This window comes from Trinickia diaoshuihuensis, assembly GCF_003390925.1.
Lineage (GTDB): Bacteria > Pseudomonadota > Gammaproteobacteria > Burkholderiales > Burkholderiaceae > Trinickia > Trinickia diaoshuihuensis.
The window spans coordinates 1-57,671 of record NZ_QUBS01000083.1 but is presented as its reverse complement, the minus strand read 5'-3'; the positions used below and the strand labels follow the sequence as shown (position 1 = coordinate 57,671).

At 65.1% G+C, this 57,671-nt stretch carries 47 protein-coding genes (1 of these 47 running past the window's edge); 19 read left to right on the top strand and 28 right to left on the bottom strand.

Annotation, left to right across the window (positions count from 1 at the left end):
- A protein-coding gene (locus DXT59_RS21580) for an AMP nucleosidase (RefSeq protein WP_116139079.1) crosses the window boundary here: on the bottom strand, positions 1-1,333 show its 5' portion. It extends 194 nt beyond the left edge of the window; 1,333 of the gene's 1,527 nt are visible here — the first part of the coding sequence; it begins with the start codon at positions 1,331-1,333; the stop codon falls past the left edge of the window.
- A gap of 151 nt (positions 1,334-1,484) precedes the next feature.
- Between DXT59_RS21580 and DXT59_RS21575 the strand changes: the two genes are divergently transcribed.
- The 3 genes from DXT59_RS21575 to DXT59_RS21565 all read left to right on the top strand — a co-directional run bounded on the left by DXT59_RS21575 (position 1,485) and on the right by DXT59_RS21565 (position 3,805).
- Complete coding sequence (locus tag DXT59_RS21575; protein WP_116138919.1) at positions 1,485-1,898, top strand: hypothetical protein; 414 nt, start codon at positions 1,485-1,487, stop codon at positions 1,896-1,898.
- Positions 1,899-2,012: 114 nt separating this feature from the next.
- Positions 2,013-3,008: a homoserine kinase gene (locus DXT59_RS21570; RefSeq protein WP_116138917.1), complete on the top strand. Its 996-nt coding sequence runs from the start codon at positions 2,013-2,015 to the stop codon at positions 3,006-3,008.
- Complete coding sequence (locus DXT59_RS21565; RefSeq protein WP_116138915.1) at positions 2,999-3,805, top strand: BPSS1780 family membrane protein; 807 nt, start codon at positions 2,999-3,001, stop codon at positions 3,803-3,805. The genes DXT59_RS21570 and DXT59_RS21565 overlap by 10 nt, the downstream gene beginning before the upstream one ends.
- A gap of 25 nt (positions 3,806-3,830) precedes the next feature.
- Here DXT59_RS21565 and DXT59_RS21560 read toward each other — a convergent pair whose 3' ends face one another.
- Together DXT59_RS21560 and DXT59_RS21555 are read right to left on the bottom strand one after the other, a co-directional pair.
- On the bottom strand, positions 3,831-4,007 hold the full coding sequence (locus DXT59_RS21560) for a DUF3563 family protein (RefSeq protein WP_116138914.1): 177 nt from the start codon (positions 4,005-4,007) through the stop codon (positions 3,831-3,833).
- A 133-nt stretch (positions 4,008-4,140) separates the two neighbouring features.
- Entirely contained in the window at positions 4,141-5,280 is a 1,140-nt protein-coding gene (locus tag DXT59_RS21555) for an extracellular catalytic domain type 1 short-chain-length polyhydroxyalkanoate depolymerase (RefSeq protein ID WP_116138913.1), read from the bottom strand.
- Between the two features lie 268 nt (positions 5,281-5,548).
- Between DXT59_RS21555 and DXT59_RS21550 the strand changes: the two genes are divergently transcribed.
- The 4 genes from DXT59_RS21550 to DXT59_RS21535 all read left to right on the top strand — a co-directional run bounded on the left by DXT59_RS21550 (position 5,549) and on the right by DXT59_RS21535 (position 8,627).
- Positions 5,549-6,244 carry a phosphatase PAP2 family protein gene (locus DXT59_RS21550; protein WP_116138912.1) on the top strand — a complete coding sequence of 232 codons (696 nt, stop codon included), beginning with the start codon at positions 5,549-5,551 and terminating at the stop codon, positions 6,242-6,244.
- A 167-nt stretch (positions 6,245-6,411) separates the two neighbouring features.
- Positions 6,412-7,209, top strand: a complete 798-nt coding sequence (modA, locus tag DXT59_RS21545) for a molybdate ABC transporter substrate-binding protein (protein ID WP_116139077.1) — start codon at positions 6,412-6,414, stop codon at positions 7,207-7,209.
- An 18-nt stretch (positions 7,210-7,227) separates the two neighbouring features.
- A complete protein-coding gene (modB, locus tag DXT59_RS21540) occupies positions 7,228-7,902 on the top strand; it encodes a molybdate ABC transporter permease subunit (protein WP_116139075.1) in 675 nt (224 codons plus the stop codon).
- Positions 7,903-7,919: 17 nt separating this feature from the next.
- Entirely contained in the window at positions 7,920-8,627 is a 708-nt protein-coding gene (locus DXT59_RS21535) for a sulfate/molybdate ABC transporter ATP-binding protein (RefSeq protein WP_116138911.1), read from the top strand.
- 56 nt (positions 8,628-8,683) lie between these two features.
- On the opposite strand, the gene DXT59_RS21530 is transcribed toward DXT59_RS21535, so the two are convergent.
- From DXT59_RS21530 to DXT59_RS21520, 3 genes are all read right to left on the bottom strand, one after another.
- The gene (locus DXT59_RS21530) at positions 8,684-9,574 is read right to left on the bottom strand and encodes a TOBE domain-containing protein (protein ID WP_116139073.1); all 891 of its coding nucleotides are present in this window, start codon (positions 9,572-9,574) and stop codon (positions 8,684-8,686) included.
- 88 nt (positions 9,575-9,662) lie between these two features.
- Complete coding sequence (locus DXT59_RS21525) at positions 9,663-11,546, bottom strand: CHAD domain-containing protein (protein WP_116138910.1); 1,884 nt, start codon at positions 11,544-11,546, stop codon at positions 9,663-9,665.
- A 115-nt stretch (positions 11,547-11,661) separates the two neighbouring features.
- On the bottom strand, positions 11,662-12,048 hold the full coding sequence (locus DXT59_RS21520) for a tautomerase family protein (protein ID WP_116138909.1): 387 nt from the start codon (positions 12,046-12,048) through the stop codon (positions 11,662-11,664).
- A gap of 96 nt (positions 12,049-12,144) precedes the next feature.
- Between DXT59_RS21520 and DXT59_RS21515 the strand changes: the two genes are divergently transcribed.
- A complete protein-coding gene (locus tag DXT59_RS21515) occupies positions 12,145-13,014 on the top strand; it encodes a LysR family transcriptional regulator (RefSeq protein WP_116138908.1) in 870 nt (289 codons plus the stop codon).
- A 40-nt stretch (positions 13,015-13,054) separates the two neighbouring features.
- On the opposite strand, the gene DXT59_RS21510 is transcribed toward DXT59_RS21515, so the two are convergent.
- On the bottom strand, positions 13,055-13,501 hold the full coding sequence (locus tag DXT59_RS21510) for a GNAT family N-acetyltransferase (RefSeq protein ID WP_116138907.1): 447 nt from the start codon (positions 13,499-13,501) through the stop codon (positions 13,055-13,057).
- A 187-nt stretch (positions 13,502-13,688) separates the two neighbouring features.
- Here DXT59_RS21510 and DXT59_RS21505 point away from each other — a divergent pair, with 187 nt between their 5' ends.
- Positions 13,689-14,138, top strand: coding sequence for an MbcA/ParS/Xre antitoxin family protein (locus DXT59_RS21505; protein ID WP_420823411.1), 450 nt, complete (start codon positions 13,689-13,691; stop codon positions 14,136-14,138).
- The gene (locus tag DXT59_RS21500; RefSeq protein ID WP_420823412.1) at positions 14,129-14,839 is read left to right on the top strand and encodes an RES family NAD+ phosphorylase; all 711 of its coding nucleotides are present in this window, start codon (positions 14,129-14,131) and stop codon (positions 14,837-14,839) included. The genes DXT59_RS21505 and DXT59_RS21500 overlap by 10 nt, the downstream gene beginning before the upstream one ends.
- A gap of 33 nt (positions 14,840-14,872) precedes the next feature.
- Here the strand turns inward: DXT59_RS21500 and DXT59_RS21495 are convergent, their stop codons facing one another.
- From DXT59_RS21495 to DXT59_RS21475, 5 genes are all read right to left on the bottom strand, one after another.
- Complete coding sequence (locus DXT59_RS21495; RefSeq protein WP_116139069.1) at positions 14,873-15,610, bottom strand: metallophosphoesterase; 738 nt, start codon at positions 15,608-15,610, stop codon at positions 14,873-14,875.
- Positions 15,611-15,692: 82 nt separating this feature from the next.
- Positions 15,693-17,321: a c-type cytochrome gene (locus tag DXT59_RS21490; RefSeq protein ID WP_420823410.1), complete on the bottom strand. Its 1,629-nt coding sequence runs from the start codon at positions 17,319-17,321 to the stop codon at positions 15,693-15,695.
- 15 nt (positions 17,322-17,336) lie between these two features.
- Entirely contained in the window at positions 17,337-18,938 is a 1,602-nt protein-coding gene (locus tag DXT59_RS21485) for a GMC family oxidoreductase (RefSeq protein ID WP_116138905.1), read from the bottom strand.
- Between the two features lie 71 nt (positions 18,939-19,009).
- Positions 19,010-20,611: a GMC family oxidoreductase gene (locus DXT59_RS21480; RefSeq protein WP_116138904.1), complete on the bottom strand. Its 1,602-nt coding sequence runs from the start codon at positions 20,609-20,611 to the stop codon at positions 19,010-19,012.
- Positions 20,612-20,695: 84 nt separating this feature from the next.
- Positions 20,696-21,256, bottom strand: coding sequence for a sugar dehydrogenase complex small subunit (locus DXT59_RS21475; protein WP_116138903.1), 561 nt, complete (start codon positions 21,254-21,256; stop codon positions 20,696-20,698).
- A 679-nt stretch (positions 21,257-21,935) separates the two neighbouring features.
- Between DXT59_RS21475 and DXT59_RS21470 the strand changes: the two genes are divergently transcribed.
- The 7 genes from DXT59_RS21470 (at position 21,936) to treY (ending at position 40,525) form a co-directional block, all read left to right on the top strand.
- Positions 21,936-25,445, top strand: coding sequence for a maltotransferase domain-containing protein (locus tag DXT59_RS21470; RefSeq protein ID WP_116139065.1), 3,510 nt, complete (start codon positions 21,936-21,938; stop codon positions 25,443-25,445).
- Positions 25,435-28,833, top strand: coding sequence for a maltose alpha-D-glucosyltransferase (gene treS / locus DXT59_RS21465; RefSeq protein ID WP_116138902.1), 3,399 nt, complete (start codon positions 25,435-25,437; stop codon positions 28,831-28,833). Before DXT59_RS21470 ends, treS begins: the two co-directional genes overlap by 11 nt.
- A 49-nt stretch (positions 28,834-28,882) precedes the next feature.
- Positions 28,883-31,096: a 1,4-alpha-glucan branching protein GlgB gene (gene glgB / locus DXT59_RS21460; RefSeq protein ID WP_116139063.1), complete on the top strand. Its 2,214-nt coding sequence runs from the start codon at positions 28,883-28,885 to the stop codon at positions 31,094-31,096.
- A 78-nt stretch (positions 31,097-31,174) separates the two neighbouring features.
- Complete coding sequence (gene glgX / locus DXT59_RS21455; protein WP_116138901.1) at positions 31,175-33,322, top strand: glycogen debranching protein GlgX; 2,148 nt, start codon at positions 31,175-31,177, stop codon at positions 33,320-33,322.
- A 50-nt stretch (positions 33,323-33,372) separates the two neighbouring features.
- Positions 33,373-35,283 carry a malto-oligosyltrehalose trehalohydrolase gene (treZ, locus tag DXT59_RS21450; protein ID WP_116138900.1) on the top strand — a complete coding sequence of 637 codons (1,911 nt, stop codon included), beginning with the start codon at positions 33,373-33,375 and terminating at the stop codon, positions 35,281-35,283.
- Entirely contained in the window at positions 35,280-37,541 is a 2,262-nt protein-coding gene (gene malQ / locus DXT59_RS21445; RefSeq protein ID WP_116138899.1) for a 4-alpha-glucanotransferase, read from the top strand. The genes treZ and malQ overlap by 4 nt, the downstream gene beginning before the upstream one ends.
- Positions 37,538-40,525 (top strand): malto-oligosyltrehalose synthase, encoded by a 2,988-nt coding sequence (treY, locus tag DXT59_RS21440; RefSeq protein WP_116138898.1) that lies wholly within the window; start codon positions 37,538-37,540, stop codon positions 40,523-40,525. The genes malQ and treY overlap by 4 nt, the downstream gene beginning before the upstream one ends.
- Before the next feature lie 39 nt (positions 40,526-40,564).
- Here treY and DXT59_RS21435 read toward each other — a convergent pair whose 3' ends face one another.
- Positions 40,565-41,335 (bottom strand): sensor histidine kinase, encoded by a 771-nt coding sequence (locus tag DXT59_RS21435; RefSeq protein ID WP_240324617.1) that lies wholly within the window; start codon positions 41,333-41,335, stop codon positions 40,565-40,567.
- A 188-nt stretch (positions 41,336-41,523) separates the two neighbouring features.
- Here DXT59_RS21435 and DXT59_RS21430 point away from each other — a divergent pair, with 188 nt between their 5' ends.
- The gene (locus DXT59_RS21430) at positions 41,524-41,865 is read left to right on the top strand and encodes an FKBP-type peptidyl-prolyl cis-trans isomerase (protein ID WP_116138897.1); all 342 of its coding nucleotides are present in this window, start codon (positions 41,524-41,526) and stop codon (positions 41,863-41,865) included.
- A gap of 28 nt (positions 41,866-41,893) precedes the next feature.
- Positions 41,894-42,721 (top strand): helix-turn-helix domain-containing protein, encoded by an 828-nt coding sequence (locus DXT59_RS21425; RefSeq protein ID WP_116138896.1) that lies wholly within the window; start codon positions 41,894-41,896, stop codon positions 42,719-42,721.
- 71 nt (positions 42,722-42,792) lie between these two features.
- On the opposite strand, the gene DXT59_RS21420 is transcribed toward DXT59_RS21425, so the two are convergent.
- The 15 genes from DXT59_RS21420 to DXT59_RS21345 form a co-directional block, all read right to left on the bottom strand.
- Positions 42,793-43,983, bottom strand: coding sequence for an O-succinylhomoserine sulfhydrylase (locus tag DXT59_RS21420; RefSeq protein WP_116138895.1), 1,191 nt, complete (start codon positions 43,981-43,983; stop codon positions 42,793-42,795).
- A 315-nt stretch (positions 43,984-44,298) separates the two neighbouring features.
- The gene (locus tag DXT59_RS21410) at positions 44,299-44,751 is read right to left on the bottom strand and encodes a hypothetical protein (RefSeq protein WP_162878184.1); all 453 of its coding nucleotides are present in this window, start codon (positions 44,749-44,751) and stop codon (positions 44,299-44,301) included.
- Complete coding sequence (locus DXT59_RS30750; RefSeq protein ID WP_162878183.1) at positions 44,748-44,990, bottom strand: helix-turn-helix transcriptional regulator; 243 nt, start codon at positions 44,988-44,990, stop codon at positions 44,748-44,750. The genes DXT59_RS21410 and DXT59_RS30750 overlap by 4 nt, the downstream gene beginning before the upstream one ends.
- Positions 44,991-45,174: 184 nt before the next feature.
- The gene (locus tag DXT59_RS21400; RefSeq protein ID WP_116138891.1) at positions 45,175-45,621 is read right to left on the bottom strand and encodes a hypothetical protein; all 447 of its coding nucleotides are present in this window, start codon (positions 45,619-45,621) and stop codon (positions 45,175-45,177) included.
- 422 nt (positions 45,622-46,043) lie between these two features.
- Positions 46,044-47,591 (bottom strand): amidophosphoribosyltransferase, encoded by a 1,548-nt coding sequence (purF, locus tag DXT59_RS21395; RefSeq protein WP_116138890.1) that lies wholly within the window; start codon positions 47,589-47,591, stop codon positions 46,044-46,046.
- Positions 47,592-47,651: 60 nt separating this feature from the next.
- A complete protein-coding gene (locus DXT59_RS21390) occupies positions 47,652-48,146 on the bottom strand; it encodes a CvpA family protein (RefSeq protein ID WP_116139059.1) in 495 nt (164 codons plus the stop codon).
- 7 nt (positions 48,147-48,153) lie between these two features.
- Positions 48,154-49,005: an SPOR domain-containing protein gene (locus tag DXT59_RS21385; RefSeq protein ID WP_116138889.1), complete on the bottom strand. Its 852-nt coding sequence runs from the start codon at positions 49,003-49,005 to the stop codon at positions 48,154-48,156.
- A 43-nt stretch (positions 49,006-49,048) separates the two neighbouring features.
- Positions 49,049-50,359, bottom strand: coding sequence for a bifunctional tetrahydrofolate synthase/dihydrofolate synthase (gene folC, locus DXT59_RS21380; protein WP_116138888.1), 1,311 nt, complete (start codon positions 50,357-50,359; stop codon positions 49,049-49,051).
- Between the two features lie 42 nt (positions 50,360-50,401).
- Entirely contained in the window at positions 50,402-51,274 is an 873-nt protein-coding gene (gene accD / locus DXT59_RS21375) for an acetyl-CoA carboxylase, carboxyltransferase subunit beta (protein WP_116138887.1), read from the bottom strand.
- A 41-nt stretch (positions 51,275-51,315) separates the two neighbouring features.
- The gene (trpA, locus tag DXT59_RS21370) at positions 51,316-52,116 is read right to left on the bottom strand and encodes a tryptophan synthase subunit alpha (protein WP_116138886.1); all 801 of its coding nucleotides are present in this window, start codon (positions 52,114-52,116) and stop codon (positions 51,316-51,318) included.
- Positions 52,117-52,155: 39 nt separating this feature from the next.
- Positions 52,156-53,013 (bottom strand): DNA-methyltransferase, encoded by an 858-nt coding sequence (locus tag DXT59_RS21365; RefSeq protein WP_116138885.1) that lies wholly within the window; start codon positions 53,011-53,013, stop codon positions 52,156-52,158.
- A gap of 12 nt (positions 53,014-53,025) precedes the next feature.
- The gene (trpB, locus tag DXT59_RS21360; RefSeq protein ID WP_116138884.1) at positions 53,026-54,219 is read right to left on the bottom strand and encodes a tryptophan synthase subunit beta; all 1,194 of its coding nucleotides are present in this window, start codon (positions 54,217-54,219) and stop codon (positions 53,026-53,028) included.
- A 54-nt stretch (positions 54,220-54,273) separates the two neighbouring features.
- On the bottom strand, positions 54,274-54,969 hold the full coding sequence (locus tag DXT59_RS21355; protein ID WP_116138883.1) for a phosphoribosylanthranilate isomerase: 696 nt from the start codon (positions 54,967-54,969) through the stop codon (positions 54,274-54,276).
- A 4-nt stretch (positions 54,970-54,973) separates the two neighbouring features.
- Entirely contained in the window at positions 54,974-55,771 is a 798-nt protein-coding gene (gene truA, locus DXT59_RS21350; RefSeq protein WP_116138882.1) for a tRNA pseudouridine(38-40) synthase TruA, read from the bottom strand.
- Positions 55,772-55,782: 11 nt separating this feature from the next.
- Positions 55,783-57,671, bottom strand: a 1,889-nt coding sequence (locus DXT59_RS21345; RefSeq protein WP_116138881.1) for a FimV C-terminal domain-containing protein, incomplete at its 5' end; no start/stop codon positions are given.

The window sequence follows — 57,671 nt, the reverse complement described above, 5'->3', positions numbered from 1 at the left end:
TGCCGTACGGGACCCGGAAGCGGAATCCGTTCGCGGCGATTGTCGCGCTTTCCATATCGAGCGCGATGGCGCGGCTCTGCGAAAGCCGTTGAACGGGTTCGCGATGGTCGCGCAATTCCCAGTTGCGGTTGTCGACGCTCGCGACGGTGCCCGTGCGCATGACACGCTTGAGTTCCGCGCCCTCGAGCCGCGTCACATGCGCGACGGCACGCTCGAGCGCCACTTGCACTTCGGCCAGCGCCGGGATCGGCACCCATAACGGCAAGTCGGCATCGAGCACGTGGTCTTCGCGCACATAACCGTGCGCGAGCACGTAGTCGCCGAGCCGTTGCGTGTTGCGCAGCCCCGCGCAGTGCCCAAGCATGACCCACGCGTGCGGGCGCAGCACCGCGATGTGATCCGTGATCGTTTTCGCGTTGGAGGGCCCCACGCCGATATTGATCATCGTGATGCCGCTGCCGTCCGCGCGCTTCAAGTGATAAGCGGGCATCTGCGGCAAGCGGGCGGGCACCGTCCCCTCGTCGGGCTGCTCCCCCAAATTCGCGTTGTACGTAATCACGTCGCCCGGCTCGACGAACGACGTGTACTCGCTGCGATAGGCGCGCAACTCGGGATCGTCCGTATGCGCCATCAGTTGCCGGCCGAGCTTGGTGAACTCGTCGATATAGAACTGGTAGTTCGTATACAGAACGTAGTTTTGAAAATGCGTGGGCGACGTCGCCGTGTAGTGCTTCAGGCGATGCAACGAAAAATCGACGCGCGGCGCCGTGAACAATGCGAGCGGCAACGGTTCGCCGGGCAGGGGCTCGTACGTCCCGTTGACGATGCGATCGTCGAGCGCGGCGAGATCGGGCGTATCGAACACGTCGCGCATGGCCATCAAGCGCTCGCGCCCCAGATCGCCCTCGAGGTGGATGCCCTCGGCGAAGGCGAAGTGAATCGGGATGGGCTGCTGAGAGACGCCGACTTCGATCGCGACATGATGGTTTTTCGCGAGCAGGCGCAGTTGCTCGCGGTAGTAGTTGCCGAACAGGTCGGGACGCGTCACCGTGGTCTCGAATACGCCCGCCCCCGCGACGAAGCCGTACGAGCGGCGCGAATCGACATGCGTGTTGACCTCGGTCCGCACGCGGACGAACGGATAGCACGCCCGCACGCGTTCGTTCAGCGGCTCGTTGCGGCGGTAGCGCGCAAACGCGTCGCGCAGAAAAGCCGCGTTCGCTTCGTAGATCTCGGATAGGCGCGTGACGGCATCGGCGGCGTCCGCGAATGCCTCGGTGGGAAACTCCGTGGGATGCATCGTATGCGCGTGTTGTGTCAGATCGTTTTTCATCGTTCGTTTCGCCTCGTTCGTTGCAACGACATTACCACGAAGCACCGTCATCCGGCCCTACGCGCAGCCGTCGCGCGCCGCGCCTTCGCGGGATCGCGCACGGCGCGCGGGGCGCATTTGTTAGAATCGCAGGATCTTCCGGAGACCCATCATGAAGCCGTACTTTTCCGCCGCCGTTTGCGCGGCGCTGGCCGTCGCGAGTCTTGCCGCCGTACCGCGCCTCGCGTTCGCGGCTCAGGCCGACGATGCGCAAGCGCGCGAAGCGCAGCGCGCAGCCAACGAGGCGGCCGGCCTGCCCGACCTGACCCAGATCAATCGTCCGGCGGCCGAAGTGTCGTCCAAGGTCGATATCAACGACGTGCCGCGCACGCCGAGCTTCCACGAAAAGAGCCGCAACGGGACCGAGATCACCGAGTACCGCGATCGCGGCAAGCCCGTCGAAATCGACGTTCATTCGAACTTCGGCACGCGCTACCAAATGAGCGCCTCGCCCGATACGTCGCCCCAGGTTCATAGCAGCGGCCAACCCAGCACGCGGCTGCCGTCGATCAACCTGCACTACTGATCGCCTCCCTCGAACCGCCGCGGCCGCCCGAAGGTGCCGGCCGCAGGGCGGGCGAGCCGCGGCCCGCGCCGAGGCCGCGCCGCCTCCCGTTCAATCGCATTTGAAGCTTTTCGCATGGCCGTCTTTACCGTCGTCAACGAAACCGATCTCGCGCAATGGATGCGCTATTACGATCTCGGCGATGTCGTCGAATTTCGTGGCATTCCTTCGGGCATCGAAAACAGCAACTTCTTTCTGACGACCACGCGCGGCGCCTATGTGCTGACGATCTTCGAGAAGCTGACGGCGAAGGAGTTGCCGTTTTACCTCGAGTTGATGCGCCATCTCGCGCACCACGGCGTACCGGTGCCCGACCCGATGCCGCGTAGCGACGGCGCGCTGTTCGGGCTGCTGCACGGCAAGCCCGCGGCCATCGTCAGCAAGCTCCCCGGGCACTGCGAGCTCGCGCCCGGCGCCGAGCATTGCGCCGAGGTCGGCCAAATGCTCGCCCGCATGCATTTGGCCGGGCGCGATTTCAAACCTTATCTGCCGAACCTGCGCAGCCTGCCGTGGTGGCAAGAAACGGTGCCGCAGGTGTTGCCGTTCCTCGGTGACGCGCAACGCGCGTTGCTGACGACGGAACTCGCGCACCAAAGCACGTTTTTTGCGTCGGCCGACTATGCGGCGTTGCCGGGCGGCCCCTGCCATTGCGACTTGTTTCGCGATAACGTGCTGTTCGCGCCGGCCGCGGCCGGGACGAATCACACGGTGCGGCTTGGCGGATTCTTCGATTTCTATTTCGCCGGTTGCGACAAGTGGCTATTCGACGTGGCGGTGACCGTCAACGATTGGTGCGTCGATCTTGCCACGGGCCGGCTCGACGAGACGCGCGCCCATGCGCTGCTGCGCGCCTATCAAACGGTGCGGCCTTTCACGCCGGAGGAACGCCGCCACTGGGCGGATATGCTGCGAGCGGGCGCCTATCGCTTCTGGGTGTCGCGGCTCTATGACTTTTACTTGCCTCGCGCGGCGCAGATGCTCAAGCCGCACGACCCAACTCATTTCGAACGCATCTTGCGTGACCGCCTGGCCGGCGTCGCGCCTTTGGACGCGTCAAATACATGCAACTAATTGAAGTTTCCGCAAAGACCGGTTACGTCTGGTACCGGCAAGGTGTGTGGCTGTTTCGTCGCAATCCGCTCGGATTTCTGACGATCTTCTTCACTTACTTGCTGTCAATGTGGGCGATATCGTTGATTCCGGTCGTCGGCGCCGTGCTGCCGCTCGCGTTGATTCCCGGCGTGGCGGTGGGTTTCATGACCGCTTGCCGCGATACGGTTGCCGGCAAGATCGTCTTTCCGACCGTGCTCGTGGACGGGTTCCGGTCTTACGGCGCGCAGGGCGCGATGCGCTTGATCGAACTCGGCGGCATGTACCTGGCCGCCATCGCGCTCATTTTCGCGGCGTCCGCGCTCGCGGACGGCGGTGAACTGTTCAAACTGATGATGGGCACCCAGGCGGCCTCTCCCGAGACGCTGGCGGCGACGCCGCTGATGAAAGCGATTCTCGTCGCGCTCCTGTGCTACGTACCGGTGGCGATGCTGTTCTGGTTCGCACCGGTGCTGACGGCGTGGCACGGCGTGCCGCCCGTCAAGGCGATGTTTTTCAGCCTGGTCACGTGCTGGCGCAATCGCGGCGCCTTCATCGTCTATGGCCTGCTCTGGTTCGCCACGGCCATTGCCGTTTCCATCGGCCTGTCGCTGCTGATGAATGCGATCGGCGGAACCGAATATGCGTTCACCGTGCTGTTTCCTGCATCGATCACGTTGACGACGATGCTGTACTGCTCGTTTTATGCCACCTATCGCGGCTGCTACGGCGTGCAAGAACCTGCAGCCGATCGCGGAGCGGGGACGACGGGCATCTGAGCGCGCCGGCCGGGCGGCTTACTACTTAGCGCGCGGCTTGCCAGGACGGCTGAACCACGGCGGCTTCGCGGTCGAGCTTGCGCATGCGGAACTCGAGGTCGTACAGATCGGTGGCTTCGGCCAAATAGGCGTCGTTGCGCGCTTTTTGGCGCTCTTCGGCGGTTTGGGTCAGAAGAAGGAACAAGCGGCTAAGCAGGAACATGGTAGTGGCCTCGTGCGGTAATAGGTGTTAACACCTAAGCGATAACCCGAATTATAGGGAAAACCCTAGGGTTACGCCAGCACCATTTGCGGGTGTGGCTTTTCCGCATCAGCGCTGTCTCGGGCCTTCCCCGTTAGCGCACTGCCGCCCTGCGCATCGCGGCGGCCGGACGGCGCCGGTGCTCCCGGAAAAACGCCCAGATCAGCGCGCTCGCATCGGGCCCGGTCTCCGAATGGAAGGGAACGGCCTCGTCGCCGCCGGCCCAAGCGTGGCCGAGTCCGGCGACCCGGCAAACCGTCAGTAGGCGGCGCTGACTCACGAAATATTCGTGGATCCGCGCGGCGCCCTCGCGCGTTTCGCGCAAGGTACCGGTCAGCCATGTCCCGGCCCGGTCGATAAAACCGTTCAGGCGCAGGAATGCCAAACCGAGTTGCTCCGCGTTCTTCGGCGCGACGACGCGGTCCGCATCGCCATGCAAAACGATCGCGGGCATCCCCGGGTAGCTTGCGAGATCCACGATTTCATCGACGAGCGCGATCGGATCGCGACGCACGCCGCGCCGCATGACATCCATCGCCGTTATGCCGGAATTCGCCTCGCCCAACGCCGGCGCCGAATGCAGCGCAACGGCGGCGAATCGCTCGGGATAATAAAGCGCCAGCAGCGCGGCCAGTCCAGCCCCCGCGGACAAACCCGCGACATAGACGCGCTCGGGATCGATACCGTGGTGGGCGATCAACGAATCGACGAGCGAGACGACCGCGCGCGCTTCTCCCAAGCCCGCCGTGTCGCGGTCGTCATACCAGTGCCAACATCGGTGCGCGTGCGCGTGCTTCGATTGCTCCGGGTAGACGACCGCGAAGCCGTTGGCATCCGCCACCAGGTTCATGCGCGTGCCCATCGCGAATTCGTCGATCGTCTGCTTGCAGCCATGGAGCATGACGACGAGCGGGATCGGGCCCTTGGCCGCCGTCGGCGGAACATATAGGCCGTATGACAAATGATTGACGAGCCGGCCCGGAACCGGGGGCGCCGAGTGGTAGGAGCGGGTCCATTGTCCTTTGGTCCAGGCACCGGCGCGCGGGCGCACCCGGGAGTGATGCGCCTCCCGTGCGCCCGGTACGCCGCGCTCCGCCTTCTGCCGTTTCGGTTCGGCTCGAGGGCGGCGCTTCGGTTTCGCCGTCTGGCGCAAGTACTCGGCTTGAGCCGCCGGCACGCTCGCCATGATGCGTTTGAAACCTTGCAGCCAGAGTTTCGTCAAACTTTTGGTCATTGGACGTGGCTCGCTAAAAAGGGACTGGGCACGCGTGCGGCGCCGTTTTATGACGCAATGCACAATATACCCTCTTCGCGTTTCCGCGCTTGCCGGCAGTCGCATGAAATGGGATGCCGGTCACGTGCGTCATCGCACGCCGCATATCCACGTCGGGCTCTCGTGCTCGTTATACTGTGCCTTCACGTTACGCCTGTCGTCGTTCCGAGCGGCCCGCGCGTTAAGCAGATAGGAGCCGTGCGGTCGAGCCGCCCGGCGTAGGTCCGATATGTACGATTTGCCTGTCCATCTCTGGTTTTCGATCACGCGCCTCGGCGGCGCGGGGCTCACCTTGCCGCTTGCGCTCGCGATCGCGCTGTGGCTCGTGCTCGGCTATTCCGGGCGGTTGGCGCTGAGCTGGCTCGTCATCGTCGGTGCGGCGGCGGGGCTCGTCACGCTCACCAAGCTCGCGTTTTTGGGCTGGGGCGTCGGCATTCGCGAATGGGATTTCACGGGCGTGAGCGGACATGCGATGCTGTCCACGGCCGTCTATCCGGTCGCCCTGTTCTTGACGCTGTCGCGCGCGCGCCCGAGCTGGCGCGTGGCAGGCGTCGTGGTCGGCCTTGCGGCGGGTTTAGCCGTCGGTCTCTCGCGCGTCGTCTTGAGCGCGCACTCGCCGTCCGAGGCTGTAGCCGGGTGCATCGTCGGCGCACTGGCCGCGATCGTGTTCGTTTGGTGGGCATGGGACGCCAAGCCCACCACGCTGTCGGCCGTGCCGGTCGCCGTCAGTCTGCTCATGCTGGCTGCCGCCATGCACGACGTGCGCGTGCCCACTCAGTATTGGATTACCCACATCGCCTTGCATTTGTCCGGTCGCGACCGGCCGTACATTCGCGCGCGCTGGAAAGCGGGCAACCCGGCGCCACGCTCGGTTCCCGCGGCCCCGATGGGCCACAGCGCCGCGCTAGCCTCCCCTTTCGCCTGACCGCGTCGCATCGCTAACCGAGGCGGCGCCGAGATCCGCTCTTAACTGAGCTGTCTCGTTCCTTGGCTGTTCCGTTCTCATCGGCGCGGCCATATGTCCGGCATCGTATGATGCGTTATAACCTTCGCTATATTACGATGCTGGTTTGGACCTTTTTTCCTATCTTCATGAACGCTCCCGTGATCGCCGTCCGCCGCCAGTTCCGTGCGCTCGTACTCTGCGCCGGCGCGCTCGCCGCCTTCTCTGTCCAAAACGCGGCGCACGCAGGCGAACTCGTCGTCTCGGCCGCCGCCAGTTTGACCAACGCTTTCCGGGAAATCGCGACCGCCTTCGAAAAAGCCCACCCGGACACGAAGGTCGTTCTCAATTTCGGCGCATCCGACATCCTGCTGCAGCAAATCGTCAACGGCGCGCCGGCCGACGTCTTCGCTTCGGCCGACGAGACCGCGATGGACAAAGCCGCCGCCCAAAACGCCGTGGTACCGGGCACGCGGCACGACTTCGCGACGAACTCGCTCGTGATGATCGTACCTGCCGACAGTCGTCTACAGGTGCGCTCGGTCCGCGAAACCGTCGCGACGGCCGCGGTCAAACGCGTCGCGTTGGGCGACCCGGCCTCGGTACCCGTGGGGCGCTATACGAAAGCCGCGCTCGAGCGAGAGGGAAGCTGGGACGCGGTCAGCGCCAAAGCCGTGCTGGCCAATAATGTCCGTCAAGCGCTCGATTACGTCGCCCGCGGCGAGGTGGACGCGGGCTTCGTCTACGGCACCGATGCCGCGCTCATGCCGCAAAAGGTCAAGATCGCGATGAAGGTGCCGACCGAGACGCCCGTTGCCTATCCCATCGCGCTCGTGAAGGGCTCGACGCATGCCGCCGAAGCAGGGGCGTTCGCCGATCTAGTCCTCTCGCAGCAAGGCCGCGCGATCCTCGCCAAATACGGCTTCGAGCCGCCGGCGAGTCGTTGATATCGGCCGATGCCCTCCATGCAAGACGCTTGGATTCCGCTCGCGCTGTCGCTCAAAGTGGCCGGATGGGCCACCGCGCTCGATGCGCTGTTCGGCATTGCCGTGGGGCTCGCGCTCGCGCGTTGGCGTTCGCGAGCGCGCGATATCGTCGATGCGCTGCTGACGCTGCCGCTCGTCATGCCGCCGACGGTACTCGGGTACTACTTGCTCGTACTGCTGGGCCGGCGCGGCCCGATCGGCGCTTGGCTCGACACCTTCGGCATTCGCCTGGTGTTTACATGGCAGGGTGCCGTCATCGCGTCGACGATCGCGGCGTTTCCGCTCGTACTCAAAGCGGCGCGCTCGGCGTTCGAAGCCGTCGAGCCGCAATTCGAGCACGCGGCCCGAACGCTCGGTATCGGCGAAACCGCCTTGTTTTTTCGCGTGACGCTGCCGCTCGCGGCGCGCGGCATTCTCGGCGGGGCGCTGCTCGCGTTCGCTCGCGCGCTCGGCGAATTCGGCGCCACGCTGATGATTGCCGGCAATTTGCCCGGACGTACGCAGACGCTTTCCGTGGCCGTGTACTCGGCCGTGCAAGCCGGCGACGATCACACGGCCAACGTGCTCGTGCTCATTACGTCGGCGGTTTGCGTCGTCGTGTTGTTCCTAGCCGGCGGGCTCGTCCCGCAGCATAAGCTGCCGGGCTCCCGCTAAGGCCGCCGGATACCGCCATGACACTGACCGTCGATATCCGTAAAACGCTCGCCACGCACGAGCGCCGCTTCGAGCTATGCGTTTCGTTTACCGGCAGTTGTCAGCGCATCGTCCTATTCGGACCATCGGGCGCCGGCAAGACGTTGACCCTCCAAGCCGTGGCGGGTCTGCTCACGCCCGACGCGGGCACGATCACGCTCGGCGGCGAGCCGCTGTTCGACGCCGCTCGCGGCATCGACGTGCCCAGCCGCCTGCGGGCAGCCGCCTATCTGTTTCAGGACTATGCGCTGTTTCCGCACCTGAACGTGCGGCAGAACGTGGGTTTCTCGCTAAGACGCGGTTGGTTCAACCCGGGCGCGCGCGAAAGCGCACAAGAGGTGGAGTACTGGCTCGACGCATTCGAATTGAATGCCGTCGCGGGCAGCTACCCGGCGCAACTGTCGGGCGGCCAAAAGCAACGCGTGGCGCTCGCGCGCGCGCTCGTCGCCAAACCACGGATTTTGCTGCTGGACGAGCCGTTCGCCGCGCTCGATGCAGGCATGCGCGACCGGATGCGGCGCGAGCTGTCCGACTTGCAAACGCGCCTGGACATTCCGATGGTACTGATCACCCACGATGAAGCCGACGTCGCCGCATTCGGCGACCAGGTCGTTCAACTGGCGCATGGCAGCGTCCGGGAAGTGGCGCACTACGAGGGCATCGCCGCGCGCAACGCCCCGCGCTAACGGCTAAGCCGCGCGCGGCGGCACGCCGGCGAGGCAGCGCACAGCCCGCGTCTCGCTCAATCGGCCGTACCGAGAATCACGCTCGATGCTTTGAACACGGCCATCGCCCGCGTGCCGACGGCGAGCCCCAGCGTATCGACGCTTTCATTGGTCACGATCGCGGTAATTACGGTCGAATTGATATCGGGCGCGGCGCCCGTCGCGCCGTCGAGCGCGAGCGACACCTCTGCATTCACGGCTCCGCGCGTCACTTGCGTGATCGCGCCGCGCAGTTGGTTGCGGGCCGACAACCGCAGCGGCTGTCCGGCATCGGCATCGCTTGCCGCCAGCATGACCCACGACGCCTTCACGAGCGCGAACGCCGGTGCACCCACCGCTAGCCCGAGCGTTTCCGTGCTTTCGTGCGTGACGACGGCGACGATCGCCTGCCCGCCCGGAAGCGCAAGCGAAATCTCGTCGTTGACGCTGCCTCGCTTGACGGCCGAAACGGTCCCGTAAAGCTGGTTTCGAGCGCTCGTCTTCATCCCGATTCTCCCAATCAGTGCCCAATCGCCGGCAAAATGCTCGATGGCCGCGCTCGCGCGCTCGATAAATTTTCGATGCTCGCGCTCGACGGCATGGAACGTCTCGATGAGGCGGTGCGCTCGCGGCGTGAGCGTCGTGCCGCCGCCGCCCTTGCCTCCCACGGCTCGCATGACGAGCGGCTCGCCCGCGAGATTGTTCATGGCATCGACCGCATCCCACGCCGCCTTATAGCTGAGGCCGACCGCTTTGGCGGCCGACGTGATCGAGCCGGTATCGCGAATCGCGGCGAGCAGCGCGATCCGCGTGGCGCCGCCGAGCGTCCGCTCCCCCGAACGCAACCAAACCGAGCCGCCCAACTCGAGCGGCGTATGACCTGTGTCACTCGCGGGGGACTGAACCAAAGACGGGCGTTGATCGCTCATGAGCACACAGCAGGGCACGGGAAGCCGGAATTATAGGCGGCGAAGCTCGAATGCCGCCGTCGCTCCGGCGCGGCCCGTGCACGACGATCTACGACTCGCGAACGATCTTCGGCTTACCGAGTTCCCGCAGCAATCGTTCGCCCTCGATCGCCGACCAGCGATTCACCGCCTCGCACCAGCCTCGCGCGAAGCCGTGGACGTACGGCGGCACGTCGAGCGCTTCGAGGAAACGCAGGGCTGCCGTCGCATCGCTGCCGTCGCCGAGGATGCTTTGGATCCGGCCGAGTTGCTTCGAAAGCTTACGGCGTGTCTTATGCGACGTGAGCGACTCGAAGAACTCGAGCGTGTAACGCAGGCGCTTCGCTTCGATTCGTCGGCGATGCCGTTCGGCAGGCGTCAACGCGGTCAGCGCCGGCTTCGCGATCAAGCGCGCGTAGTGCTTGCGCACGCGTTTGGCCGCATAGCGCGCCAGAGGCTTGTCCGCCAACTCGGCGGGCCCCGCGCCATATCGTTGTGCCGCGAGCCATTGCAGCCATGCCAGCGAGAGCGCCGCGTAGCGGCGCGAGCGCAGCGCGGCGCGCACCTGCTCGCGCGCTTCGTGACGGCGGACGGCGGCGCGCGCTTGCAGCGACGTCCAGGTGTCCCGATCGACATCGGCGGCGGCCAGCGCGGGCAGCGTGGCATCGACGAATACGTCCAGGTCCCGCGCGCGTCCGAGCAAGCCCCCCAACCAATCGAGCTCGGGAGCGATGGTCCGCTCCCATCGCTCGTCCGCCCACTTCGGAAACGTCTTGAGCAACGTCTTCAGACGGCGCAATGCGACGCGCATCTGATGCACGAATTCCGTCTCGGTGCCGATACCGTCTCGTACCCCCGCTTCGTTGCCGAACCACTGCCGTGCGACGCCGGCCGCAACGGCGCTGAGCGCGCCGTGCGGGGTGCCGACATTCGACAAATTAGTGCGCGTGGCGCGCGTGGGTTCCCGGTTCAGGTCAGCCGCGCATGCGCGTTCGTACCCGGCTTCGAGAACGGGGAAAACCGGCAATGCATCGGCCAACGCGCCCGCCGCCGCGAATAGAGCCCGCACGGCCGTCGCCTCCGAGTGCGCTTGCCGGTATCGCGGCGAGGAGTTCTTCTCTTCTGTGTCGCGCGGCTCCAGTTCGACCGTGTCCGGATCGGTTGTCCGAGCGTCCAGAGCAATCGCGGCCAGCTCGCTCGACCGTAGTTGGGGCTGGGGTTCGGGCTCGATCCGAGAGACGAGCCGCAATTCGCAGAATGCGATCGGGCTATGCCCCGGTTCGTGGGAATCGGCCGCCCCCGGCTGCACGCCTTGCTCGGGGTCCGCTCGTGCGGAAGTCGCGGAGTCGATGCTGTCGAACAAGGAGCGCGCATCGCTCAGTTCGATATCGACGACGGCGCCGTCGGGACCGCTCCACCGCCAAGTGCCGTGCCGAACCGTTAGCGCCGGGGACGGTGCGAATTTGCCAGGCTTACCGAGCGCATCTTCGACTGCTTGCGGGAAGGCATCGCCGAGGGCCAGCGCCACGCCCGCCTCGAGCGGTTCATCGCATAAGGTCTCGCACCGCCAGACACCGGGCGAAAGCGCATGAGCACGCGCCGCGCGAATCCGGCGCGTGCCGTCGTCGGACGCTGCCAAGGCGACTCGCGACGCGCCGTCACGTTCGACGAACAGGCGCACGGTCGAGCGTTCGACAGCGCCGATCGGCTCGATTCCCGGCATTCTCCCGAGCGCGTCGGCGATTGCCGTGCCTGCGTCGTCACGCGCGCGCGGGCGGACACTCGTCCGGGCGGCACGTTTTCTCGCGGCGCTTGGGGCGGACGTATTGCGGCTTGCGACCGGTGCCGTGCGGCGTTTCGCGGGGCCCGCATCGTCCGCCTGCGCGGGACCTTCCATCCACTCTCTCGCCGCAATAGCCTCGAGCGCAAGCACGAGTTCGACGGTGTCCGGCATCCTGCTCCCCTCCCGGCTGCTGTGCAGCGTTCATGATATACACGCCTGCGCGTAAGGGGTTTGACCCAACGTCAGCCAACGCTCGTTCCGTCACCGGGCACGAGCGCTCGTGCCGTCAGTCCGGGACGTATTGCGCCTCGCCGTTGCCGAACGACCAGTTCTCGGGCAGCACCTCGACGAGGTTAATGAAGACGTCTTCCTTTCTGATCCCCGGGTTCTCCGACAACAACTCGACGATGCGGCGGTAGAGCGCCCTCTTTTTCTCGAGCGGCCTCGTATTGCTGACCGTCAGTTGAATCATGACGAAGCCGTCGCCGCGCTCGATGCCGAGATAGGTGCGGTTGTAAATCAAGTCCTCCGGCGCATGCTCGGTCAAGACCATGAATTGATCGTCCTTCGGCACGTTGAACGTTTCAACGAGCGCGCGCAATACGCCGTCGGCGAGCGCCTTTTTATATTGGGCCGTCCGGCCGGACGGAAGCGAGATACGAGCGAGCGGCATGGTGTCTCTCCGTTATCAATGAAGGTGTAGCGAGAATACGGTGATCCATCCATAATGAACAGAAATCAAACGATATTTCTTTCATTTTCAAAAGAAATGGATCTTCTCGATCTCGACGCCGTCAGGGCGTTCGTCCATGTCGCCGATTTGCGCAGTTTCACCCGCGCCGCCGATCTGCTCGGTACGACGCAGTCGGCCGTGAGCCTCAAGGTCAAGCGGCTCGAAGCGCATATCGGCAAACCGCTGTTCGAGCGCACGCCGCGCTCGGTGCGCCTCGCGCCGGCCGGCGGCGCGTTTTTGGATGCCGCGCGCGAGTTGCTGGAAGCCCATGAGCGCGCATTGGGCTCGCTCGGCACCGAGCGGCGGCGGCTGAAGATCGGCCTCAGCGAACAAGTGGCAGGGCCCAACCTCGCCCCCATCGTCGCCAGCTTGCATCGGCACGATCCGCGGCTCGTGATCGAAATGCATCTGGGCTCGTCGGCCATGCTGGTCGCTGATTACGACGATCGGCGCCTCGATGCCGCCATCGTGAGGCACGAGTCCGACGAGCTTCCGGGGCGTGCTATTCATCACGGCGGCGCTGCGGACGGCGAGACGCTATTCGTCGAACCGCTCGCCTGGCTCGCGGCTGCGAACTGGGCACCGCCGCCAGGCGCGCCGTTGCCGCTCGCGGTGCTCTCGGGACCTTGCGGCGTGCGCGTCGCCGCGCAGCGGGCGCTGGAGCGCGCATCGATCGAATGGGAGGAAACGTTCGTGGGCGGCGGAATCGCCGCGATCGGCGCCGCGCTCACGGCGGGCCTCGCCGTGTCGGCGCTGGCAAGGCGCGTTGCGCCGCCAGGCGTGGTCGACGTCGGGGAAAAATTCGGGCTGCCGCCGCTGCCCGACTCGCACGTCGTGCTCTACTCGCGCGTGCGCGATCCTCGCTCGGTGGATGCGGTGCGCACGCTGGCCAAGTCGCTGGGCTGAGCCTGAGCGGGCACCCGGCCGGCCGCTCGTATCCATCCGCTCAACGAATGTCGATACGGTATTGAACGAACTCGCTGCGCGGCGTGTAGCTGTCGTATAGGCCGCGGGCGCGGTAGTTGTTCTCCTTGGTCGTCCAATAGACGCGGGACCAGCCTTGGCGGCGCGCCTCCTCGAGCAACCAGTCGATCAATTGGCGCCCCACCCCTGCCGCCCGAACCGCCGGATCGACAAACAGATCTTGCAGATAGCAAACGGGTGTAAGCAGCGACGTGCTCTCATGGATGACGTAATTGGCGATGCCGATCACCACGCCTTCCCGCTCCGCGACGATGGCGTACACGGGCGCACCGTCATCGAGAATGCGCGACCAGGCATGCCGCGTCACCGGCTCCGAAGGCTCGCGTTCGTAAAAGCGCGTATAGCCGTCCCACAGCTCGCGCCAACGCGCTTCGTCGCGTGCCTGCACCCTACGTATCGTGGTGTTCATGGAGTCGCTTCCCCGTCGATGAAATAGACCAATGAGGCGCCAGCGGCGCGTGCCGTCAATCTACCTCAGCCGGAGGGCCCGCGCAGTGCAGGAAGCAAAACAACAGACCGGACATCTCGCATGCGCCGAACTTGCATTAATCTATAAATGGACTAACATCGGAATATGGTTCAAATAGAGATCGATCATGTCGCCTGCCGCCGCTCATCGTTTATCCGCCGCTCATGCGCACGCGCGCGGCGAGGCGCCTGTCGCCGCGCCGTCGATCGCACAGATGTCCGCGGCCGGCCTGCGGGCGTTTTTCAATATTGCCCGCGACTGGGGGCTCGGTATCGACGAACAGATCGTGTTGCTCGGGTCCCCCGGCCGTTCGACGTTTTTCAAATGGAAAGCCGCGCCCGATTCGGCACGGCTTTCGCGCGATACGCTGGAGCGGCTGTCGCTGCTGCTCGGCATCTACAAGGCGTTGCAGATCCTGCTGCCCGAGCCCACGGCGGCCGACGGCTGGGTGAAGCGCCCCAATAGCGCGCCCCCGTTCGGCGGTAGCAGCGCGCTCGACCGTATGCTGGCCGGCAACGTGAGCGACCTCGTCGCGGTGCGGCAATATCTCGACGCGATGCGAGGCGGCTGGGCGTGACGAAGGACGAACGCCGCACCCACCTCCCGCCGCTCACCCGGATCGATTGGACGCCGGCCTATCGGGTCATCCCCACGCGCTTTCCCGCCGTCAATCTGTTCGACCGCGTCGCCTCGTCCGAGGATTTCGAGGCGCTCTACGCACTAGAGGCGATGACCAACGATCGATTGCGCACCGAGGTGGGCGAACTCGATCTCGTCCCGCCCGAGGAGCGCTGCTTCGGGCCCGGCTGCGGACCGATCATGGCCGCATTCACGCATTTGAATCCGCTCGGCAGCCGGTTCTCGGACGGCAGCTACGGCGTGTTCTACTGCGCGCGCGAGGCGCGAACGGCCGTGGCCGAAACGCGGTATCACTCTGGCTTGTTCCTCACCGCGACGAAACAAGCGCCGTTGCGCCAGCAAATGCGGCTCTATACGGTGCTCGCGCGCGGCGAGGCGGTCGACTTGCGCAATGACACCACGCTCGATCCCGCCGTGCTCTCGCCGGTCGATTACTCGGCGGGCCAAGCGCTGGGGCGGCAACTTCGCCAAGCCGGCGCGGCGGGCATCGTCTATCCGTCGGTGCGAGATCCGTCGGGCGAATGCCTGGCCGCTTTCAGGACGACGCTGCTGCGCGACTGCCGCCATGCCGCGTATTTGGAATACAACTGGAACGGCAACGCAATCGACAGCGTGTTCGAGTTGAATCAGATCGGATGACCGGGGAAGCAAAAACGCGCGTCAGGCATCGAGTTACGGCAGCGACATTTGGTGCGCGCCCTCTTCCAGCGCCCGCGCAACGGAGATCGACCAGGCACGCGGGGTCAGCGCTTCGGTCACGGTCAACTTGCCCGTGGCGGCGAAGGCTCCCGTGTCGATGAAGATCTGCGCGCCGATCCGGCCGATTTCGCGCATCGGCGTATGCCCGCAATAGGTCGGCGACAATCCGGCCTGATCCTCCACCACACCGCTGCCGAGCGCGAGTTCTCGTCCCCAGAGCACTTGCTGGCGCTCGCGCTCGGTGAACAGGCCGCGATCGAGCGCGGCGTCGTCGCCGAAGAATTCCGCATGAATGACGTTGAAACGCCGCGCGCCGGTGCCGACCACGCGCACGAGCGGCAACGTCCGCAAGCGCCTCGCGTACGCGCGCAACGTCCGCTCGGGCAAGGCGCGCGCCCACTCGCCGCCGAGCCCATGCCAGGTGCTGGGCCGCATGGCGCCTTCCGCCACGAGACACAGCGCCTCCTCATGATTGCCGAGGACCGGGAAGAACCACGGTTTGTCGAGCAAGGCCAGCGCCTCTTCCGATTGACTGCCTCGATCGATGAGATCGCCGACCGAAAACAGCCGGTCGCAGGCCGGGTCGAACACGATCTCGCGCAACAAATAGCGCAGCGCGTCGACGCAGCCGTGCAGATCGCCGACGACGAAATCGCGGCCCGCGGTGTTGGCCGCGTGCCGGCAGACGATGGAGTAGGCCTCGGTTGTCATGTTCATGCGGCCAATCATAGTCCGGTGCGCCGCAGCCGTAGTGATCTTCGCGGTGTGCGGCGTCCAAACCGTCGTTCACCCGCTACTGCTGATTTCGACGCAGCTTCGCGATGTCTTGCGCGGTCACGGTCGCCTTGGGGTCGCCGAAATGCTGCGTCACGTAATTCGTGACTGCGGCGACTTGATCGTCGTTCAATTCCCCGCCGAAGCCCGGCATCATGACGTCGGCGTCTTTTGTCCGTCGCCGTACGCCGTGCAAAATGACCATGGCGAGATTGCCGGCATCCGAGGCGCCGACCGCGCTGTTATGAATCAGCGACGGATACGCGAGCGGTGCCGATGCGCCCACGCCTTGTCCCGTCCAGTTGTGGCAGGTCGCGCAATTCGCGATGAACAGTTGCGCGCCGTCCACGCCGACGATGCGGGTGCCGCGCAGGCGCGTCACGTCGTCGGCCGGATGGCCCCAAGTATCGCGCGCTCGCGTTTGGCCGCCCGCAACAGGCGGCAGCGAACGCAAATACACGGCGATCGAGCGCAAGTCGTCGCGCGTCAAATACTGCGTGCTGTTCTCGACCACGTCCGCCATGGGCCCCGCCGCGTTCGCCCGCCCGGGCACCGCGCCGGTGGCCAGGTAATCGACGATATCCCGCTCGCTCCAGTTGCCGATCCCGCCGGCCCGATCGGGCGTGATGTTGAACGCGCGCCAGCCCGCGAGCGCCTCGCCCGAGAACCGATCGCTCGAACGCAGACCTTGCGTGATGTTGCGCGGCGTATGGCATTCCTCGCAATGGGCAAGCCCTTCCACGAGATAAGCGCCGCGATTCCATTGCGGGCTTTGTTTCGGATCCGGAACGAAGCGGCCTTCGCGGAAATTGAACAGATTCCAAAACACCATCAGCCAGCGCTGATTGAACGGAAAGCCGAGTTCATTAGTCGGCGGCGTATAGCGGATCGGCGGCAGCGTATTCAAGTAGGCACGGATCGCGAGCAAGTCGCGCTCGGTCACCCGCGTGTATTCCGTGTACGGAAACGCCGGATACAAATGTTCGCCGCCCTTGCCGATCCCCTTTTGCATGGCGCGCAGGAATTCGGCGTCGGTCCAGCGGCCGATGCCCGTATCGGGGTCGGGGGTAATGTTCGGGGTATAGAGCGTGCCGAACGGCGTCCCCATCGGCAGACCGCCCGCGAAGGGCCGGCTCTTGTCGGCCGTGTGACACGCGATACAGTCGCCCGCCCGGGCGAGATATTCACCGCGTTTGGCGAGGTCGGTCATCGCCGCGCCCACGGCCGCGCCTGTACCGGCACTCGCACTCGGCCCGCCGGGGGCGCCGCCGGTTTCGGTCGCCGCGCCCGTGCCCGCCGTTGCCGGTGCGGAGCCGGCGGCGGAGGCGCTTGCATTCGCGAACGCCCCGCCGCTGGCAGCCGCTACGGCGCTAGCGGCGGAAGGCATTGGAGATGCCGGTGCGGACGCGCCCGCCGGCGCGACTTCGCTCGCGCCTTGCGCCTGCGCGGCGGACAGCGGCAACTCGTCGGCCGCCACGTTCTCGCCGCTGTTCGATGCGTGCCAAGCCAGATATAACGCGAAGACCGAAAAGGCGGCCGCAAAGCCCTTCATGCGGACCGGACGGCGCCGCGCGTCGCGCCGCACCGGGGCATGGCGCAGGTCGGTCGCATCGGAACGGAGTCGCGGATTCGTCATCGGAAGTCTCATGAAATCGTCGTGCGATCACAATTCATGCTTGAGCTTGTCGGCGAGCCGCAGCGCCAGCGCGGCGATCGTCAACGTGCAATTGACCGAGGCGGCCGTGGGCATCACGCCGCTCGTCGCGAGGAACAAGTTCGGATGATCGTGCGTCCGGCAATCGGCATCGACGACCGAATCTTGCGGATCGCTGCCCATGATCGTCGTGCCCATGATGTGGTTGTTCGGCGCGAAGCGATCGTCGAACGTAACCTCGGTGCCCCCGAACAGGCTCGCGATCTGTGCGTAGAGTTCGTGCGTATGGGCCGCGCTTTTTTTCACGTAGTCGTTGATCGAGTAGTAGATCTCGGGCTGAGGGATACCGAGCGCATCCTTGTGGTCGGCGGACGGCACGATGCGGTTGGCGGGCTCGGGCAAATGCTCGTGGAAGCTATTGATCGTCACGGTGCGCGCAGCCCTATCGCGGATCTGTCGATCGAGTTCGGCGCCGGTCAGTCCTTTGTCGATCAATGCCGACGTCACCGTCATCGTGGGAACGCCGTTGGAAACATGAAGCTTCTTCGAGGCATAGTCGGATCTGAACGTGCCGTCGCGAAAATTGACGACGGACGTCATCTCCATTGGTCCGCGTCCCGGCCATAGCACCTCATTGGCGAGGAAGCTCACGCCGGTGCCCGGGTGATCCATCAAATTGCGCCCGACTTGATCGGAGCGATTGCCGATACCGTGCGGAAACTGATCGGAAGTGGACATCAACATCAGCTTCGGCGTTTCGATGCCGTTCGCCGCGAGCACGAACAGCTTGCCCGCGACGCGCGTCGTGCCGCCCGACGGATCTTTGTAATGCACGGCCGTGATCAGTCCCTTGTCGTCGGCCTCGATGCGATAGACCACGGCTCGATCGATGAGCTTCGCCCCGGCCTTCTCCGCTTTCTCCGCGTGCACGATGCCGTTGTACATCGCGGCGATCGGGCAAATCGGCATGCAGTTGTTGTTGCCGCAGCATGTGGGGCGCGCATCGTAGGGGCGGCTGTTGCGCGCCACGGGCTCGGGCACGACCGAGAAGCCGTTGGCATTGAGCACGTCCGAAAACCTCGCGTCCATATACGACAGCGGCAATTGCGGCATCGGATACGGCTTCGAGCGCGGCGAGCCTAGGTCGACCGACGCATCGGGGCCGGAGACGCCGAGTTCGACCTCGGCCGCGTAGTACCACGGCTCCAACGCCTCGTAGGGAAACGGCCAATCGCGGCCCACGCCGTAGGTCGTCTTCAGTTTGAAATCGGAAGGCAACAAGCGCCAAGCGGCCGCCGCCCAGTGCCATGTCGTGCCGCCGACGAGCCGCAGGTACTGCGAGGCATACGGATAGTCGCCCTTTTGAATCAAATAGCCGTTCGGCGGGGCGTATTCGGGATGCGGCGCATAGGGCATCGACGGATAAGGCGTCGCGAAATCCGCCTTGGCCGGCGAATTGCGGAAGTTCTCGACGATCTGCCAGCGCGCAAGGCGCGGCCCAGCCTCGAGGATGATGACCGATGCGCCCGCCAACGCGAGCTGATGCGCGACGAGACCACCCGCCACGCCCGAGCCGACGATCACCACGTCGGCCGAAGGTGTGTTTGCCATGAGCGCTTCGCCTAATTCGTTTTTTTACGGTACCGCATGCGGGGATCGAGATGCTTCATGACGCGATTCGTTCAGATTTCATGCTTCAACGTATCGGCCACCCTCAACGCCAACGCGGCGATCGTGAGGGTGCAGTTGACGGAGCCGGCCGAGGGCATGACGCCGCTCGTCGCCAGGAAGAGATTCGGGTGATCGTGCGTCCGGCAATCGGCGTCCACGACGGAATCGTTCGGATTGCTGCCCATGATCGTCGTGCCCATGATGTGGCTGTTCGGACCCAAGCTGTCGCCGAACGTCACCTCGGTGCCGCCGAACAAATCCGCGATCTGCGCATAAAGCGCATGCGTGTGAACCGCGCTCTTTTTCACGTAATCGTCGATCGAGTACGACACCTCGGGCTGCGCAATTCCGAGCGCATCCTTGTGAGTGGCCGAAGGCACGATACGGTTCTCGGGATGCGGCAATTGCTCGTGAAAGCTGTTGACCGTCAGCCGGCGCGCGCTGCGTTCGCGAATCTGCCGGTCCAGTTCGGGTCCCGTCACCCCTTCGTCGAGCAACGCCTGCGTGTTGCCGATGGTGCCGTCGCCGTTCCACAGATGCAGCTTCTTCGCGGCGTACTCGGAACGGAACGCCCCGTCTCGAAAATTGACGACGGACGTCATTTCCATCGGTCCGCGTCCGGGCCACAAGGCCTCGTTCGCCATGAAGTGCACGAGAGTGCCGAGATGGTCCATCAAATTGCGTCCGACTTGATCGGAGCGATTACCGATGCCGTTCGGAAACTTGCTCGAAGTCGACATCAGCATCAGCTTCGGCGTTTCGATGGCGTTGGCCGCGAGAACGAAGTGCTTGCCGGCGACACGCGTCGCGGCGCCCGACGGGTCCTTGTAATGCACAGCCGCGATGCGGCCGGTGCCGTCCGCCTCGATCTGGTAGGCGACGGCGCGATCGATCAGCTTCGCGCCGGCCGCCTCCGCTTTGTCCGTATGAACGATGCCCGAATACATGGCGGCAATCGGACAAATGGGCATGCAGTTGTTGCTGCCGCAGCACGTCGGGCGCGCATCGTAAGGGCGGCTATTGCGGGCCATCGGTTCGGGCACGACCTTAAAGCCGTTCGCATTGAGCACGTCCGAGAACCTCGCGTCCATATAGGACAGCGGCAACTGCGCCATCGGGTACGGTTTCGTACGCGGCGAGCCGAGATCGATGGATAGGGCGGGCCCCGACACGCCCAGTTCGGCTTCGGCCGCGTCGTACCAAGGCGCCAGCGTTTGGTACGGAATCGGCCAATCGCGGCCGACGCCGTACGTCGTTTTCAGCTTGAAATCGGAAGGCAGCAAGCGCCAAGCAGCCGCGGCCCAGTGCCAGGTCGTGCCGCCCACGAGCCGCAGGTACTGCACGTTGTACGGCGTGGGCCCCTTTTGAATCAGGTACTGATTGGCGGGAGAATATTGCGGATGCGGCGCATAGGGCATCGATGGATACGGCGAGACGTAATCGCCTTTGGCCGGCGAATTGCGAAAGTTGCTCAGGATCTGCGAGCGCGCCAGACGCGGTCCCGCTTCGAGAACGATCACCGATGCGCCCGCCGATGCGAGTTGATGGGCGACGAGTCCCCCCGCCACGCCCGAGCCGACGATCACGACGTCGGCCGAAGAGTTGTTTGCCATGACGCTTCGCCTTTTCGGTTTTGCTCGGTGCCGCACGCGTTCGGCGCGCGAGCTCGCGCCCGCATCGCGCCTCGGATGGCCGTCTCACACGCCGGCCGGTTTCTGCGTCCAATAAAACGGCACGTCCCGGCAATACGAAGGGATCGTGAGTACGTCGCTCACCGGGTCGAACATCAGCGCGTGTTCGTAAGCGACCACTTGAACGGTCGGCATCTGGCCGACGAGCCCGAGATACCAGGCTCGCACAATATTGACGACGGCTTTGGCCAGGACCGGATCTTGGCTTTGCAGCACAGGCACGATTTGATCGCTCGGCACGCCGGCGTGCGTTTTGAGCCAAGTGTTCAGCGCGGCGACATTGGCGACGAATGCGCTATCGGACTTCGACAGCGCGTTATAGATGCGCGAGGCGAGCGTGGCGTCGAGCGTCGTGCGCCCCGTCAATTGCTTCGTCAGTGCCGTGAACGCGTCGAGACCGCCGCCGGCCGGGGGCGCGAAGGCAAACGCGCGCGACATCGTGAGCGGTAGCCCGACGGTCCCCGCGAGGGCGAGCGCTACCGCGGAGGCGCCGGCGCTCAGCAGAAAGTCCCTGCGAGCGGCAGCCGGCTGCGCCTCGCGCGGCCGGCCGGTTCGAGCTTCTGTCATGTGGGCTCCAGCATCGTGTTCATCGCGCCGCCGGCATTGGCCGACGATCTTGCCCCCGATTCCGGTCTGTTGCCGCCCTAGCCGTAGCGGTCTTTCTTATCCGTAGTAACCCTCAGGTGTCACCCATTGGCTGCGACTATAGCCGCGTCCCAGCATTTAGACAATCGGCATACGCAAGTGGATAGGTACCACATGGGGTCTGGAAACGATCTTGTCCGGAAATGGGGCGTCCGCTGTCTTTTATCTCTTATCTCTTGTCTGCCTAGGCACGAATTGGCAGACGCGCGCGGCACGTTTTGGGATCGACGCCGGCTCGCCGCTGTAAAAACGCGCCTGCATCTGTCACATTTACACCGCGCTGAACTGACGAATGCGCTACCCAGACTAGTCGATGACCGGCCCGGCGGCCGCTCGCACGACGCGAACGCAACACCCCATGCCGGGCTCATGCGGTGCGCGCATACTTACCCCCATCGACGCCTCCCGTTCGTCGAACGCGGACACCGCTTCGGACTCGGCGGCATGCATCGTGCTTCCCGCTTTCGCGCGCGCTCATGCCTACCGCCCATCCGGGTGCGAAGCCCGCGCCGGCGCGCGGGTCATCGAGCGCCGCCTGACACAAGCGATGCGATCGCACGTCCGACGTGCATCCACATCGCCGACGAACTGGAACGGACCGATGGAACACCGTCTCGCGTATGCGCCGCGTATCTATTTTCTTCATCCCTCGCTCATCGGGCCGCTCGAGGCTTGGCCCGCCCACTTCGAGCGAGCGGCAGCGCTAGGTTTCGATCATGTATTGATCGGCTCGCCGTTCGCCACGGGGCGAGCGGGACACTCGCAACTCGTCGCCGACCATGCTCGGCTACATTCGATATTTGGGACCTCGGGCGAGGCCGACGACGGTCTGCATCGACTGGCCGAACATGCGCACGCCGCGGGTCTCTCGCTGTTGATCGATCTCGTACTCGATCGCGTCGCGGCCGACGGCCAACTGCTGCAAGCCCATCCGGCGTGGTTTCATCCGTACGAGAGCGCGCACGTACGGCTCGATCCGCGCCACGCGGCGCAGGAAGACAACGCCGCTTACGCCAACTTCGCTGATCCGCACGCGGCCGCCCAATTGGGCGCCTGGTGGAGCAAGCGGCTCGTCGCGCTGACCGACGCGGGCGTGGACGGCTTTCGCTTCGATTCGCCGCACCGCGTGCCCATCGACATATGGCTCGAGTTGCGCGCGGCTGTGCGCGCGCGGCGCGATACGGTGCGCATGCTCGCTTCCACGCCGGGACTCTCGCGCGGCGACCTCACCGAACTTGCCCGCGCACGCTTCGATAGCGTCTTCTCCTCGGTGCGCTGGTGGGACTATCGCGAAGATTGGCTCGCGGACGAACATGCCGCGCTCGTGCGCGTAGGTGCACCGATCGCCTTTCCCGAAGCGCCGTACGGGGCCCGGCTCGTCAGCGAATTCGCCCACGCCGCCGATGCGGCGGTGATCGAACGCGCCTATCGCCGCGCGATCGCCACGAGCGCTTCGCTCGGCACCGGCTGGCTCGTCCCGATGGGCTTCGAATACGGCATTGCCGAGCCGCTCTCGTACCGGGCCACGGCAGGCAGCGCCGAGCGATATCGCCAAGCATGCGCCGCGGCGCGCTTGGACCTGAGCGAGAACATCAAACAAGCCAATAGGTTGCGCCAGCAGACACCCTTGCTGTCGAGTGTCGGCGAACTGCGCCAACTGTCGGCCGCCGGCGCCAACGTTGCCGCCGTATTGCGCGGCGAGTGCGGCGACCTGCGCGATGCGCGCGAAGCCGTCCTGCTGATCGCCAATCCCGATCTAACGCGGCCGGCGTTCGTCGCACCCGCTCGTTTTCTCGACGGCGTGCCGGGCAGCTTCATGGCCTTCAAACCGCTGGCGAGCCCCTGCAAGGAAGAAGCGGAGCCGTTGGCGCCGTTCACGCTCGCGCCCGGCGAGACGCTTCTCTACCGCGCGCGGCCCTGCCCGAAGGTCGCCGCACGGCAAACGACCAAGCGCGCCTCGGTGGCATCGGCCACCGAAGCGATTGCCGCACCGCGCATCGCGATCGAAAGCGTGACACCTAGCGTCGATGGCGGACGATTCGTTGCCAAACGCATCGTCGGCGAAGAGATCGACATCGAGGCGGCGATTTTCGCGGAAGGCCACGACAAGATCGCGGCCGCGGTGATCTGGCGCGCGACGGACGAGACGGCATGGCGCGAAGCACCGATGCAACCGGCCCAGCCGGCCGGCCTCGATCTGTGGCGCGCCTCGATCACGCTGACGCGCGTGGGTCGCTACGAGTTCACCGTCATTGCCTGGCGCGATGACTTCGCCTCGCTCGTCGACCACATCCGCAAGAAGCTCGACGCGAATCAATCGGTGGAACTCGAACTCGAAGAGGCCCGGCACCTGCTAGCCCGCGTCCTCGCCGAAGCCGAAACGGCCGACCAAACCGGCGCGCAGCAGCAGATTCATCAGGATCATCGCGAATACGCGGCCCAGCGCTCGGCCATCGCCGAATTGAAGGACATCGCCAAGCGCTTCTCGCACGCGAGCCACGCCGCGAGGATCGAAGCCATCCTATCGCCGCAAACGGCGGCCGTGGTCGCAAAGGCGCGCCATCGTCCGTTCCTCTCGCGGGACACGACGACCTATCGCATCGACGCCGAGCGCGCCGCGGCCCGTTTCGCGAGCTGGTATGAAATCTTCCCGCGCTCGATGAGCGGCGACGGCTCCCGTCACGGCACGTTCGACGATGTCATCGCCCAACTGCCGCGCATTCGGGACATGGGCTTCGACGTGCTCTACTTTCCGCCGATCCACCCGATCGGCAAGATCAATCGCAAGGGGCGCAACAACACGCTCAATGCGCAGCCGGGCGACGTCGGCAGTCCCTATGCGATCGGCAGTGACGAAGGCGGGCATACGGCCGTGCATCCCGAGCTCGGCACCCTCGAGGACTTCAAGCGCATGCTGGCGGCCGCGCACGCGCATGGGCTCGAAATCGCACTCGATTTCGCGATCCAATGCGCGCCCGATCACCCGTGGCTGACCGAACACGCGACCTGGTTCGCCTGGCGCCCGGACGGCACGCTGCGTTATGCCGAGAATCCGCCGAAGAAGTATCAGGACATCGTCAATCCCGAGTTCTATGCGCACGACGCGAAGCCCGCGCTCTGGATCGCGCTGCGCGACATCATCAGTTTTTGGATCGATGCCGGCGTGCGAATCTTTCGCGTCGATAATCCGCACACGAAGCCGTTGCCGTTTTGGGAGTGGATGATCGCCGATATCCGCTCGCGCGACCCCAACGTCATTTTTCTTTCCGAGGCGTTCACGCGCCCGCGGCTCATGTACCGCCTCGCGAAGATCGGCTTTTCGCAGTCGTACACGTATTTCACCTGGCGCGAATCGAAACGAGACTTCACCGAGTACCTGACCGAACTCACGCAAACGAACGTTCGCGAGTTCTTCCGGCCGAACTTCTTCGTCAATACGCCCGACATCAATCCGCGCCATTTGCAATCGCAAGGCCGGCCGGGATTCATGATCCGCGCCGCGCTGGCCGCGACGCTGTCGGGACTATGGGGCGTCTATAGCGGTTTCGAGCTGTGCGAATCCGCCGCGCTGCCCGGCAGCGAGGAGTACCTCGATTCGGAAAAGTATCAACTGCGCGCATGGGACTGGAATCGGCCCGGCAATATCGTCGGAATCGTCACCTTGCTCAACCGCATTCGCCGCGCAAACCCGGCCTTGCACTCGCATCTCGGCCTCACGTTCCTCACCGCGCACAACGATCGAATCCTGTTCTTCGAGAAGGCCACGCGTGCGAGAGAAAACGTCGTGCTGGTCGCCATCAGTCTCGATCCGTTCACGCCGCAAGAGGCCGATCTCGAACTGCCCGGACATCTATTCGAACATTGGCGTATGCAGGAATGGGACGCGCTGGCCGTGACCGATCTGGTCACCGGGCAGCGCCTCGAATGGCGAGGACGGCGCCAGCACGTGAGGATCGAACCGGATACACGCCCCTTCGCCATTTGGCGAGTCGCGCCCGCCGCGGGTTTGCCGCACGACGAACGCGCCCAGACATCACCGCACCGGCCCGGCGAGCAAAGCCGCCCCGGCCATGATCAACACGGCGGCTCGGAGAACAGCCATGAAGCGTGAGGACCAACCCTTGGACACGGCCTTGACGCAGTCGGAATCGAAGCAGCGTGCGAGCTCAGCTCGGCGCACCGCCAATTCGCATCTGTCGGACGACCCCCTCTGGTACAAAGACGCGATCATCTACCAGGTACACGTGAAGTCGTTTTTCGATGCCAACAACGATGGCGTCGGCGACTTTCCGGGCCTCATCGCGAAGCTCGATTACATCGCGGAACTCGGCGTCAATACGATCTGGCTGCTGCCGTTCTATCCGTCGCCGCGGCGCGACGACGGCTACGACATCGCCGATTACCGCAACGTGCACCCCGACTACGGCACGCTCGCAGATCTGCGCCGTTTCATCCAAGGCGCGCATGCGCGCGGAATGCGCGTCGTCACCGAACTCGTCATCAACCACACGTCGGACCAGCACCCGTGGTTCCAGCGCGCCCGCCGCGCGAAACCAGGTTCCAATCATCGCAACTACTACGTCTGGTCCGACACCGACAAGAAGTACGAAGGCACGCGCATCATCTTCATCGATACCGAGCCGTCGAACTGGACGCACGATCCCGTGGCCGGCGCCTACTATTGGCACCGCTTCTATTCGCACCAGCCCGATCTGAATTTCGACAATCCGTCGGTGCTGCGCGAGGTGCTGCAGGTCATGCGCTTCTGGCTCGACATGGGAATCGACGGATTACGGCTCGATGCCGTGCCCTACCTCGTCGAACGCGAAGGCACGAGCAACGAGAATCTGCCCGAAACGCACGCGATTCTGAAGCGCATCCGCGCCACGATCGACGCGGAGTATCCGAACCGGATGCTGCTGGCCGAAGCAAACCAATGGCCCGAAGACGTGCAAGAGTACTTCGGTCAGGAAGACGAATGCCACATGGCCTTCCACTTCCCGCTCATGCCGCGCATCTATATGGCGATCGCGAGCGAGGACCGCTTCCCGATCACCGACATCATGCGGCAAACGCCGGAGCTTCCGCCCTCGTGTCAATGGGCGATCTTCCTGCGCAACCACGATGAGCTCACGCTCGAGATGGTGACCGATTCCGAGCGCGACTATCTCTGGAACACCTATGCGAGCGACCGGCGCGCACGGCTCAATCTGGGCATTCGCCGCCGGCTCGCGCCGCTGATGGAACGCGACCGGCGCCGCATCGAACTGATCAATTCGCTGCTGCTATCGATGCCGGGTACCCCCGTCATCTATTACGGCGACGAACTCGGCATGGGCGATAACATCCACCTCGGCGATCGCGACGGCGTGCGCACGCCGATGCAATGGTCGTCCGACCGCAACGGCGGCTTTTCGCGCGCCGATCCCGAGCAACTCGTGCTGCCGCCCGTCATGGGCACGCTGTATGGCTTCGACGCCATCAACGTCGAGGCGCAAACGCGCGACCCGCATTCGCTGCTCAACTGGACCCGCCGCATGCTGGCGACGCGCCGCTCCAAACGCGCGTTCGGCCGCGGCACGATCCGCTTCCTGCGTCCTTCGAATCGAAAGATTCTGGCCTATCTGCGCGAGATGGAAGGCGAGGCGCCGATCCTTTGCGTCGCGAACTTGTCGCGTGCGCCGCAGGCCGTCGAGCTCGATCTCTCCGAGTTCGCCGGGCGCGTCCCGGTGGAAATGACCGCGGACTCGGTTTTCCCCGCGATCGGCCAATTGACCTACCTGCTGACGTTTCCTCCGTACGGGTTCCTGTGGTTCCTGCTGTGCAATCGCGAGGACCGGCCCAGTTGGGCGCAGCCGGGCTCGGAACAATTGCCGGAGTTCGTCACGATCGTTCTACGCGCGGGTCAAACGGGCCCCACGCCCGAGAACGTGCGGCTGCTCGAATCGGAGGTCCTGCCGTCGTACCTCACGCGCCGCCGCTGGTTCGCATCGAAAGATCAAAAGCTCCATTCGGTCCGCCTGGCCGCACTGACGACCATTCCCGACGCGGGCTTCGCCTTCACCGAGATCGAAGCCGATGTCGGCCGTCACACGGAACGCTACGTCTTGCCGCTCGCGATCACGTGGGGGACCGACACGACGGTGCCGCTCTTCATGCAATTAGCGCTGGCGCGCGTGCGCCGCGGCCGCAACATCGGCCATTTGACCGACGCCTTCTCGCTGCCGCTGTTCGCGCATGCCGTGTTGCACAAGCTGCGCGAGCAGGCCGTCATTCCCACGGTGCAAAAGAGCGAGATCCGGTTCGTGCCGACCGAGCGCTTCAGCGAACTCGACGACCTCGGCGACACGCCCGAAATCCGTTGGATCTCGGCCGAGCAAAGCAACAGCTCGCTGATCGTCGGCGAGCGCGCCGTGCTCAAGCTCGTGCGCCGCTTGATCGGCGGCATTCATCCCGAAGCGGAAATGAGCCGGCACCTGACCGAGATCGGCTATGCGAATACGGCGCCGCTCTTCGGCGAGGTCGTGCGCGTCGATCCGCAAGGCACCCCGCACACGCTCGCCCTGCTGCAAGGCTTTATCGACAATCAGGGCGATGCCTGGAATTGGGCGCTCGACTACCTGCGCCGCGTCATCGACGAGTTGGCGCTCGCCCCCGAAACGGACGAACCGGACGCCGAAAAATTCCAAGGCTACCGGGCCCTTGCGGGGACGATCGGCCGGCGCCTCGGGCAATTGCACGCGGCCCTGGCCGCGCCGTGCGACGATCCCGCGTTCGCCCCCGAAAAAGCCACGCGCGCCGATGTGCGCGGGTGGGTGGAAGGCGCTCGCACCATGCTCGAACAAGCGCTCGACGTGCTTGCGACCGAAGTGGCGAAATCCGAGACCGCGATCGACGACGAGACGCGCACGCTCGCCAAAACGCTCGTCGATCGGCGCGCCGCGCTCGTTGCCGCGCTCGAGAAGCACGTGCCGCATCAGCTCGACGCGCTGCGTATTCGCGTGCACGGCGACTTCCACCTCGGCCAAGTCTTGATCGCCCAAAGCGACGTCTATCTGATCGACTTCGAAGGCGAACCGGCCCGCCCGTTGGACGAACGGCGCATGAAACGCAGTCCGCTCGTGGACGTGGCGGGCATGCTGCGCTCGCTCTCCTACGCCAGCGCGGCGGCTCAGCCCGCATCGGAAAATGCGCCCGCGCCGACGGCCGACCGCAAGCGCGCGCTGTTCGACCGCTTCCGCGAGGAAGGGCAGCAAAGCTTCCTGGACGGCTATCGCGAAGCTGTTTCGCATGCGGTCCATCCGCTCGTCTCGCCGGAGGCCGAGGGTATTTTGCTCGACCTCTTCCTGATCGAGAAGGCGGCCTACGAGGTTCGCTACGAAGCCGCGAACCGTCCTACCTGGCTCGGGCTGCCGTTGCGGGGCCTCGCCGCGCTCGCATCGCGGCTGCTCGGTGAAACCGACTCGCGCGGCGCAGCATCCGCGCCCGCGCAAACGTGAGATTGCTTAGATGGGTTCCATGAACGATCAACCTTCACGCGTGAGCGAGATCGCAGACCGAGATCCCGCGGTGGGCATGCACCCCGTCGATATAGAAGCACTCGTCGACGGCCGGCATCCCGATCCTTTCTCGCAGCTCGGTCCGCATCGGACCGCCTCGGGACACGCCGTGCGCGCGATGTTGCCGGGCGCATCTAGCGTCGCGGTGCACTCGCGCGCGAACGGCGAGTGCCTCGGCAAGCTTTCGCCGATCGACGCACGCGGGCTCTTCGGCGGGCTCGTGACACGCGACGAGCCTTATCGCCTGCGCATCGATTGGCATGGCGTCGAGCAAGAAATCGAGGACACCTACTCGTTCGGGCCGGTGCTGTCCGAGGAGGCGCTCTCGCGCTTGGCACGCGCCGATCCCTATGCCGTGCTCGATTGCCTAGGCTCGCGACCCTGTACGTTCGAAGGCGTGCCGGGCGTGCGCTTCGCGGTGTGGGCGCCGAACGCGAAGCGCGTATCGGTCGTCGGCGACTTCAACTCGTGGGACGGCCGCCGTCATCCGATGCGCTTGCGCCATGTCGCGGGCGTTTGGGAGCTGTTCATACCGCGGCTCGCCGCCGGCGCGCGGTACAAGTACGAAATCGTCGCGCGCGAAGGACATACGCTGCCGCTGAAAGCCGATCCGTGCGCACTGCAAACGGAGCGGACCCCGGCGACGGCATCGGTGGTAGCCGATTGGCGCGAAATCGAGCAGTTCGCTTGGACGGACGGCGCTTGGATCGCCAACCGGGCCTCGCTGCAAAACGCGCGTGCGCCGATCTCCATCTACGAGGTTCATGCCGAGTCTTGGTTGCGCGTCGAGGAAGACGGCCGCCGCGGCCTCGATTGGTACGAACTTGCCGACCGCCTCATTCCCTACGCCCTCGGGATGGGCTTTACGCATGTCGAATTTCTACCCATCGCCGAGCACCCGTTCGGCGGATCGTGGGGCTATCAACCGCTGTCGCCGTTCGCGCCGTCGGCGCGTTTCGGCCCGCCCGAAGGCTTCGCGCATTTCGTCAATCGCGCGCACGAAGCGGGGCTCGGCGTGATTTTGGACTGGGTCAGCGCGCATTTTCCGAACGACGCGCACGGGCTCATTCAATTCGACGGCACGCCCCTTTACGAACATGCGGATCCGCGCGAGGGCTATCACCAAGACTGGAACACGATGATTTACAACCTCGGCCGCAACGAGGTCAGCGCGTTCCTGGTCGCATCCGCGCTCGCTTGGCTGATGCGCTATCACGTGGATGGGCTGCGGGTCGACGCCGTAGCCTCGATGCTCTATCGCGATTACTCGCGCGCCGAAGGCCAGTGGGTACCGAACATCTACGGCGGGCGCGAAAATCTCGAGGCAATCGCGTTCTTGAAGCGGGTCAACCACGAAGTCCGATACGCACCGGGCGTACCGGGCGCCATCACGATCGCCGAGGAATCGACCGCATGGCCCGGCGTCACGGCGCGTCCGGAGGACGGCGGTCTAGGCTTCGATTTCAAGTGGAACATGGGCTGGATGCATGACACGCTGCATTACATGCACGAGGACCCCGTCTATCGGCGCTATCACCATCACAACATGACGTTCGGGATGGTCTATGCGTATTCGGAGCGCTTCGTCCTGCCGCTCTCGCACGACGAGGTCGTACACGGCAAGGGCTCCCTGCTCGGCAAAATGCCCGGCGACCGCTGGCAGCAATTCGCGAATTTAAGGGCGTACTTCGGGTTCATGTGGTCGCACCCGGGCAAGAAGCTCCTGTTCATGGGCGGAGAACTCGCGCAGTACGCCGAATTCAATCACGATGCGTCCCCGCACTGGCATCTGCTCGACGAGCCGATGCACCACGGCGTGCAAACGCTCGTACGCGACCTGAACCGCCTCTATGCGAGCGAGCCCGCCCTGCATGCGCTCGATGCCGAGCCCGGCGGTTTCGAGTGGCTCGTCGGCGACGACAGCGCCAACAGCGTATTCGCCTATCGGCGTTGCGACGGCGCCGGGCGCGAAGTGGCGGTGATCTGCAATTTCACGCCGGTGCCGCGCCATGGCTACCGTATCGGCATGCAGCGCCCAGGCTGGTGGAGCGAAGTGCTCAACACCGACGCGGCGGTGTACGGCGGCTCGAACGTGGGCAACAACGGCGGCGTCGTGACCGAGGAGGTGCCGAGCCACGGCAAACCGCAATCGGTCGTATTGACGCTGCCGCCGCTCGCGACGATCGTGCTGCGCGCCGAGTGAACTCGGCCATGACGGCATCGCTTGGCCGGGTGGTTTCCGGCTGCGCTCATCGACAAAAATGGACTATAAGGACGCGGCATGGCGAATTCGTTACCCGATCGGCTCGAACCCGGCGCACCGTATCCGCTCGGCGCGACGTGGGACGGTCTCGGTGTGAATTTCGCCGTGTTCTCGGCCAATGCGCAGCAGATCGATCTATGTTTGTTCGATCCCGCGGGCCACAAGGAACTCGCGCGCCTGCCGCTGCCCGAATGCACCGATGAGGTTTGGCACGGCTACCTGCCTGGAGCGCATCCGGGCACGGTCTACGGTTTTCGCGCACACGGTCCTTATCAGCCGCAGTATGGCCATCGCTTCAATCCCGCGAAGCTATTGATCGATCCGTACGCGAAGAAATTGACGGGGCCGTTCCGCTGGGCCGATGCGCTGTTCGGTTATCGCGTGCATTCGAGCCGTCAGGACCTCTCATTCGATAAGCGCGATTCCGCGCCCGCCGTACCGAAGTGCGTGGTCATCGACGAAGCGTTCGATTGGTCGCGCGACGTGCGCCCCGATGTGCCGTGGCCCGAGACCATCATTTACGAAGCGCATCTGCGCGGCGTATCGATGCTCAACCCCGATATCCGTCCACACGATCGCGGCACGTTCGCCGCGCTCGCGTCGCCGCGCTTTATCGATCATCTCCATCGACTCGGCATCACCGCCATCGAACTGCTCCCGGTTCACGCGTTTCTCGACGAGCGCTTTTTGCTCGAACGCAACTTGACGAACTACTGGGGCTACAACACGGCTGCGTTTTTCGCGCCGCATGCGTCGTACCTCTCGACGCGGCGTTTGAACGAAATGCGCATTGCCGTGCGGCAATTGCACGCGGCCGGTATCGAAGTCATTCTCGACGTCGTCTACAACCACACCTGCGAAGGCAACGAGCTCGGTCCCACGGTGTCCTGGCGCGGGTTCGACAATGCGAGCTACTACCGGCTCATCCCGGGCGACGAGCGTCACTACATCAACGATACGGGCTGCGGCAACACGCTCAATCTGTCGCATCCGCGCGTGTTGCAAATGGTCATCGATTCGTTGCGCTATTGGGTCAACGCCTTCCATATCGACGGATTCCGCTTCGATCTGGGCGTCACGCTAGGGCGCGAGGGGACCGGATTCGATCCGGGCTCGGGCTTCTTCGACGTCATTCGCCAAGACCCGGTGCTGTCGCAACGCAAACTGATTTCGGAGCCGTGGGATGTCGGTCCGGGCGGCTATCAAGTCGGACGTCATCCGCCGGGCTTTGGCGAGTGGAACGATAAATTCCGCGATTGCATTCGACGCTTCTGGCGCGGCGACGAAGGGATGCGCGCCGAACTCGCCGCGCGTATCGCCGGCTCGGCCGAACTGTTCAATCACCGGTTCAGGCGGCCTTGGGCATCGGTCAATTACGTCGCCTCGCACGACGGCTTCACGCTGGCCGACGTCGTTTCATACGAACGCAAGCACAACGAAGCGAACGGCGAAAACAACGCCGACGGCCACAACGAGAATTGCAGCGCGAACTGGGGCGTGGAAGGTCCGACCGGCGACGCCTCGATCGCCGCGATGCGCGCGCGGGTTGCACGATCGATGCTTGCGAGTGTCTTCACGTCGCTCGGCACGCCGATGCTCGCGGCCGGCGACGAGTTCGGACGCAGTCAGCGCGGCAACAACAACGCTTATTGCCAGGATAACGCGCTCTCGTGGCTCGATTGGACGCTCGCGGAATCCGAGGAAGGCCAGGCGCTAACCGCCTTTACGTCGCGCCTGATCGCATTGCGCCGGCAACACCCGTTGCTGCGCGATACGCACTTTCTGCGCGGCGATGCCGACGTGCTGCCCGGGATCAAGGACGTCGCCTGGTTCGACGAGCGCGGCGAGGCGCTAACCGATGCCGCATGGCAGGCGCCGCAGGCGCGCGCGCTGACCTTGCGCCGCGCGGGCCCGGACCTCGAAGGGCATATCGAGGTGTTGCTCCTGATGCACAACGGCTCACACGAGGCAATTGCATTCGTGCCGCCGGCGCCGAGCCTGGAATGGATTGTGCTCGCCGACACCACTGACCCCGGAGCCGCGGAGCATCCGCTCGGTGGCGGCCAGCTACAAGTCGGCGCTCATGGGTTCGTACTGCTCGCCGCTAGGCCGGCGCCGACGAACGGCGCGATGACGTCCCCTGACGAGCGCATCGCGCACGATTGACGACTGACGATTGACGAGGGTCCTGCCTTTCCGACCAAGGAGCCGCTGTAATGTCTGATGACAAAACCGATTCGCACGATCGCCGCGCGCATCGGCTGACGTTCGGCGCCGAGTTGATTCGCGCCGGCGCGAACGAAGCATCGCGGACCCAGTTTCGGCTTTGGGCGCCGTCGTGCGCCGCCGTACGTGTGGAATACGAATATGACGGCAAGGCGGGCGTCGTCGACATGACGCCCGCCGGCGACGGCTGGTTCGAAGGCCAGGCCGAATGCGGGGCCGGCACGCTCTATCGCTATCGGCTCGACGGCGATTTGGCCGTACCCGATCCCGCATCGCGCTTTCAACCGGACGACGTGCATGGGCCGAGCGAAGTCGTCGATCCACTCGCTTATCGATGGCGGCATCCCGAGTGGCGCGGCCGGCCGTGGGAACAGATGGTCATCTACGAATTGCACGTCGGGGCGCTGGGCGGCTATGCGAACGTTGCTCGGCGCCTGCCTCATCTAGCGCAATTGGGCGTCACGGCCATCGAACTGATGCCGCTGAACGACTTCTCCGGCCTGCGCAACTGGGGCTACGACGGCGTGTTGCCTTTCGCACCCGATTCCGCGTATGGACACCCCGAAGACTTGAAAGCGCTGATCGACCAGGCGCACGAGTTAGGGCTCGCGGTGTTGATCGACGTGGTCTACAACCACTTCGGCGCGGACGGCAACTACTTGGCGCAATACGCGAAGGCGTTCTTCCGCGACGACGTGACGACGCCGTGGGGTCCCGCCATCGATTTCCGCCGCACCGAAGTGCGCGAATTCTTCATTCAGAACGCGCTCTATTGGCTGCACGAATACCGCTTCGACGGCTTGCGCCTGGACGCCGTCCATGCCATCGGCGACGACGGCTGGCTGCGCGAGCTGTCCGACCGCGTACGCGCCTCGACGGAGCGCGGACGGCATATCCATCTGGTGCTCGAAAACGAGCACAACACGGCGAGTCTCTTGCAGACGCATTTCGACGCGCAGTGGAACGACGATGCGCACAACACGCTGCACGTGCTGCTTACGGGCGAACACGAAGGGTACTACCGAGCCTACGCGGAGCGTCCCATCGCCAAGCTCGCACGCGTGCTATCGGAGGGTTTCGTCTACCAAGGCGATCCCTCGCCGATCCATGACGGCGCACCGCGCGGCGAGCCGAGCGCGGCGCTACGGCCTACGGCGTTCGTCATGTTCTTGCAGAACCACGACCAGATCGGCAACCGTGCGTTCGGCGAGCGCCTGCGCACCCTGTGCGCGCCGCAGGCGTTGCTCGCGGCCACGGCGCTGCTACTGCTCTCGCCGCAAATTCCAATGCTGTTCATGGAGGAAGAATTCGGCTCGACGCAGCCTTTCCTCTACTTCACCGATTACGCGGGCGAACTGTCCGAAGCCGTGCGCGAAGGCCGGCGGCGCGAATTCGCCAAGTTCTCCGCGTTCACGGATCCCGAGCGGCGCGCGCGCATCCCGGATCCGAACGCCGTCCAAACGTTCGCCCTGTCCTCCCCACCCACGGAGGAAGAGCCGAACGCCGCCCGCGGCGAACGCGACGCGTGGCTGCACTTCTACCGCTCGGCGCTGACCGTGCGCGCGAAATTGATCGCACCGCGCCTGAAAGGCACGCGCTCGGACGGCGTTTCGCTGTTGCGCACGGAAGTCGGCCACGACGCCAATGCGTTGCTCGCGCGCTGGCGGTTGGGCGACGGCGAGACGCTGACGATCGCGCTGAATTTGTCGTCCGACACGCTGCCATTCGATCAACGCCCCGACGGCCGGGTCATCTTCGAAACGCCGCCGCGCGCTCGCGACAGCATCGAGCTATACCACTTGCCCGGCTATTCGTGCGTCGCTTGGCTGACGGGCGACGTCAACGCCTTCGCACTCTCGCACGACGCACGCACTCCGGCATCGGGAGGGGGCACGGCATGAGCGGACCCGGAACGTCGTCGTCCCCGCTCGGCAAAGATGCGATCGAGAAGATCGCCACGCGCGTCGGCTTCGAAGTGCATTGGGAAGACGCGAACAAGCGTACTCAGCGCGTCAGGCCTGAAACGCTGGCGACGCTGCTGAACGCGCTGGGACTGCCCTGCGCGACGGCCGACGAAGCCCGGCAAACGCTGGCCATGCTCGATGCGGAGCGCGCCTCGCAGACGCTGCCACCGCTCGTGACGGCCGAATGCCATCGCGCCACCGCGATTCCCGTTTCCCCGAACCGGTCCGGCGTGGCCTATCGCATCGAGCTGGAGAACGGCGGTATCGTCGAAGGGCGTTTGGGCCTGCCCAAGGGAGAGACCGCACTGCTCGCGCCGATCGCCGAGCCCGGCTATCACACGCTCGAATTCGGCGATCAACGCGTTCGCTTGGCCGTCGCGCCGCAGCGCTGTTATACCGTGCAAGACGCCTGCCGCGATGCGGCGACGGCGAACGGCAAGCGCGCGCGCCGCAGCGATGCCGATGCGCCGCGCGCCGCGGCGATTTGGGGTATCGGCGCGCAGCTCTACGGTTTGCGCCGGGCCGGCGACGGCGGCATCGGCGACTTTACGGCGCTTGCGCAATTCGCGCGACGCAGCGCGGCCGAAGGCGCGGACGCCTTGGCGATCAGCCCCACGCACGCCATGTTCAGCGCGGATCCGCACAAATTCAGTCCGTACGCGCCGTCGTCCAGGCTGTTTCTGAACGTCGGCCATATCGATCCTTCAGCGGTCCTCGGACAACAGGCCTTCGAAGCGGCCCTGGATACGGTCTCGGCCGACGGCGGCGCTTCCCCTCGACAGCAATGGGCCGCGCTCGAGGCGCTGCCGCTCATCGATTGGCCCGGCGGGTTGCGGTTGCGGCTCACGCTGCTACGCGCGCTCTACGAGCAGTTCTGCCGTCACGAGCGCATCGCGGCGGCGCCGCTCGCGAAAGAGTTCGAGGCGTTCCGCACGCGAGGCGCGCGCGCGCTCGAGGACCATGCGCGTTTCGAAGCCATCGATGCGCTCCAGCGCGGCTCGCACGGCATCGGACACTGGCGGGACTGGCCCGCCGCGCTCACGGATCCGCGCCGGCCCGAGGTAGACGAATTCGCGCGCGAGCATCGTCACGAAGTCGATTTCCACGTGTTCTTACAGTGGCTCGCCGCCAAGGGATTGAGCGGCGCCCATCAGGCGGCGCGCGAGGGCGGCATGGCGATCGGGTTGGTGGCCGACCTCGCCGTCGGTTGCGACGGTGCCGGCAGCCATGCCTGGTCCTACCCGGACGACATGCTGCGTGGCGTTTCCGTCGGTGCGCCGCCCGATCTGTTCAACCAAGCCGGCCAAGCGTGGGGACTTACGACGTTCTCGCCGCGCGCCATGCGCATGCAAGGATTCAGTGCATTCATCGATATGCTGCGCGCGACGTTCGCCTATGGCGGCGGCTTGCGTATCGATCACGTCCTTGGCCTACAACGCTTATGGCTCGTCCCCGAAGGCGCAAGCGCGGCCGATGGCGCCTACCTGCGCTATCCGATCACCGATCTGCTGCGGCTCATCGCGCTCGAATCGGCGCGTCATCGCGCGATCGTCGTCGGGGAAGACCTCGGTACCGTTCCCGAGGGATTTCGCGAGCGTCTCGCGCGCCACGGGCTGCTCGGCATGAGCGTGCTTTGGTTCGAGCGCAGCGAGGACGGCGGCAGCTTCACGCCGCCCGCGCGCTGGAGCCGCACCTCGCTCGCCATGACGACGACGCACGACCTGCCGACCGTCGCCGGCTGGTGGAGCGGCCACGATATCGTCTGGCGCGACAAGATCGGCCAGACCGCCCCGCGCGCCGACGGCCGCGACCCCGTCGCGCTGGCCAATGCCGAACGCGCGGCCGATCGTCATGCGTTGTGGCGCGCGTTCCAGCAAGCGGGCGTCGCCCCTGCCGACGTGGGCGCGCCCCCGAAGGAGCAGGCGCCCGTGGATGAAGCGCTGGCCTTCGTCGCATCGACGCCGGCGCCGCTCGCCCTCTATCCGCTCGAGGACCTGCTGGGCCTCGCCGAACAACCCAACCTCCCGGGCTCCGTCGACGAGCACCCGAATTGGCGCCGGCGCCTCGCCGCGCCGATCGACGCACTGTTCGGCGGCGGCGCGCTGACCGATCGTTTGCTCGCCTTGGCGAGCAGGCGCACGAGCGCCGCGCGCCCTCGCAACGGCCCCGCCCCAGAACCGTCCCGCACGCCATGACCGTCCCGCGCTCCACGCTACGCCTTCAACTGCATCGAGGCTTCACGTTCGACGACGCGCTCGCGCACGTCGATTACTTCGCCGCGCTCGGCGTGAGCCACCTTTACTTGTCGCCGATCACCGTATCGGTGCCCGGCTCGATGCACGGCTACGACACGATCGACTACACGCGCGTGAACCCCGAACTCGGCGGCGAGCCCGGACTGCTGCGCTTGGCCGACGCGGTCCATGCGCGGCAGATGGGGCTCATCGCCGACATCGTGCCGAACCATATGGGCATCGCGGGCGGTCATAACGCATGGTGGCTCGACATTTTGGAATGGGGCCGGCATGCTACGCATGCCCGTTATTTCGATATCGATTGGCACTCGCCCGATCCGGCGCTGCGCGGCAAAGTCCTGGCGCCATGCTTGGGCGCGCCTTATGGCGAAGAACTCGCGGCAGGCCGTATCGTTCTCTCGTTCGATGCCGGCCAAGGCCGGTTCTTCGTCACCTACGGCGAGCATCGATTTCCGATTTGCCCCGTGGACTACCCGCTTATCTTGCGCGGTGCCGCGCATGCTCATCACCCCGAACTCACGGCGCTCGCCGAACACTTCGAGGGCTTGACGGTTCAGCCCGAGCAGCGCTCCCTCGCCCAAGCCGCGCGCGAAGCGCTGCGCGCTTTCGCATCGGCGCACGGATCGCAACCGTTCGACGCGGCCCTGGCCGCCTATGCGCCGAACGCGGCCGCCTCGCGCGAGCGCTTGCATCGATTGCTGGAACGCCAATTCTTTCGCCTCGCGTGGTGGCGGACGGCGGCCGACGAAGTCAATTGGCGCCGCTTTTTCGACATCGGCACGCTGGCGGCTATGCGCACCGAGCGAATGGAGGTGTTCGACGCGATGCATGCGCTCGTGTTGCGCCTATTCGCGCAAGGCGTGATCGATGGCGTACGGATCGATCACGTCGACGGCCTCGTCGACCCGCGCGAATATTGCCAACGGCTGCGCGAAAAGCTCGTCGAGCGCGAATCGGAACGGCCGCCGCAACTCGATGGGTCGCGCCCCTATGTCGTCGTCGAAAAGATCCTGGCACGCGGCGAGGCGCTGCCGAGCGATTGGGGCGTGGACGGCACCACCGGCTACGACTTCATGAACGACGTCGGCGCCCTGCTGCACGATCCGCGCGGCGAGCCGACGCTGACGGCGACGTGGAACGAGCTTTCCGGATCCAACGAACCTTACGCGGAACTCGTTTGCCAGGCGCGGCGCAAGATCCTCGCGGAAAATTTGTCCGCGGAACTGGACCGGGCGGCCCGCGGCATGCATCGTATCGCACGAGAGCAGCCGGCGAGCCGCGATTTCACCTACACGTCCATCCGCCGCGTACTGGCCGAATTGGCCGCGCACTTTCCGGTCTACCGGATGTATCCGTTAGGCGGCGCGCGCACGAGCGCCGACGAAGCGTATTTCCGTCAAGCGCTCGACGGCGCGCGCCGCTCGCTCGCTCGCGGCGACCACCCGGTACTAGCCTACGTCGCGGCATCGCTGAACGGCCCGAGCAGCGATAACCGCGTGGGCGACGCGAACGGAGCCGCGACCGCGGCTGCCAATGGGCTCGCGCACCGGGAGCGGCGCACGGCCGCGACGCTTTTCGCGCAAGTCACAGCACCCTTGGCGGCGAAGGCGCTGGAGGACACCGTCTTTTATCGTTATGGCCGCTTGCTCTCGCGCAACGAAGTCGGCGCCGACCCGGGCGAGTTCGCGCTCGACGTCGATGCGTTTCATGCCGCCAATCTCGAACGGGCTCAGCGCTTTGCGCATGCCCTGATCACGACCGCCACGCATGATCACAAGCGCGGAGAAGACGTGCGCGCGCGGCTCGCCGTGCTCAGCGAAATGGCGGAGGAATGGACCGCCACGTTGCGCGCTTGGTCGACGCTGAACGCTCCGCACCGTCGCGCGTTCGATGCCAAACAGGATCTCACCGGAACGGGCGGTGACGCGGAGAACGCCGAGGCCGACGCTGGTCGCGTAGCCGAAACGCCCGACGATACCGGACAGGCCGCATCGGCCGGTCTCTCGCTCGCGTGTACCCCGCTGCCCGGGACGCTTCCCGACTGGGCGCCGGGTCCGGCCGCCGAGGCCATGCTCTATCAAACGCTGGTGGGCGCCTGGCCTTACGGACTCGATCACGCGGACGAGCAAGGGGTGCAAGCCTTCGCGGAACGCATTGCGGTATGGCAATTGAAGGCCTCACGCGAAGCGAAGCTGCAAACGAGCTGGCATGCGAACGACGAAGCGTATGAAGCAGCGTCGCGGGCATTTCTGTTCGACATCCTGGCGCCGCAGCGGCGCGACGGTTTCCTGCGCGAACTGTCGTCGTTCGTGGGCAGGATCGCACGCGCGGGCGCGATCAATAGCCTGACGCAGACGCTCTTGCGCATGACATGCCCGGGGGTGCCCGACTTGTATCAAGGCACCGAGCTTTGGGATTTCAGCCTCGTCGATCCCGACAATCGCCGGCCCGTCGACTTCGGCGAACGCCACCGCCTGCTCGTCGACACGCCGCCGAGCGATCAATTACCGAACTGGCGCGACGGCCGCGTCAAGCTCGGCATCGTGCATCGCGCGCTGACCTTGCGCGCCGTGTCGCCGGCGCTGTTTCTGGAAGGCTCTTATATTCCGCTGACGGTAACGGGCCCGCGTGCACGCCATGCGATCGCGTTCGCGCGGCAGCACGGGGATGCGTATGCGATCGTCATCGCGACTCGGCTCGCATCCTCGCTGGTCTCGGCATCACGCGATGTTCCGCACGTCGATCCCGAGCAATGGGAAGATACGTCGATTGCACTGCCCGCGGCGCTTGCTGGGCGCGCGCTGTTCGACTGCCTCAGCCCGGCCGCGCCCAAAGCCGATGCGGCGGGCAAGCTCTATCTGCGCGACGCCTTGAGCGTACTGCCGGTCGCATTGCTCGTGGAAGAAGGCGTGCCGCGCGATTAGTTGGGGGCGCCCGCGACGGGGGCGGCGGCGCCCCCGCGCTTACTGGGCCGACAGCGGCACGCGCAGCACAAGCGTACTCGGCTCGCCGTCGCTCGTTGCGCCTTGCTCGAAGGTGCCGCCATGCGCCAATGCAACGCGCTGCACCAACGCCAATACCCAGGCAATACGGCCTGCTTCGCGCGGAGCCATCGCCTGCGTGCGCGCGAACGGCTCCAACGCATGGGGCGCATCCGCGTCGGCCAAAGCCGCGAAACTCGGCGTAAAGACGACTTCGCTGCGCCAAAAACCCGCCTCCACGGCCGTCTTCAGCGCAATCGTGCTCCCCGGCGCGCTCGCTTCCGAAGCGAATACGAGCATCGTCCAAAGCGCTTGCGCAAGACGCTCGCTGTCGCCGTCGCATCGTTCGGCATCCAGCGAGCCGTCCAATTCGGCGTGCGTGCGGCGCGCATCCAATAGCGCCCGGCGTGCATCGCCGATCGCTCGTTCGAGCGCGGCGCGGATCACGAAGGGCTCACGCGCCAACGGCAGCGATTTCGTTTCGGCGCGGGTTTTGTCCACTGCGTCCTCGAGCAGCTTCACCTGCTGCTCCACGCCCGAGCGGATGCCGGCCAACGCGCGCTGGGCCGAAGCATCGCAGGCGTCCAGTTTGCGCTCGAGCACGTAGGCCCAGCTATGAATGGCGTTGAGCGGACTACGGAGATCGTGCGATACGAGGGACAATACATGGTCGCGCATAAACAGCGCGACTTCCGCCCGCAGATGAGCGAGACGTTCGTCGGATGCGGCTGCGGCACTGGGAAACGTCGACACGGTCGGCCTCTCGGAAAGTCGCTCGGCTGCCCCGGCCAGAGCGCCGCAGCGAGCGGGCGAGTACCGCTTCTCGCTTGTGCGGCGGGCCAGTGACGCCGTAAGCATGTTGAGTAGACGAACATTATAGGCACCGCCGCGGGCGCAGCGCCTACAATGACGTTTTCTTCTGAAAAGGGAGCGTAACAATTATGACAATCGTCACGACCGACTCGGGTTTGAAGTATGAAGACTTGACTGAGGGCACGGGCGCGGAAGCCAAGGCCGGAACGACAGTCACCGTCCATTACACGGGCTGGCTCACCGACGGGCAGAAGTTCGATTCGAGCAAGGACCGCAACGATCCGTTCGCATTCGTGCTCGGTGGCGGCATGGTCATCAAGGGCTGGGACGAAGGCGTGCAAGGAATGAAGGTCGGCGGCGTGCGGCGCCTGACGATCCCGCCGCAGCTCGGCTACGGCCCGCGCGGCGCGGGCGGCGTGATTCCGCCGAACGCGACGCTCGTGTTCGAAGTCGAGTTGCTCCAGGCGTAAGCGGGCGAGACATTTCCCCCGTCACGCGATGAACGAGCCTACGATCGCCTCGCCAGCGCTGTCGCTGCGCCGCTACGGCGCGGTGAGCGCATGCGACGAGCATGCGTTCCACCAGATCGTGCTGGGCGTGGACGGGGCAATGGAGATGGCGGTGGACGGTGTCGGCCATCGCATCGATGCGCGACGGGCTTGGCTGATCCCGGCGGGTGCGCGGCATGAGTATGCGGGCGTCGGCGAGAACCGCCAGCTCGTGCTCGACGTGCCGTGTGCCTCGCTTGCCTTACCTGAACGCTTATTCGCGCGGGCGGTGCCGTTGACGATGAACGACGCGCTGGCGGGCGTGGTACGTGACGCAGCGCGATATGCCGAGCGCGCGGGCGATTCGACGGACGCGGCCCTTCATACGGAGACCGGCGGCGTATCCGCTCACGATGCGCCTCGCTCGGCCCAAATGGCTCGGCGCTTGGCGTGGGAGACGGCGGCGCGCTTGGCGCTCGTACTCGGCGAAAGCATCGGTATCGACATACCGGCGACGCGGCTCGATTACATGCGCATCGACAGATGGTTGCGCGCGCATCTATCGGAGCCGTTGCGCGTGGCGGACTTGGCCGCGCATTGCGGTTTGGGCGAACGCCGTTTTCATCAGCTTTTCGACGAAGCGTTCGGCACGACGCCGTATCGGTATCTGCAGCGGCTGCGCCTCGATGCCGCGCTGGGCATGCTCGGCGACGCCCGCTACACGCTGACCGACATAGCGTTGACGGTCGGGTTCGCCGATCAAAGCGCTTTTACCCACGCGTTCACACGACGTTTCGGACTCGCGCCCGGGCAATGGCGAGCAATGCGGATGCATTGACGCCGATGCCGCCCGGTAGCCTCGCCGCCCTGCGGCGGCGGCTACGCAGCGGCAAACCCGTGCCGGTCCGGCTAACGAGCCAACCCGTGAGCGAGATCCGCGCAAATATCGCCCGCATCCTCGAGCCCGATCGCCACACGAAGCAGCGCCTCGGTAATGCCGGCAGCGGCACGCGCCTCGGGCGTGATGCGGCTATGCGTCGTGGTGGCCGGGTGCGTGATCGTCGTACGCGTATCGCCCAGGTTGGCCGTGATCGAACACAGCTTGGTCGCATCGATCACGCGCCATGCATTCGCGCGCTGCGCCTCGGGCGTATCGCCGAGCACCTCGAAGGCGAGCACCGAGCCGCCCGAACGCTGCTGGCGCCGTGCAAGTTCGTACTGCGGATGCGATTCGAGCCCTGGGTAGTAGACGCGCTTCACGGCCGGGTTCGACTCCAGCCACCGGGCCACGGCGAGCGCGCTGGCCGAATGGCGTTCGGCACGCAACGAAAGCGTCTCGAGGCCCTTCAAAAGCACCCACGCGTTGAACGCCGATAGCGTCGGCCCCGCCGTGCGCACGAACGGAAACACCTTTTCCATGATGAACGCACGCGAGCCGACGAGCGCCCCGCCGAGCACCCGCCCTTGACCGTCGATGAGCTTCGTCGCCGAGTGCATGACGACATCGGCGCCCAGCTTCAACGGCTGCTGGACCGCCGGACTGCAAAACGAATTGTCGACGACGAAAAGCGCGCCCGCCGCTTTCGCGATCTTGCCGATCGCTTCGATATCGCAGAGTTCCGTGAGCGGATTCGAGGGCGTTTCGACGAACAAGAGCTTCGTCTCGGGCCGCACGGCCTCGCGCCACGCATCGAGATCGTTCGGATCGACATACGTCGTCGTGACGCCGAAGCGAGCGAAAATCTGCGAGAACATGCCGAGCGTCGAGCCGAACAGCGCGCGCGAGCTGACGATGTGATCGCCGGCTTGCGTCGCGGCCATCACCACGGACAGGATCGCGCTCATGCCCGACGCCGTCGCGATACAAGCCTCGCCGCCCTCGAGCGCGGCGAGGCGCTCTTGAAACATCGTGACGGTCGGGTTCGTAAAGCGCGAGTACGTGTAGTAGTCCTCGGAATGCTTGAAGCGCTCGGCCGCTTCGGCGGCGCTTTTAAAGCAAAAGCTCGATGTCAGAAAGAGCGCTTCCGAGTGCTCGTTGTATTCGGTGCGTACCGTGCCGGAGCGCACAGCCAACGTATCGAAATTCAGAGAATCGTCCATGGTCCTGATGCCCTATCCCTTAGGCGTTCGACGCCGTTTCCAAGGCCGCCGCAAAAACGGCAGCCAACAAAAAGCCCGCTTCGCGTCGGCAAAAGCGGGCTTCGTGTGCGGGGCCGGTTCGGCGTCGGACGGCAGGGCTGCCGTCTTTCGCTTTAGCTGTTTTGGGTTGCCCCGCGTCCGCAAGCTGAATTCAAATCGACGCTGAACCGCATGGTAGCACGTCCGAATGATCCGAGCTGCTCGGTACGCCGTGGAGTCTAATTCGGGGATATGACGACCCATGTCGGATATCCCAATCTCGCGTCTAGACGGCGGTTATGCGGCTGGCGAGGCTTCCGATGGTTCCATGAGTCTGATGAAGAGCTTGCCAGCCGAAAGCTCCTCTCCGTCGCAAATGACCAGCGCGTCGATTACCATTGGCCTTTCGATTGCCAACGGCTGGAGAAAAGCGTTTGCGCCGATCGAAAAGCTCTTGGGACGATCCGCACCGAGGTCGCGGTCCAGCATGGAATTCTGGCCAGCGTCCAGTTCGGCGGGCGACATTTCATGCCGAGCCAGAACCGCTGCCCCTTCCCGAATCTCGAATGCGAGCGTCGTCATCGGTCGATCGAAGGGCGTGCGCACGAACGTAACGACGGCGAGCCGAGGGAGTATCGTCGGCATCGCCGGCACCAGCAACTCGCCACCGTATATGCCCATCAACGACGTCTTGTTGCCTATCTCGATCCGGACATCATCGCAAAAGTGGCAATAAGCAAGGCGACTCATTGCACTTCCAAGATTCTCTGACTTGACGGTTGCTCAACAATCAATGCGCGCAGCGAGTCCAGCGTGATGTTGAGCGCGTCGGCCAGTTGCATTGCAGTTGAAAATTGGATCTGCACTTTCCCGGCTTCGATCTTCGCGATATGGGACTGGCTGGTGCCGATGGCCTCCCCGAGTTTCGCTTGGGAGAGACCTGCCCGCAGACGAGCCGCTGCTATCGAATCTGGTCTAGAAGCAAACATCGAGCGCGCGATTCGACCTCGCGCTGCAGCCATCCTCTCTTGAAATGCAGGGTCGCGACTCTCCCGTCGTTGGATCAGCGAACGTGGGCTGCGTGATGGCCTCGCCTGTGCTGCGCCATCGTCGATATGCTCCCCCACCATTTTCACTTGCAGGTCCGCTACCGGTGCCGACGCTGAGACAATGCTAGTGCCGGACTGCAAGGCCGAGACTCTGGTAGTCGTCGCGGATCCGAAGGGTAACAGGATGGTCAAGCTCATAGTTGTAAGCTTCGTCGCTAAGTTCCGGCGGGGTATCGCTCGTACGTTTCATAACAACCGCGAGGACGTGAAACACCTCGTCGTCGGGATCGGCCGCTGATTCATATGCGTAAAGGATGCGGTAGTACCGTTTTCCCCATTCCATCTCCAACGAATACATGCGATAGACGTTGAAGCCTTCCTGCTGCAAGGAGACGATCGCCTTGCAGTCGAACTGCGGGTCCTCGTGCGTCTGCCTATAGTGCCAACGGCAGAGACGGCCAATCAGCTCGTCACTGCCGTCCATGACTTCCAGGAAGGCCCATATGTCGTAGGCGTCATCCGGAGACCTGGCTTCGATTCGAGCTAGGTCAGCTTCTGAACTGTCGTGCATCTGAAGGCTCGCCACTATATCACGCAGTATATAAACGGGGTTGCGTCGGCTCAAGGACAAACTTGAGCGCGCAGTGACTGCGTCAAGGGGGAGGCATTGTATCCGGCACGGAGGCCCTAGCCTCGCTCAGCACTGCGCGCAAGGACCGGGGAGGATGCCGCATTGCGAGATAGGAAAACGAACGAACGCGTCAGGGCAGCGGCTACCGATTTTCTGGAATGCGAAGCGGGCGTGGCTCGGCTAGCCGGGACAGAAGAGAATGCGAGCTAATGACGGATTGGGGAACCAGCGCTTGCTGGTAACTCTTCGATTGAGCAGGCCGCCTAGGAGAGCGGACGGTCCCATTACAGCAGATGCTGCACGGCAAATATGACCGCGCGGCCCGCGAGAAGGCGGAGCCCGCCCTCCCGCCGATCCCGCGCTTACTCCACCGACAACTGCAAGTGCAGTTGCGAGCGCGTTACGGTGCCGTCCACCGCATCGCCGGCCGAATCGCGCTCCGACTGCGATTGCGGCGACAGGCGCGCGCGCTCGATCGCATCGAGATACTCGGTCGTCACGTCGCCCGTGATGTAATCGCCGTCGAAGCACGAAGCTTCGAAGCGCGACAACGCGGGGTTGATATCGTTGACGGCTTGCTTGAGCGCATCGACGTCCTGATAGACGAGGTGATCCGCGCCAATGATCTTGGCAACGTCCTCGTCCGAACGGCCGTGAGCGACGAGTTCGCTGCGCGTCGGCATATCGATGCCATAGACGTTGGGGAACTTCACGGGCGGCGCCGCCGACGCGAAGATCACGCTCTTGGCCCCCGCATCGCGCGCCATCTGCACGATCTCGTGCGAGGTCGTGCCGCGCACGATCGAGTCGTCGACGATCAACACGTTCTTGTCCTTGAACTCGATCGTCATCGCGTTCAGCTTCTGACGCACCGATTTCTTGCGCACCGCTTGGCCCGGCATGATGAACGTACGGCCGACGTAACGGTTCTTGAAGAATCCTTCGCGGTATTCCACGCCCAGCTTGGCCGCCACCTGCATCGCTGCCGGACGCGACGAATCGGGAATCGGCATGACGACGTCGATCGGCACGCCGGGCAACACGCGCTTGATCTTCTCGGCTAAGTAGTCGCCCATGCGCAAACGCACGTTGTAGACGGAAACGCCGTCCAGCACCGAATCCGGCCGCGCGAGATAGACGTATTCGAAAATGCAGGGATTCAGGCTCGGCGTGTCGGAACACTGCTGGCTATGCAGATGCCCGTCGTTGTCGATGAAGATCGCTTCGCCGGGCGCCACATCGCGAACGAATTCGAACCCGATGCCCTCTACCGCCACCGATTCCGACGCCACGATCCATTCGACGCCCTGCTCCGTCTCGTGCTTGCCGATACAAAGCGGACGAATGCCGAACGGATCGCGGAAGGCCAGCAGCCCGTAACCGGCGATCAGCGAGACGATCGCATACGAGCCGCGCACGCGGCGATGCACGCCGGCTACGGCCTTGAACACTGTAACGGGATCGAGTTGCAGCCCCGAGCTTGCCAGTTGCATTTCGTGCGCCAGCACGTTGAGCAGCACCTCGGTGTCCGAGTTCGTGTTCACGTGGCGGCGATCGATGCGGAACATCTCGTCTTTGAGCTGCTGCCAATTCGTCAGATTGCCGTTATGCGCGAGGATGATGCCGAACGGCGCGTTCACGTAGAACGGCTGCGCTTCCTCTTCGCTCGAGGCCGAGCCGGCCGTCGGATAGCGCACCTGGCCGATACCGGCCGTACCGGGCAAGCTGCGCATGTTGCGCGTGCGGAACACGTCGCGCACCATGCCGTTCGCCTTGTACATGTGGAAGGTGCTGCCGTTCGCGGTCGCGATGCCGGCTGCGTCCTGGCCGCGATGCTGCAAGAGCAACAGACTGTCGTAAATGAGCTGATTGACCGGGGAGTGGGAGACTACGCCTACGATGCCGCACATGGCAGGGTCCTTCAAAGATACGAAAACATTGGCACCGGCCAGGTGGCCGGCACAAGCGCCTCAGACGCGCACGTACGCCGCAAGCGCCGGGGGCAGCAGGGGCTTCAACTCGCGTACGCCTTGCTCGGCGTACGGCCGCAACAGCGCCTTGCGCCAAAACTCTTGCTTCGGCAGCTCGGTCAACCCCGCGAGGGCGACCAGCAGCAACACCAGCACCGCGCCCCGCACGAGGCCGAACAGCAAACCGAGCGATCGATCCACACCGCCGAGCCCTGTCACGGCGACGAGCCGCGCGATCAAAGCGTTGGCGACGCTCGCCACGAGCACCACGCCCAACATGATCGCCGCGAACGCCAGCAACCACTGCGTCAGTGCGCCGCCGGGCCAGTCGCTTGGAATATAGGGCACCAGGACCTGTACATAGTGGCAGGCAACGAAAAAAGCAACCACCCAGCCGATCAAACCGAAAATTTCCGACAAAATACCGCGCCATGCGCCGCGCAGCGCCGACAAACCGATCACGGCCAGCGCCGCATAGTCGAATGCAGTCAGCATCGGGCCGTCACTGTCCGGCATTCGCCGTCAAACCGGCGTCGCGCACTTTCGCAATCGCGGCGGACGCCGCCGCGCGATCCGCGAACGGACCGGCGCGCAGCAATGCCCGCGTCTTGCCGTCCGCTTGCTTGCGATGCTCGATATAAGCCGGCACACCCGCCGCCTTGAGCTTCGTTTCCCAAGCGCGAGCGCTCGCATCGTCGGAAAACACGCCCAATTGAACGGCAAAGCGCGCGCCCGGGGGCGCCGCGGGCGTACCCGAATCGGGTTCCGCCGGACTCGGCACCGCGGCGGCCGCAGCCTTGGCCGGCGCGGTAGCGTTCGAGCGCGTCGCGGGAGCCGACGATGCCATCGACGGCGCGGGCTTGGTCTTCGATTCCGCTTGAGTGGATTTAGCGTGAGAGGCAGCGGCCGCTGGCGCCGAAGCTACGCCGGAAGCGGCGGCAACGGCACCGGAGCCAGCCTCGGTATCACCCGTATCGGCACGATCGGGGGCGACGCCGGCTTGCGTGTCCGCGTCGTGGTCGTCGCTTGCGCGCGAAGGGACCGTGGCCGGGCGATTCGGGATGTCGATGGCGATATCGTCGGTGACGGGCTTCGGGTGAGAATCGAGCACCATCGGCAGGATGACGATCGCGGCGAGCACGAGCGCGATCGCACCGACGAGCCGCCGGCGCGCCCGCTGCTTTTCGGGCAACGTCGGATCGAGCAGCATCGCGTCGGCATCGCCCGCACGCTCGCCGCGGCGGCTGCGCCGCGTCTCGCGCCCTTCGAACGCCGCTCCGCTGCGCGCGGGTTTAGCGGCGGCACCCCGCCGGCGCGGTGCGTCGTCTTTCTTGCCGAACGAAAAAAATCCCATGAATCGCTGAGTTCGAGGGGGCGGCCCGTCTGGCACGCATCGGTCAATGTTGCCGAGACTTACGGTAGGCCATCACACCGGCAACCGTATAGAAACTGCCGAAAACCGCGATTCTATCATCCTCTGTCGCGCGGCTCAGTGCGTCTTGAAACGCCTCGGCGGGCGAAGCAAACCGTTTGACGCTGCTGTCGGGTCCGTCCTCGATGCCCGCCTCGCGTAGCACCGCCTCCAACTCCTTTGCGCTGGCCGCGCGCGCCAGCGGAAGATCGGTGAGGCACCAGTGATCCACCTCGCCTTTCAGATGCTTGACGACGCCCGCGATATCCTTGTCGCGCATCGCGCCGAACACCGCGTAGGTGTACCGGAAAAAGCCCATGCTGCCCAGATTTTGGGCGAGGACCGCCGCCGCATGCGGATTGTGGCCCACGTCATAGATGATCGATGGCCGGCCCGGCAGCACTTGAAAGCGCCCAGGCAATTCGACGTTGGCCAAGCCGAGCCGCACGTCTTGCGCCGACACCGGAAGGCGATCGCGCAGCGCCTCGAGCGCGGCAAGCGCCGCGGACGTATTGATCAGTTGATTCGCCCCGCGCAACGCGGGATAGGCGAGCGCCGAGCGCCGCATCGTCGGACCGACGTAGCTCCACTGTTGTCGTTCGCTGCCCGCCTGGCCTTCGTAGCGGAAATCACGCCCGAACAACCATAGCTGCGCGCCGATCGCTTGCGCATGATCGATCAGGGTCTGCGGCGCGGCGGGGTCGGCGCAGATGGCCGGCCGGCCGGGACGAAAAATGCCCGCTTTCTCGAACGCGATTTTCTCGCGCGTATCGCCGAGGTATTCCGTGTGATCGATGTCGATACTCGTCACGATCGCACAGTCGGCATCGATGATATTGACGGCGTCGAGCCGCCCGCCGAGCCCCACTTCCAGAATGACCGCGTCGAGGGGCAACGATGCATACAGATGCAAGATCGCGAGCGCCGTGAACTCGAAGTAAGTCAGCGAGACAGGTTCCGGCAAGCTCGTGCGCGCGGCCTCCACCGCCTCGAAGTGCGGAAGCAACTCGTCATCGGTGGCGTTACGGCCGTCGATACGCGCGCGCTCGTTGAATTCGAGCAGATGCGGAGACGTATGGCAGCCGACGCGATAACCGGCGGCGCGCAGGATCGATTCGAGCATCGCGCACGTCGAGCCCTTGCCGTTCGTGCCGCCCACCGTGATGACGGGACACCGCAGTTCGAGCCCGAGCGCATCCTTGACTTTCCGGATGCGCGTCAGGCCCATGTCGATGCCGACCGGATGCGCTGACTCGAGATGCGCGAGCCAGGCGTCGAGAGAAGAATAAGTGGTCATCGAAAACCGCGGGCCGCCCCGCGTTGAAACAACGTTGAAGTCTTAGGCGACGGCGTCCGCGGGCTGGCGTTGCAACAACGCGATGAGCTGCGCCAATTCTTCGCGCAGCTTGCGACGATCGACGATCATATCGATCGCCCCCTTTTGCAGCAGGAACTCGGCACGCTGGAAGCCTTCCGGCAGCTTCTCGCGAACCGTTTGCTCGATCACGCGCGGGCCGGCGAAGCCGATCAGCGCCTTGGGCTCCGCGATCACCACGTCGCCGAGGAACGCGAAGCTCGCCGATACGCCGCCCATGGTCGGATCCGTCAGCACGGAGATGAACGGCAGCTTGGCGTCGGCCAGCTTGGTCAACATGGCGGTGGTCTTGGCCATTTGCATCAGCGACAGCAAGCTTTCCTGCATCCGCGCGCCGCCCGAAGCCGTGAAGCAAATGAACGGCACCTGCTGTTCGAGCGCATTTTGCGCGCCACGGACGAAGCGTTCGCCGACGACCGAGCCCATCGAGCCGCCCATGAAGCTGAATTCGAAGCAAGACACGACGACGGGCAGCGTGTGAATCGCCCCGCCCATGACGACCATCGCGTCGGTCTCGCCCGTATCGTCCATTGCATCCTTGATGCGGTCCGGATATTTACGACTGTCTTTGAACTTCAGCGCGTCGACGGGGACGATCTCCTGACCGATCTCGTAGCGGCCTTCGGCATCGAGCAGCCCGTCGATACGCGCCCGGGCGCCGATGCGCATGTGGTGACTGCATTTGGGACAAACGTGCAGGTTGGCTTCGACGTCATTGCGGTACAGCACCGCCTCGCAAGCCGGACATTTGACCCACAGCCCCTCGGGGATGCCCTTGCGGCTTTTGGGGTCGGTCTGTTTGATCTTGGGCGGCAGCAGTTTGTCGAGCCAACTCATCGTCGTTCCTTCAAATGTTATTGATTCCGCGCGTGGCCGCGTTAAGCGGCGTCCAGCGCCTGCCGGATATCGGCCACGAAGCGCGTCAGCGCTTGCGCGGCCGTGTCGTGCGGCACTTCTTCGAGCAACTGCACCAGGCGGCTGCCGATGACGACCGCGTCGGCCGTTTGAGCCACGGCACGGGCCGTCGAGGCGTCCCGAATACCGAATCCGACCCCAACAGGCAACCGCACCTGCGACTTGATGGCCGGAATTCTACTCGCGATCGTGGAAACGTCCAGATTTGCCGCGCCGGTCACCCCTTTGAGCGAGACGTAATAGACGTAGCCGCTCGCCACTTTGCCGACAGCCGCGATCCGCTCGTCGGTGGACGTAGGCGCCAGCAGGAAGATCGGATCGATGCCGGCCGCGCGCAGGCGCCCCGCGAACTGTTCCGATTCCTCCGGCGGGTAATCCACCGTCAATACGCCATCGACGCCGGCATCCAGTGCCGCCGCCGCGAACGCATCGACGCCCATCCGCTCGATCGGATTGGCATAGCCCATCAGCACGACGGGTGTCTGCGCGTCTTGCTCGCGGAAGCGCTTGACGTCGGCCAGCACGTGCTTGAGCGTCACGCCCGCGGCGAGCGCGCGTTCCGAGGAGCGCTGGATCACCGGTCCGTCGGCCATCGGATCCGAAAACGGCACGCCGAGTTCGATGACGTCGGCGCCGCCGGCGACGAGCGCATGCATGAATTCGACCGTGCGCGCCGGGTCCGGATAACCGGCCGTGATGAACGGGATCAAGCCTTTCTTGTTCTGTGCGGCCAGTGCCGCGAACTTCTGTTCGATACGGGACATGATGTCTTCTCTACCGATAAGTGCGATCCGCCACGCCGCTTACGAGGCGACGGCGGGTGCGTCGGACGGTGCGCCGCTCAGTGCGGCGACGCGTTCGCGCGCGATCGCGCAGTAATTTTCGTTGATCTCATAGCCGACGAACGCACGCCCATGCCGCGCGCAAGCCACCGCCGTCGTCCCGCTGCCCATGAACGGATCGAGCACGCGCCCGCCCGGCGGGCAACTCGACAACACCATTCGCTCGACGATTTCCAGCGGCTTTTGCGTCGGATGGTCAACCCGTTCGGCATGTTGGCGATGCAACCGCGACACCGACCAGACATCCTTCGGGTTGTAGCCGACTTCTAGCCACTTGCTGCCTTCGAAGAGCTTGCGCGAACGCGCCTTCTTCGTAGCCGCGTCGTACGGAATCCGCACGGGGTCGAGATCGAAGTAATAGTCCTTCGATACCGCGAAAAAGCCGATGTTGTCGTGCACGGAGGTAAAGCGGCGCGTCGTGCCGCCCATGCTCGGTACGCGCCGGTCCCAGATGATCTCGTTGACCATGGTGAGCTTCGTCTTCAAGAATGAGAAGATTTCCGGCGCGTACTGCCAGGTGCAAAAGACGTAAAGCGAGCCGCTCGCCTTGAGCTTCGGGATCGCCAAATCGAGCCAGCCACGGGTCCAGGCGAGGAAATCCTCGCCCGAACGCCGGTCCGAATCGTTGCCGTAGTCCTTGCCGAGGCCGTAGGGCGGATCGGCGACGATCAAGTCGATCGAGCCGTCGGGCAACGCCTGCGCATCGGTCAGGAAATCGCGATTGTGCAGGTCGATAGGCAGCCGTGGCGCACCCGTACTCGGTGCACCGCCCGCTGCCGCCGGCTCCGGGGCGTCGAATTCGTCGATGAGATCGCGCATTGCCGATGTTGCTTAGAGCGCGAGCCCCGAGCGTTCGGCGACCGTGTGCATATCCTTATCGCCGCGGCCCGAGAGATTCACGAGCAGGTGCGTATCGCGCGATAGCGTAGGCGCGATCTTGGCCGCATAGGCCAGCGCGTGGCTCGATTCGAGCGCGGGGATGATGCCCTCGATCCGGCAGCAATCGTGGAATGCCTTGAGCGCTTCCTCATCGGTGATGCCGACGTATTGCGCGCGCCCGCTATCCTTGAGCCATGCGTGCTCGGGACCGACGCCGGGATAATCGAGGCCCGCCGAAATCGAGTGGGTTTCGATGATCTGGCCGTTCTCGTCCTGCAACAGATAGGTGCGGTTGCCGTGCAGCACGCCGGGGCTGCCGCCGATCAGCGATGCGGCGTGATGTCCCGTTTCGATTCCCTCGCCCGCCGCTTCGACGCCGACGAGTTTGACCGCCGTGTCGTCGATATAGGGATAAAAGATCCCCATGGCGTTGGAGCCGCCACCGACGCACGCGATCACCATGTCGGGCTGACGGCCCGTGAGTTCGGGCATCTGCACGCGGCATTCGTCGCCGATCACGCGCTGAAAATCGCGGACCATCATCGGATACGGGTGCGGACCGGCAACCGTGCCGATGATGTAAAAGGTCGTCTCGACGTTCGTCACCCAGTCGCGCATCGCCTCGTTCAGCGCATCCTTGAGCGTGCGCGAGCCCGATTCCACGGGTACGACCGTCGCACCGAGCAGCTTCATCCGATAGACGTTGGCTGCTTGCCGGCGCACGTCTTCCGCGCCCATATAGACGACGCACTCCATCCCGAAGCGGGCCGCGATCGTGGCCGTCGCCACGCCGTGCTGGCCCGCGCCGGTCTCGGCGATCACGCGCGGCTTCCCCATGCGCTTGGCCAGCAGGGCTTGGCCGATCACGTTGTTGACCTTGTGCGCGCCCGTGTGATTGAGGTCCTCGCGCTTCAGAAACAACTGCGCGCCGCCGAGCAATTCGCTCCAGCGCCGCGCGTGATAGACGGGCGACGGGCGGCCCACGAAATACTTCAGTTCGTGCTGGTACTCGGCGAGGAAATCGGGATCGGTGCTGTACTTCTCGTAAGCGAGACGCAGCTCGTCGAGGGCATGGACGAGCGTCTCGGCGACGAACGTGCCGCCGTACGGGCCGAAATGGCCTCGTTGATCAGGAAGGTTGTACATGGTTGTCACTCTTCGCAGCGGCGGCGAGGCACGTTGCCGCGCCGCCTTGCCTTATCACCCGGCATCCGCCTCGCGCACCGCGCGCACGAATGCCGCCATTCGGGCGGGATCCTTCACGCCCCTGGCGCCCGGCACTTCGATGCCGCTCGAGACATCGACCGCGTACGGGCGCACGCGGCGGATGGCGTCACCGACGTTTTGCGCGTTCAACCCACCACTCAAAACGGCCCGACGCGCGAGCTCTGCTGGGATAAGTGACCAATCGAATGTCTTCCCGCCGCCGCCATAGCCCTCGACTAGGGTGTCGAGTAGCAAGCCGCCGGCTGTCGAATAGTTAAGGGCAGATTCTACCAAATCGGCGGGACGCGCATCGGCGCCGATCCGCAGGGCCTTCAGCCACGGCAAGCCCGCGACGCTGGCGAGCTGCTCGCACTGCGCGTTCGTTTCGTCTCCGTGAAACTGCAGCATCGTCAACGGTACGTTGCTCGTGACCTCGCCGATCCAATCGGCCGTCGGATTGACGAATAGACCGACGACGGAAACGAACGGCGGCAGCGCGCAAGCCAAATCGATCGCTTCGGCCACGCCGACCGAACGGGGGCTCGGCGGATAAAAGACGAGACCGATCGCATCGGCGCCGAGCGCGACGGCCAACTCAACGTCGGCACGGCGCGACAAGCCGCACAACTTGATGCGCGTGCGCCCGGCGACGGTCGGGGCGGCGGACGAAACGGGAACAGCGTGGGTCATGGGCTCATTCGCTCCAAATGCCGCTCCAAGGGACGCTGCCGAGGGACGCGGGCGGCACCGCGAAGGCCTCGGGGTAGCCCACGTGGGCCAAATACAGACCCTCGGGCATGAACGTCGGCGCGGCGCGATCGCGATCGCGGCTCGCCAGCACATCGGCCATCCAAGACACCGGATAGCGCCCTCGGCCGACGGCGACGAGGCAGCCCATCAAGTTGCGCACCATGTGATGCAGGAACGCATTGGCCCGGAAGCGGAAATGGATCAAATCGCCGGCCCGGCGGATGTCGATTTGGTACAGATGCTTGACGGGCGTCTTCGCCTGGCATTCGGACGAGCGAAACGAGGAAAAGTCGTGTTCGCCGATCAGACAATTCGATGCGGCGCGCATCGCGTCCACGTCGAGCGGCGTATGGATCCAGCCGGCGCGGCCCGTGAGCATCGGAGATCGAACCGGGTTGACGTACAGGACGTAATAGTACGTCCGCTCGAACGCGGAAAAGCGCGCATGAAAATCGTCGGGCATCCGCTTGGCCCACATGACCGCCACCGTCGGGGGCAGGAAGGCGTTCGTACCGCGCACCCACGAAAAGTCCTCGCGATCGAGGTCCGTATCGAAATGCACGACCTGCCCGAGTCCGTGCACGCCCGTATCGGTGCGGCCGGCGACGACCGTATGCAGCGGCTTGCAAGCGAAGTCGGCCAGCGCGCGCTCGAGCGCGTCTTGCACGGTCTTGCCGTGCGGTTGGGACTGCCAGCCGCAAAACGCCGTGCCGTCGTATTGGATACCGAGAGCGATACGCATGGCCGAGCGCGTCAGGACAGCGGCGCGAGCGTCGCCAGCATCGCGTGCGCTTCGTCGTGCGTGGCCGCGTCGTTCGATTCGATCACCTCGTGAATCAGCGTGCGGGCGCCGCCCAAATCGCCGAGCGCGATGTACTCGGCGGCCAAATCCAGCTTGTTGCGCGCGATCCTCGCGAGCTGTTCGGGCGTGAATTGCGGCTGCGGTTCGGTCTGCTCTTGCGCATGCTCACCGGTTGCCGGCGCCCCGCCCGGCAGATCGAGATCGAAAGACAAATTCAAACGTCCGACCGGGGCGGCGCCGAGGCCGGTGACGGCCGGCGGGGCCGATGGCGCAGTCGGCATTTGAGCCGCCGGAGCGGCGTGCTCGCCGGCGTCTTCCTCGTGCTGGTCGTGTTCGTTGTGCTCATCGTGTTCGTGCGACGGCAGCGCGGCGGAAGCGGGGGCTGATTCGGCGCGATGCGGCTCTTCGTCGTCGGCTTCCGGCTCCCCTGGTTCGCTCGCTTGCGCGGCGATCCGCTCGGTATGTCCCTCCGGTTCCGGCGCGACGCGCGGCGGCAGACCGATATCGAGCGCGTCGAGCGCCGCGACCGCCTCCGGAGGAAGCGTCGGCTCGCCTTGCGACCCATGCTCCGTCGCAGGTTCCGACGGCCGCACCGGCTCAGGCTCAGGCTCGCTGGCCTGCGCCTGCTCGGCATGTGCTTGTTCGTCCGCGGACAGGCCCACGGCGGGATTCTCTTCGGCTACCGGCTCGATCGGGCGGGGGACTTCCGCTTCGGGTTCCGCAACCGGCGAGACTTGCGGCGGCGCTTCGCCCGCCTGCGCGGGCGGCACCGGCGGCGTCACAGGCTCGGCCAGCGGCGAGGCCGGGGGTTCGACGACCGTGGTGTCGCCCGACGCCGCCGCATCATCGTCGGAAGCCAAAACCGTTTCGTCCGTGGCTCCCGCTTCGAGCGCGAATAACGGGTTGTCGGGATCGAGTTGCCGTCCGATGGACGCAATGTGCGTCCAATTCGGGCCTCGTCCGCCCGACAAACGGTAGATGCGCTGCGCGATCTCGTCGAAACCTTGGACGTTCTTACGTTCCGCGTAGTGCGCCGCGAGCCCCATCAACGCACGCTTGCTAGCGGGCGTGCGGGCAAGGATCGCCAAGAATTCGGCCTCGATCGGGTCTTCCGGCGTCGTGACGGAACCGGCTGCCGGTTGCGCCGATTCCGTGTCGCGCGCGGAACGCGCATCGCTGGCGCCCGCGCCTTCGGCCGAACGAGCCGGCGCCGCGCCGTGGCGGCGCCGGCTGACGCCGAGCGCAATGAGAAGCACGAGCAACGCGGCGACGATTGCGGCCACGATCGCCGCGACGACCGGAATCTGGTTACGCTCCAACGTGAACCCGTATCCGCCGACACCGATGAAGCGCTGATTGGCGGCCGCCGCGGCCCGCGACTGTCCCGGCGCATGGATTCCAGTCGGGCCGGACGCCGGCGCGACGGCGAAGCCCGCCCCCCCCGCCGGCGCACCACCGGCTGCGGTCGGCTGAGATGCCGGCGACGCCCCGATCCCGTGCCGCTGCAACTCCATCAGGACGCGATTCTTGAGTGTGAGCAGTTGTTGGAGGCTCGACACCTTGGGATGAGAGGCGGCAACGGCCGGCGAGGCTGCGACGGGACCCGCCGCGGCCGGTTTCGGCGCACTGACCGGTGCGGGTGCGGAAACAGGCGCGGCGGCCGCCGCCGTGGCGCTCGCCGAGGACACCCCGGTTGCGGGAGCGGCGGACGCCGAAGCGGGCGGGACAGCCGATGCGGCGGCGCCGGAGGCTCCGACCGCGCTGACCGGCGCCTGCGCCGCGGCGCTAGCCGGCACAGGCGCCGGCTCGATCGCGCCCGACCAAGCATGCCCCCCGCTCG

What these genes read in the sequence shown, in the direction of transcription:
- DXT59_RS21575 (WP_116138919.1), top strand. Translation starts at nt 1,485, where the DNA reads ATGAAGCCGTACTTTTCCGCCGCCGTTTGCGCGGCGCTGGCCGTCGCG.
- DXT59_RS21570 (WP_116138917.1), top strand. Translation starts at nt 2,013, where the DNA reads ATGGCCGTCTTTACCGTCGTCAACGAAACCGATCTCGCGCAATGGATG.
- DXT59_RS21565 (WP_116138915.1), top strand. Translation starts at nt 2,999, where the DNA reads ATGCAACTAATTGAAGTTTCCGCAAAGACCGGTTACGTCTGGTACCGG.
- DXT59_RS21560 (WP_116138914.1), bottom strand. Translation starts at nt 4,007, where the DNA reads ATGTTCCTGCTTAGCCGCTTGTTCCTTCTTCTGACCCAAACCGCCGAA.
- DXT59_RS21555 (WP_116138913.1), bottom strand. Translation starts at nt 5,280, where the DNA reads ATGACCAAAAGTTTGACGAAACTCTGGCTGCAAGGTTTCAAACGCATC.
- DXT59_RS21550 (WP_116138912.1), top strand. Translation starts at nt 5,549, where the DNA reads ATGTACGATTTGCCTGTCCATCTCTGGTTTTCGATCACGCGCCTCGGC.
- modA (WP_116139077.1), top strand. Translation starts at nt 6,412, where the DNA reads ATGAACGCTCCCGTGATCGCCGTCCGCCGCCAGTTCCGTGCGCTCGTA.
- modB (WP_116139075.1), top strand. Translation starts at nt 7,228, where the DNA reads ATGCAAGACGCTTGGATTCCGCTCGCGCTGTCGCTCAAAGTGGCCGGA.
- DXT59_RS21535 (WP_116138911.1), top strand. Translation starts at nt 7,920, where the DNA reads ATGACACTGACCGTCGATATCCGTAAAACGCTCGCCACGCACGAGCGC.
- DXT59_RS21530 (WP_116139073.1), bottom strand. Translation starts at nt 9,574, where the DNA reads ATGAGCGATCAACGCCCGTCTTTGGTTCAGTCCCCCGCGAGTGACACA.
- DXT59_RS21525 (WP_116138910.1), bottom strand. Translation starts at nt 11,546, where the DNA reads ATGCCGGACACCGTCGAACTCGTGCTTGCGCTCGAGGCTATTGCGGCG.
- DXT59_RS21520 (WP_116138909.1), bottom strand. Translation starts at nt 12,048, where the DNA reads ATGCCGCTCGCTCGTATCTCGCTTCCGTCCGGCCGGACGGCCCAATAT.
- DXT59_RS21515 (WP_116138908.1), top strand. Translation starts at nt 12,145, where the DNA reads ATGGATCTTCTCGATCTCGACGCCGTCAGGGCGTTCGTCCATGTCGCC.
- DXT59_RS21510 (WP_116138907.1), bottom strand. Translation starts at nt 13,501, where the DNA reads ATGAACACCACGATACGTAGGGTGCAGGCACGCGACGAAGCGCGTTGG.
- DXT59_RS21505 (WP_420823411.1), top strand. Translation starts at nt 13,689, where the DNA reads ATGTCGCCTGCCGCCGCTCATCGTTTATCCGCCGCTCATGCGCACGCG.
- DXT59_RS21495 (WP_116139069.1), bottom strand. Translation starts at nt 15,610, where the DNA reads ATGACAACCGAGGCCTACTCCATCGTCTGCCGGCACGCGGCCAACACC.
- DXT59_RS21490 (WP_420823410.1), bottom strand. Translation starts at nt 17,321, where the DNA reads ATGAGACTTCCGATGACGAATCCGCGACTCCGTTCCGATGCGACCGAC.
- DXT59_RS21485 (WP_116138905.1), bottom strand. Translation starts at nt 18,938, where the DNA reads ATGGCAAACACACCTTCGGCCGACGTGGTGATCGTCGGCTCGGGCGTG.
- DXT59_RS21480 (WP_116138904.1), bottom strand. Translation starts at nt 20,611, where the DNA reads ATGGCAAACAACTCTTCGGCCGACGTCGTGATCGTCGGCTCGGGCGTG.
- DXT59_RS21475 (WP_116138903.1), bottom strand. Translation starts at nt 21,256, where the DNA reads ATGACAGAAGCTCGAACCGGCCGGCCGCGCGAGGCGCAGCCGGCTGCC.
- DXT59_RS21470 (WP_116139065.1), top strand. Translation starts at nt 21,936, where the DNA reads ATGGAACACCGTCTCGCGTATGCGCCGCGTATCTATTTTCTTCATCCC.
- treS (WP_116138902.1), top strand. Translation starts at nt 25,435, where the DNA reads ATGAAGCGTGAGGACCAACCCTTGGACACGGCCTTGACGCAGTCGGAA.
- glgX (WP_116138901.1), top strand. Translation starts at nt 31,175, where the DNA reads ATGGCGAATTCGTTACCCGATCGGCTCGAACCCGGCGCACCGTATCCG.
- treZ (WP_116138900.1), top strand. Translation starts at nt 33,373, where the DNA reads ATGTCTGATGACAAAACCGATTCGCACGATCGCCGCGCGCATCGGCTG.
- malQ (WP_116138899.1), top strand. Translation starts at nt 35,280, where the DNA reads ATGAGCGGACCCGGAACGTCGTCGTCCCCGCTCGGCAAAGATGCGATC.
- treY (WP_116138898.1), top strand. Translation starts at nt 37,538, where the DNA reads ATGACCGTCCCGCGCTCCACGCTACGCCTTCAACTGCATCGAGGCTTC.
- DXT59_RS21430 (WP_116138897.1), top strand. Translation starts at nt 41,524, where the DNA reads ATGACAATCGTCACGACCGACTCGGGTTTGAAGTATGAAGACTTGACT.
- DXT59_RS21425 (WP_116138896.1), top strand. Translation starts at nt 41,894, where the DNA reads ATGAACGAGCCTACGATCGCCTCGCCAGCGCTGTCGCTGCGCCGCTAC.
- DXT59_RS21420 (WP_116138895.1), bottom strand. Translation starts at nt 43,983, where the DNA reads ATGGACGATTCTCTGAATTTCGATACGTTGGCTGTGCGCTCCGGCACG.
- DXT59_RS21410 (WP_162878184.1), bottom strand. Translation starts at nt 44,751, where the DNA reads ATGAGTCGCCTTGCTTATTGCCACTTTTGCGATGATGTCCGGATCGAG.
- DXT59_RS30750 (WP_162878183.1), bottom strand. Translation starts at nt 44,990, where the DNA reads ATGTTTGCTTCTAGACCAGATTCGATAGCAGCGGCTCGTCTGCGGGCA.
- DXT59_RS21400 (WP_116138891.1), bottom strand. Translation starts at nt 45,621, where the DNA reads ATGCACGACAGTTCAGAAGCTGACCTAGCTCGAATCGAAGCCAGGTCT.
- purF (WP_116138890.1), bottom strand. Translation starts at nt 47,591, where the DNA reads ATGTGCGGCATCGTAGGCGTAGTCTCCCACTCCCCGGTCAATCAGCTC.
- DXT59_RS21390 (WP_116139059.1), bottom strand. Translation starts at nt 48,146, where the DNA reads ATGCTGACTGCATTCGACTATGCGGCGCTGGCCGTGATCGGTTTGTCG.
- DXT59_RS21385 (WP_116138889.1), bottom strand. Translation starts at nt 49,005, where the DNA reads ATGGGATTTTTTTCGTTCGGCAAGAAAGACGACGCACCGCGCCGGCGG.
- folC (WP_116138888.1), bottom strand. Translation starts at nt 50,359, where the DNA reads ATGACCACTTATTCTTCTCTCGACGCCTGGCTCGCGCATCTCGAGTCA.
- accD (WP_116138887.1), bottom strand. Translation starts at nt 51,274, where the DNA reads ATGAGTTGGCTCGACAAACTGCTGCCGCCCAAGATCAAACAGACCGAC.
- trpA (WP_116138886.1), bottom strand. Translation starts at nt 52,116, where the DNA reads ATGTCCCGTATCGAACAGAAGTTCGCGGCACTGGCCGCACAGAACAAG.
- DXT59_RS21365 (WP_116138885.1), bottom strand. Translation starts at nt 53,013, where the DNA reads ATGCGCGATCTCATCGACGAATTCGACGCCCCGGAGCCGGCGGCAGCG.
- trpB (WP_116138884.1), bottom strand. Translation starts at nt 54,219, where the DNA reads ATGTACAACCTTCCTGATCAACGAGGCCATTTCGGCCCGTACGGCGGC.
- DXT59_RS21355 (WP_116138883.1), bottom strand. Translation starts at nt 54,969, where the DNA reads ATGACCCACGCTGTTCCCGTTTCGTCCGCCGCCCCGACCGTCGCCGGG.
- truA (WP_116138882.1), bottom strand. Translation starts at nt 55,771, where the DNA reads ATGCGTATCGCTCTCGGTATCCAATACGACGGCACGGCGTTTTGCGGC.